The organism is Acinetobacter rathckeae, assembly GCF_015627125.1.
In the GTDB taxonomy this organism is placed as follows: domain Bacteria; phylum Pseudomonadota; class Gammaproteobacteria; order Pseudomonadales; family Moraxellaceae; genus Acinetobacter; species Acinetobacter rathckeae.
This window is the reverse complement of the sequence record NZ_VTDO01000005.1, coordinates 115,343-171,393: the sequence shown is the minus strand read 5'-3', so window position 1 is coordinate 171,393 and position 56,051 is coordinate 115,343. Positions and strand designations below refer to the sequence as shown.

Here is a 56,051-nt window from a genome sequence, read left to right as displayed (position 1 = left end):
AAGTCAGCATAAATCTGAAAAAATACACTTTTTGCATGAAGCAATTGCTTTATTAGAGCAAGCACGTATTGAATTTGAAGAGATAGATACCGAGTTATTTTTAAACTTATCTTTCGCATTGGCTAATGCCTATATGCTGTATTATGAGCTAACAGCTGATGTGAAGTTTGCCACCATTACGCAACAAATTTTAAAGCCATTGGCACATTTAAAACATGCGAATATTTATTTTATGCTTGCATATGCCTGTAAGTGTAAAAATGAGGTGGCATTAACACGGCACTGGTTAAACAAGTATTTGTCTTGCTCCAATAAAGACTTAAATCGCTTACTGAACCACGCCACACTTCAAACGCTAAACAATGAATTATGGTTTAAAGATTTAATACACAAGCATATTTCTTAATAAAAAACACCGCTTTAAAAGCGGTGTTTTTTATGATTTGCTATTAAAGCAAGTGAGCAATCGCAGCACGTTCTTCTTCAAGCTCTTGTAACGTAAAGTCCATACGCTCACGGCTAAAGGCATCTATTTCTAAACCTTCTACACGTGTGTATTCACCATTTTGACACGTTACCGGTACACCATACATCACACCTTCAGGAATACCATATGAACCATCTGAAGGGATACCCATCGTCACCCACTCACCTGATGTACCTAATGCCCAATCACGCATATGGTCAATGGCAGCATTGGCAGCTGAAGCAGCTGAAGATAGACCACGGGCATTAATAATGGCCGCACCACGCTTGCCTACTGTTGGCAAGAAGTCATCTTTGTTCCATGCATCATCATTAATTTTAGCTTTAAGGCTTTGACCGTTAACGGTAGCAAAACGATAATCCGCATACATGGTTGGTGAATGGTTGCCCCACACAGTTAATTTTTTAATGTCCGCAACCGCAACATTGGCTTTTTGCGCCAATTGCGTTAAAGCACGGTTGTGATCTAGACGTAGCATTGCAGTAAAGTTTTTTGCAGGTAAGTCTGGTGCAGACTTCATTGCAATATATGCATTCGTATTGGCAGGATTACCCACAACCAATACTTTTACATTTTTATTTGCATAATCATTGAGTGCTTTACCTTGTACAGTAAAGATTTTTGCATTTTCTTGGAGTAAGTCAGCACGTTCCATACCTGGCCCACGAGGACGAGCACCAACAAGTAATGCATAATCTGCATCTTTAAATGCGACGTTTGGATCATCTGTGCAAATAATGTCGCTGAGTAGCGGAAACGCACAATCATCAAGCTCCATTTTCACACCTTGCAGTGCTTGCTGTGCTTTTTCAACAGGAATTTCTAATAGTTGTAAAATAACAGGTTGGTCTTTCCCTAACATCTCACCACTTGCAATACGAAACAGTAAGCTGTATCCGATTTGGCCTGCGGCTCCTGTAACGGCAACGCGAACGGGCTGTTTCATTGTGTTCTTCTCCATTTGAGTGCGACAAATATAATCAAGTCGTGTGTTTACTACGCTTTGATTGATACGAAATGCTCAAGATTGTACTTTAATCTCGGGCAAGATGTATATTTAATGATGATCATTTCATAGCACAAATGCAGTTTAATATGTTCCTTGAACCATTATATTATTCGGGCAATTCGATACCATAGTTGTTGGACACGATTTAAATTGACCATTACTTTTATAACAGATGCTTACGTGAGTGAGATAGGCAGTACGTCCCTCTTTTTGACAACTTAAAATCACGCTTCGTTCAGCCAAACCTTTATTCAAGGCGAAGAACTGCCCTTCTAATGCTGTTTTTTGCACATTATTTGAGGTTGTATCTGTAAGTACTGTCGGAATTTTTAAGTTTTGTGCATAGTTAATGATAGTTCTAAAGTACTGCGATGCCGTCATTTGTGTACAGCCACCAATTGTTCGCCAAAGTTGCACACGATAGGCTTCATCTGGAATAACTCGAGCAACAACTTTGGCCTGTAATGGCGGTAAACTCGCCGATGAGTCCGTTATACAATTGTTATCAAAGTCTTCTGGCACGAGACTGGCAATGGTTAAAGAGTATCCCTCTAAACACTTGCGCTGTTTTTTTTGGTTAATGTCGAGTGCACAAATGGCAGGTGTCATTTGAATATGTAAAATATAACCTGTATTCGCAAGTGGTTTATTTGCAAAAACAGCCGTAGCCTGAAAGCAAACAAATACACCGCTAAAAAAAACAACCCAATAAAACATGCGAGATCGTGACTGTTGTGCCCAAGCCATTACATCACCACTGACCTTTTTACTTGCGGTCGCACAATAACATCTAACATATGGTATATCCCCAATATTCCTTAATTGATGCCACGTAGCGGAATCGGTTTCATCCACTTACTCATGTACTGATTACCTTGCCCTAAAATTGCACCATAGTGAATGGTATTGGTCATCACATTTTTAACATAATTACGTGTTTCATCAATTGGAATGGTTTCAACATATTGATCTGCAACCAATGCCTGATCTGTCGACTGCCATCTTAATGCACGATTTGGCCCTGCATTGTACCCAGCCGTTGCCAGTACAGCATTACCACTGAGCTGGCTTTGTATCATAGAAAGATAATATGTGCCGTAACGAACATTGGTATTCATATCACTCAATGCTAAAGGGGTATATGTTTCACCCATTTGCTTTGCAACCAGTTTTGCAGTATTTGGCATAATTTGCATCAGACCACCTGCCCCAACATTGGAACGAGCACTGGTCACAAATCGACTTTCCTGACGCATTAAGCCATATGCCCAGGCAGGATCTAAGCCAACATTAGCACTATGCATTAAAACGGCGTTTTGGTTAGGTGTAAGATAGCGTAAATTATAGTTATGACGAATGACTGTGCGATCTGCCGCATAAATTGCTCGATCATACCAACCCATCAATGCAGCTTTTTGTGCAGCCGCTAAAATTAAGCCATCATCTTGTTTTAAATACGCTTGTCTAACTGCCCAGTTCCATTCTCTGGTGCTAAAACTGGCTGGTGCTGCGACCTGTTTTAAAGCAAAAGCACGATTAAAGTTCAGATCTTGAGCCAAACGTTGCTGATCACTCTCAGATGCTGTCGCTTGATCAACGCGGTTATATAACTTTCCTATATGCTCTTGAGCAAGCAGATTGTGGTAGTCATCGCCACTTTTCGCTAAGTTTTGATAAATCGCTTGGGCTTGCTGTTTTGATGCGTCATCATTTCTTTTTTCTTCTGCACGGGCAAGCCAATACTGCCAACGGTCTTCTTGTTGCTGCGTCACGCTCATCACCGAAATTGCACGAATGAGACTTTCCCACGCACTAAAACGAATGGCTTGTCTTGCATAAATTTCAGCTTCTTCAGGGCTAAATGGCAAACCATAACTGGCATCAAAGTCGTCTAGAACTGCACGATTAAAATTATTTTTCAGTACACTCGTACCACCAATATAAGCCACCGTTCGGTACAGGTATTTTTGTACATCTGGCGGTGTGTTTTCTACTGTACGGCTCACACTGGTCAATGCTGTATTTAAATCTGTATCCGCTAAACGCCCAAGTGCAAAAATAAGATAGCTGTAATCGGTATCATTTGTTTTTGGTGCTGACCATAAATAACCGAGTGGATTATTTTGAATTTGCATGAGTTGACTGATGGTTAAATTTAAACCCAAGCCCTGTGCACTCGACACAGCAAGACCAATTTGCCCTGCTCTAAGTTGCTCCCATACCCGCTGTTGCTTGTCTTGTGCTGTCATTATTGGGCTATTGAGCATCATACGAATCAGCCCCAAGCAACTATCTGGTTGGGTACTGGTACTCAGCCATAAATCTTTAAATTCAGCAAAGACCAAATCATCGCCAGACTGTGCCCGTACTTGTGCAACTGCACACTTTTCTGCAACATCAGGGTTTGATACATAGCGAATAATCGGTTGAGCACTGACAAAATCAGCGATTTTTACTTTTTCTTCAACGTAATCTGCAGCCAGTTTTTCTGCCATCGCAGAATCAGGATACTTTTGAATAAACGCTAAAATACGACTTGATGGTTGTGTCGCCAAATCAGTATTGAGTTGAAAGTATTCGGGATAATAACCAAGCACATCGGACTGCATGCTGGCGACATATTGATCGAGCAAAGCACTGTTACCGCGATTACTGGCATTTAAGGCATCGTTAAACTGTTCATTTGATGCATACAGGTCATTCGCAGACAAAGCCATCGCCGTTAACGCAACGTATCGAAAAGTTTTTTGCTTATACTGCACCCATAAATCACGCATAAAATAAACTGATCTCATTAGATATATATCATAGTGATTTTAATCGTTCAGGCATCAATAAGCTGTTATGTTGTGTAATTCACAAAATGATCGCCTCGCCTTTACCTCAAAAACTACTCGCCCTGCAATAAAACTGCTAGAATATGCCACTATTTTTTTACTGTTGTGTGAAGCCATGAGCTTCCATGCTTAACCTTTTGTATTAGGAGCCTACATGACGGTTCAAACATTCATTCCATCTCGCACCGAGGCTGCCTCAGAAAACACTGTTCACCAGCATTCGCACCCCAGCACAGTTCCATCTACAGTTAAAAAGCTGTACATCGAAACGCAAGGGTGTCAAATGAATGAATATGACAGTCACCGTATGGCAGATTTACTCGGCGATTCACATGGTTACGTGCTAACAAGCAATCCAAATGATGCAGATATTCTACTTATGAATACTTGCTCAATTCGTGAAAAAGCACAAGAGAAAGTCTTTAGTGAACTGGGTAGATGGCGAAAACTTAAACAGACTAATCCTGACCTGATTATTGGCGTTGGTGGCTGTGTTGCCTCACAAGAGGGTGACAACATACAAAAACGTGCACCCTATGTCGACATGGTATTTGGTCCACAAACGCTACACCGTTTACCCCAAATGCTTGATCAGCACGAAACACAAGTGGCCACACCTAAAAAAGATAAAATTAAACTGGTTGATATTTCATTTCCAGACATTGAAAAATTTGACTTTTTACCTGAGCCACGTGTTGAAGGACACAAAGCCTTTGTTTCTATTATGGAAGGCTGCTCTAAATACTGTTCATTTTGTGTGGTGCCTTACACCCGTGGTGAAGAAGTTTCACGTCCACTAGACGATGTCATTGAAGAAATTGCAACACTTGCAGAAAAAGGCGTACGCGAAATTTCTTTACTTGGGCAAAACGTAAACGGCTACCGTGGCGAAACCTTTGACGGTGGTATTTGTACATTTGCAGAATTATTGCGTTTGGTTGCAGCAATCCCAGGCATTGGGCGTTTACGCTACACCACGTCTCACCCACTTGAGTTTTCAGAAGAGCTGATCGAGTGCTACCGTGATTTACCTCAAATGGTGTCACACCTGCACCTGCCTGTGCAAAGTGGTTCAAACGATGTACTACAAGCCATGAAGCGTAACCACAAAATTGATGTCTACACCGACAAAATTGCCAAGTTACGTCAAATTCGCCCAGACATGCATTTGTCTAGCGACTTTATTATTGGCTTCCCCGGTGAAACCGATGAACACTTTAATGAAACACTCCAGTTTATTAAAGACCTCGACTTCGACCACTCATATAGCTTCATTTACTCAAAACGTCCGGGTACACCTGCGGCGGAGCTTGAAGACACCATTCCAGATTTAGTGAAAAAAGCACGCCTTGCACAAGTACAAAAAGTGATTAAAAAATCAAGCATTGATAAAACAGATGCCATGCTCGGTACAGTACAACGTGTTTTAGTGGAAAATGTCTCTCAAAAAGATGACAACATCCTTGTGGGTACGGCAGATAATACGCGTTTAGTCAGCTTTGAAGGTGATGCAAGTTTAATTGGTCGTTTCGTTGATGTGGAAGTTACAGAAATCAAAACCCTGAATTTTGTTTTCGGTCGCCTCTTGAATGTTGAGGCTGACGTGGCGTAATGTAAGGGGTAGATAAACAACCACAAAAAAAGGGATACACTTGACTACATCTATAAGACGTACAGTTGCTTTTCCGGGTATTTCTATGGAGCACCTAAAAATAATGTTAGGTGCTTACAATAGTCATTTAAAACAAATCGAACAACGCCTAGATGTCAATATTATTCACCGAGGTGATTCATTTTATGTTGATGGGGATTTAGAGACTGTCGCACGTGCTGAAACACTGCTCAATAAACTCTATGAAGAGTCTGAACTCTCAAAACAAGTCACCGCTGATCAAATTCATTTAATGATTCAAGGCAGTCAAACTGACCAAGACCTCATGAATGATGATGCTCAAGAGCATACGGGCTTAGACGATGTCTGGCTACAAACCCGTAAAGGTCGTATCAACCCGCGTGGTGCGAATCAAAAACGCTATGTACAACGTATTTTACAAAGCGACATTTCATTTGGTATTGGCCCTGCAGGTACAGGTAAAACCTTTTTGGCTGTTGCCGCGGCTGCAGACATGCTCGAACGCAATGAAATTCAGCGTATTTTATTGGTACGTCCTGCAGTTGAAGCGGGTGAGAAACTCGGTTTTTTACCGGGTGACTTAACCCAAAAAATTGACCCCTACCTACGCCCTTTATATGACGCACTATATGAAATGCTCGGCTTTGAAAAAGTGGCGAAACTGATTGAACGTCAAGTGATTGAAGTTGCACCACTGGCCTACATGCGTGGTCGTACACTCAATCACTCTTTTGTGATTCTAGATGAAGCACAAAACACCACACCTGAACAAATGAAAATGTTTTTAACACGCTTGGGCTTTGGCTCACGTGCGGTGATTACAGGTGACATTACCCAAGTTGACTTACCTCGTGGCCATCAGTCTGGGCTTGCCCATGCTTTACGTGTTTTAGAACCTGTGACAGACATTCATATCACTCGCTTCCACTCACGTGATGTGGTACGTCATCAACTGGTACAAAAAATTGTTGAAGCCTATGAGGGTTGGGACTCAGAACAACAGCGACTCAATGCCACTGAACGTGCCGAACGTAAAGCACGCCAAGAAGCACTCATTGCTGAAAACGATTCTGCAGCCGATCAACAACACTAATTCAATTACTTCATTAAGGATTATCATTGAAGCTTGATCTCTCACTCCAACAACACGTTTTAGCACCTGAATTGGTGCTAAAACGGATTTATATCAAAAAAGTCATTGAAACGACCTTACGTCATCTCAATCTAAAACAAGATTGTGAAATGGGCATTGCCTGTGTGGACTTAGATGAAAGTCATGAACTCAATTTTCAATATCGACAAAAAGACAAACCCACCAATGTATTGTCTTTTCCAAGTGAAATTCCAGAAGAGATCATAGAGCAACTTGACTGCATGCCTCTTGGTGATTTAGTCATTTGTATTCCTGTCGTCTTACAAGAAGCCGAAGCTCAACAGAAAACTGCAATCAACCATTTTACCCACATGCTTGTGCACGGCGTTTTGCACCTACTTGGCTATGACCATGAAATTAGCGAAGCAGATGCGGAAGAAATGGAACAGCTTGAAATTGAAATTTTACAAAAGCTTCAGATCGATAACCCTTATCAAGACCCATCACATCAACATCTAGACTGAACGAAATACAATCATTACAGTATATTGGCCTAGATTCATGCATTGATTATCTCAAAAATCACTCTTTTGCAGGTAATCAAAGCAAAAAACATAGATTAACGCGTCATTTTTTGGTCTAATTCAAAGCAATGTCAAAAAACATCGCCATTTATTGGAAAGATTTATGCAATCGCTTATAAACAACCTCTCTCATTATATACAACGCGTATATCAAAAAGCTGGCGGGTTTATTGAAGAACAGCGTGAATTTGCAGTGTCACAAGTATTTCTAAATGCAACGTTAAAAAAGTTTGTCACCGACAATGTTGGGCTACTTAAAGATTTACATGCCGACCTCCATGATGACTGGCTACGTTTATATGCCACCATTGATGTTCAAGGCTTACATACCACGCTTTTTGTAGACCTAAAGCTCTTACAAATGGAGCTCAACAAAACAACCCAATTGATCGTCTTTGAGCAAATTAGCCAAACGCAAATTTTAGATGCAACTTATAAAAATAAATTACAGCAATGGGGTATACAAACTGCACTCTTTTTCTATCAAAAAGTGTTAAAAAAAGACCCTTTAGGCAAAATTTTACAACACTTTAATGTGCTTACCGTCAAAGATGAGCTATTACACTTAGACCTTAATAAATGGCTCGGTAAAAATCAGTCTATTTTAGATACACTCAATAAAGTTCGAGTAAACCATGCTGTACTGCGTGAAACTGAGCTTGTATTAAAAGGCAATGTTAACCTTGCTGCCATTATGAACAAAGTTGCTGAACCACAAGGTGTACAATAAACGCTAAATCTGGCAACCTGCATACAGATTTACTATAAAAAAGTGTTCAAACTGTGAAATCATAGTCATAACAAAGTATTGATTGATCAATGATATGATAAATTTCAAACATACCATTCTTCGCTTGGCTGTCAGCAGTTGCGTACTCGTCTCTGTATCTGCTTTTGCAATTACCCCATTTGAGGCAACCTATCAGTTCTCATACAATGGAAAAAATATTAGTACGGCAACACGTAGTTTAAGCCAACTCAGTAATGGCACATGGAACTATAACTTTTCAGCTAAGGCTGGGTTTATTGCCTCTGCATCTGAAAGCAGTCAGTTTAATATTAAAAATGGTCAGCTCATTTCAAACAGTTTTAACCGTACCACCAAATACATTGGCATCTCTGATAAATTACGCATAGATTTTAACCATGCCAACAATACTATTTATACGCAAAAAAATGACACTAAACGTCGCTTTAAATTAGAAAATAATCCACTTGATGAACTGAACGCTGAAATTCAAATTCGTGAAGATATTTTAAATAAAAAGCTCAAACCTGCCTATTACATTACAGATGCCAAAGGTGTAGATGCACGTAAGTTTGTCAACTTAGGCGAAGAAACCATACAAACCCCTTACGGCACACTCAATACAGTTAAATTTAAACTTGAATATAATAAGCCTGAACGCAACACCATGTTTTGGTTAGCACCACAATTTGGCTACTTACCTGTGAAGGTCGCACACAACGATGATGGCAACTCCTATGGAATTTCACTAATCAGTTATAAAAACCCATAAAATTGCCACTTTTTGCGACTTTAAACTTGCAATTTTTAGCCTGCTTTTTAAAATACATATCCGCTTTCATAGCACTCCCACATTAGAGGTCTTTCATCGTGCATGCACTAGAACAGAAAATCTTAAACGAAGGTATCGTTCTATCAAACAATGTTTTAAAAGTTGATGCATTTTTAAACCACCAAATTGATCCTGTACTGATGCAGCAAATTGGCCAAGAGTTTGCAGCACGCTTTAAAGACGCAGGCATCACCAAAATTATTACCATTGAAGCTTCAGGTATTGCACCAGCAGTGATGGCAGGTTTAGAGTTAGGCGTACAAGTGATCTTTGCACGTAAGTATCAATCATTAACCCTAAAAGATGACTTATACCGTGCCAAAGTGTATTCATTTACCAAACAAACTGAAAGCACCATCGCTATCTCTAACAAACATATACATTCAACAGATAAAGTCCTTGTTATTGATGACTTCTTAGCCAATGGCCAAGCAGCTTTAGGACTCGCAGACCTTATTCACCAAGCCAATGCAGAAGTGGTTGGTATTGGTATTGTGATTGAAAAATCATTCCAAACAGGGCGCGACTTACTTTTAGATAAAGGCTACCGTGTTGAATCTTTAGCACGCATTGCTTCACTTGATAATGAAAAAGTCACTTTTGTAAAATAAATCGCTCACTAAAATAGGCCATACCCGCTTAATCACTGTATGGCCTATTTTAGCGCATTGGGATATACCATCTACTGGCTTACTTTTTTCTGCTTATTTTGACTATAATACAGACAATAATATATTTTCATCGTGGCTTAGATATTACAACCACGCCAATCAACAGATGAAATCTACATTTTCATGTTGAATCAATACACCAATCAAAAAGACGAGGCACCCCATCAATGCTTCAATATTTAAAAAAGCTCCCCTTTTACGACAAAACATGGTTTCAATTTCTCATGTTTGTGATTTCACGTTTTGAATCTGATCGTTGCAGAGATAAAGCCGCCTCTTTAACCTACACCACACTGTTTGCGGTTGTACCAATGCTAACGGTGTTTTTAGTGATTATCTCTTCAATCAAAGCACTAGAACCTGCACGCCAGCAATTACAACAACTGATTTACAGCAATTTTCTGCCAAAAAGTTCGATTGCATTTGATAAAACCCTTAGCTCTTTTGCCGATAAATCAAGTAATCTTACCGTGATTGGGGTGCTATTTTTATTTGTGACGTCGGTGATGATGCTCAATAGCATTGAAGATGTATTTAATCGCATTTGGAGAATTAAAGACAAACGCAGTGGTATCATGGGCTTTATGCGTTATTGGACCATTATTTCACTTGGGCCAATTTTACTCGGTAGCGCCTTTGCCATTTCTTCTGCTGTTGCTTCTCTCAATATACTCAATAATAATTTTACAGGCTACGAAATAGACAGTACGTTCTTTTTAGCCATTATTTCTTATGGTCTTACAGTCATTGGTTTTTTCTTTATTTATTGGACCATTCCAAACAGAACCATTCCACTCAAATCTGCACTTATTGCAGGGCTTTTTAGTGGTAGTATTTTTCAGCTTCTAAAAGCCTTTTTTGGCTATATCATGTCAAATTTTACCAGCTATGAACTGGTTTATGGTGCATTTGCCGCAGTGCCTATTTTCCTGTTATGGATTTTCCTGTCTTGGAATATTGTATTACTTGGGGTTGAAGTGAGTTTTGCTATTACCTCTTTTAGCTCAGGTAAAATACAAAAACGCCACCCAATGGTGATGATGTTAGACATTTTGGAACTGTTTTATAAAAAGCAAACCGTTGGTGAAACCGTGACCGAGAAAGAGGGGCTTAAAATTTTAGGACGCGGTGAAGTTGGACGCTGGCCTGCCTACATAGAACTGCTAGAACAACAACAACTCATTAAACGCACGAGCCAAGATGAGTATGTTTTAGTGCGGAATTTAATGCATGTCGATTTTTGGAAGTTTTATAACGAAATGCCTTTTGCATTACCCAGCAACCAAGATATTGGCCACATTCACCCTGATGATGAGTGGATGAAGCGAATTGGACCACTTCTCATCAGCTCAAATAACTATTTAGCAGAGCAACTGTCTGTACCGTTATCTAGCTTATTTGAAGATCAACCCTACCCTGAAAATAAATAGTCAATACAGACATGCCATATCACCTATGGCATGTCGTCTCGTTAAAGCACTTTGGTTTGCCAAACAATCTCTTTAGACTGTGTAAACAAAGTCATGGTCAGTACATCGTTACTCGATAAAGCACCCACACCCGCAGGCGTTCCCGTCATAACGACATCTCCTGCTTCAAGCGTAAATGCTTGACTCATATCGCATAGCATATCTGCAATAGAGTGTAATAAAAGTGCTGTATTGCCTTGTTGACGTACTTCACCATTAATACTTAACTCATATTGAGTACAAGTTAAATCTACCTCAGATACATCTACCCAATCAGCAAGTACACAAGCGCCATCAAATGCTTTTGAACGCTCCCATGGCTCACCTTTGCCCTTCAACTCACTTTGTAAGTCTCTAAGTGTTAAGTCTAGACCAAGCGTCACTGCACCCACAGCAGCAAGTGCTTGTTTAGGGTCTGTCACATTCGTGAGTGAGCGATCTACTCGTAACGTCAATTCACATTCATAGTGACAGCTTCCTAAGTTACGGTTCCAAACAACCCCTTGCTCGAGCGTAGCCAAAGTACTTGGTGGCTTAATAAATAACACAGGTCTTGTTGGAATCGCATTACCGAGTTCTTTAGCATGTGCTGCATAGCTACGGCCAATACACACAATTTTTGAAGGTCTAATGTTCATTATTTTATGGCTTGTAAAAAGGTCTTTCTATTAAACACGTTTAAATGTATTTTCCAAAAGTGTTTTTTGCTGTGGCTCTGTTAACGCACGTTTCGGTACAATAATCACCACACGTGTTTTTAACTCAATCACATAGGTTAAACGCCCTTCAACAAAACGCTTTACTTCTGAGTAAGCATACATTCGCTCATGGGTTTGGCTCATCACTTGAAAGGTATTTTGAGATAATGATAGAGTCTGCTCATTTTTACCCAATTGATATTTGACAAATTGACGCTTAAAAATTTGCGGTAATAATAAGTAACGTACTGCTGACTGTACCAACAAAAAGATTGCACCTAAAATCACATAGTCGCAGCCTAAACCCGTTACCCCCAAATAAAAACCCCAAATAATTAAACCGATACTAATGAGTGGGGTAATAAATTGAGTCACCTGTTTTTTACCAAGCGTAATATGCTTAAAACCATCTTGAGATTCTTCGAGATTCAATACATAACGAATAGAAAGGGCAACTTTTGCTTCAGACATAATCAACATTTCGATAGAAAAAAATATGACTCATTAGAGCATAAAGTTATTTTTTTTAGTATGGCTTGATTAAATCAATCTATAAAATTTAGGCATAAAAAAACCGCTAAATTAGCGGTAATTTTAATGTGGTGCGCTCAGAGAGATTCGAACTCCCGACCCCTTAGTTCGTAGCCAAGTGCTCTATCCAGCTGAGCTATGAGCGCATCATTTTTCGATGTTGCGCATTATACGCAGTTTTAAGCGATTGTATAGCCTTTTTTATAAATTAAAGCACAGATGTTGTTTATTTATGCAATATCCAATAGGCTCACCAATAGCAACCATTAGATTGCCCACTTTACAAGCAAAGCTAACCTTAATGGTCAAACCTCCACTCATTCCACAAATTGCAGGCATAAAAAAACCGCTAAATTAGCGGTAATTTTAATGTGGTGCGCTCAGAGAGATTCGAACTCCCGACCCCTTAGTTCGTAGCCAAGTGCTCTATCCAGCTGAGCTATGAGCGCATCAGTTGCCATTTCGGCATGTGTCGTTACTTGTATTCGATTTGGTGCGCTCAGAGAGATTCGAACTCCCGACCCCTTAGTTCGTAGCCAAGTGCTCTATCCAGCTGAGCTATGAGCGCATTAATCGTGGCGGTGAGAGAGGGATTCGAACCCTCGATACAGTTACCCGTATGCATCCTTAGCAGGGATGTGGTTTCAGCCACTCACCCATCTCACCGTAACGAGACGCCATAATACAAACTTCATGCCCCTTACGCAAGCGATGAACTCAATTATTTGTAAAATAATGCATTGATTAATTAATTTTTAAACAATTTAAGCTAATTTGTTCTTTTTATACACAATTATATTTCTTAAAGTCATCCATCCATTTGGCTCAATACCGTATTTATTCATCTAACACACACAACGGCGGAAATAAATGCATCTATAAATGATGTTCCGTGTGCCAATCTATGACTTATGCTAAAGTAAGACCATCATTTATGTACATATAAGAAGTTACAACATGGATAAAAACTGGGTAGACCCCGAAGCAAAATCCGAATCAGAACGCTACGACAACCCCATTCCAAGTCGTACGCTTATTTCAGATACTATTCAACAAGCCGACACTGCACTTTCACATGCAGAATTGGTTGACCATTTTCAAATACAAGACCAAAAAAGTATTGAAGCCCTAGGGCATCGCTTAAATGCCATGATTCGAGATGGTCAACTGGGCAAAGAAGGCATTAAATTTTTTATACTCGCACCTGAACCGACACAAGACGCGACTGTTTATATTAATAGTAAAGGTTTTGGCATTGCCCAAATTGATGGTGAAGAAAACTTACAGCTTGCTGAGCGTGAACTGAGATTAGCATTCAACGGCGACAGAATTGCTGTACGCAAAACATCTGTAGACCGTAAAGGAAAAACATGGGGTCATATTGAAGACATTAAACAACACCGTGTTAAACAACTGATTGGTAAACTGTGCGAGCATGAAGGCGAATACTTTATTCAGCCTGCCATGCCAAACCAACACCAACCGATTACGCTTGAAAAAGAATTGGTTGCACACGCACAGATAAAACTCGGTGACTCGGTACGTATTGCCATAGATGACTACCCTACCCGTGACACCTTTGCCACAGGTCATATTGTGCAATCTATGGCCGATAAAGCCGACACAGAAATTATTATTCCGCAAACAATTCTCGAGTTTGGTTTGCCATATGAGTTTCCAGAAGAAGTGATCGCTGAAGCTGAACGCTTTAAAGAACCAACTGCGAAAGACCGTGCCAATCGTATTGATTTAAGAGATTTACCATTGGTCACTATTGATGGTGAAGATGCACGAGATTTTGACGATGCGGTCTATGCCGAAAAACGCCCAGGTGGTGGTTACCGTGTGGTGGTCGCAATTGCCGATGTCAGCCACTATGTACGTTTAGGTAAGCCGTTAGATGATGAAGCACAAGAACGTGGTACATCGGTTTACTTTCCTCACTATGTGCTTCCTATGCTTCCTGAAGCACTGTCTAATGGACTGTGTTCACTCAACCCACATGTAGACCGTCTATGTATGGTTTGTGATTTAACTTTGTCACGTTTAGGCCGTGTTACAGGATACAAATTCTACCCAAGTGTCATGCACTCTAAAGCCCGCTTAACATATACCCAAGTGGGGCAGTTTTTTGACGGTGAAACGAAAGCCATTCCAGAAGACAAAAGCATTCATAAGTCACTCAACACCTTATTCCAACTGTATCAGGTCTTAAAAAACTTACGTAGCCAACGCCATGCCATGGAGTTTGAAACTACAGAAACCTATATGACCTTTGATGAGTTAGGTGGCATTAAAGAAATCTTGCCTAGATCTCGTAATGAAGCACATAAACTCATTGAAGAATGTATGTTGCTGGCTAACGTAGCAGCCGCTGAGTATGCACTGGCCAATGATGTAGATATGCTATACCGTGTGCATGAGCCACCTGAGTTTTCTCGCACTCAAAAAGTACGTGACTTTGTAAAGCTTCTTGGTTTTCACTTCCCTGAACAACCCACTCAAGCAGACTACCAAGCGATTATTGAAGCTACGAAAGACCGTGTAGATGCGCAAACCATTCACGCAGTGCTACTACGCTCAATGATGCAAGCTTACTATGGCGCTAAGAATGCAGGGCACTTTGGTTTAGCATACGATGCATATACCCATTTCACCTCACCTATTCGACGTTACCCTGACTTACTGTTACACCGTGCCATTAAAGCCAAGTTAAGCCAAAAACCATCACCTATTTCAGGCCAAGCACTCGATGATGCAGGTGAACATTTTTCACAAACTGAACGCCGTGCAGATGAAGCATCACGCAGTGTAACCTCTTGGCTAAAATGCCACTATATGCAACAACATCTAGGTGATGAGTTCATTGGCCACATTACCACGGTTACCGAATTTGGCTTATTTATTACCCTTAAAGACCTATATGTTGACGGCATGATTCATATCAGCCAACTCGGTGATGACTTTTTTGTTTACGATGCATCAAGTCAAACATTAATTGGACAAAATCGCGGGCAAATCTTTGGCTTAGGTGATGAAGTTAAAATTCAAGTGGCTGGCGTAAACTTAGAAGAACGTAAAATTGATTTTGAGCTTATGAAGCAAATCACACATGCAGGGCGTGCTGTCCGTGAGCGTGCGCCACGTACACAAAAACCTGCATTAAGCGAAGATGGTTTTGCACCTGTTGCAAAGAAACTTAACAAATCTAATCCTGTACGCGAAGAAAAAGCGACAGAGCCTACGAAAAAGAAAAAACGTAGCTCTAAAAAATCAGGAGGCTATAAAGCAGGTGACGACCAGAAAAAAACCAGAAGCAAAGAAAAAATAAAAAAGGCGAAAAAAAAGAAAAAGTCTAATGCAAAAGTGAAGCAAGACTAAGTACTCACACCACCTAAAGACCAAGCCAAGTCCATGTTTGGCTTGGTCTATTTGTATAGATAAATCTCTTGTGTATAAAGCACAACCAACCACTACAATATATTTAACAAAACGTAAATAACCCTTGATTTTGCCTGAATAAACACCTAAACCTATAAGCATAAACCCAATTAGGCAATTATATTATGGCACTTACTTCGGCAACTCTGCCAGTATCCGACTTTTCAAATATTACCATTGCTCAGCTCAAGCAAAACGTAGAAGACATTATTTTAAAAGGGCAATCTTTTTTAGATGAGCTTAAGACTGTGCCCAATACTATTGAAGCACAAATGGATACCATCAATAACTTAGATGAATTATCTAACCAAATTGATGGAACATGGGGGGTGCTCTCACATCTTAATAGCGTGATGAGTAATGCAGAAACACGTGAAGCATATCAAGCCGTACTACCTCAACTGAGCCAATTTTTAACCCAAATTGGGCAACACACGGTCTTATATCAAACCTACCAAACATTGCATGATAGTGAGGCCTTTAAACAGCTTTCTGAAGCACAACAAAGTGCTATTCGCTTGTCACTAGATAACTTCAAGCGCTCAGGTGTAGCACTTGAAGGCGAAAAGAAAAAGCGTTTTGCTGACATCTCAGCTCGCCTGTCACAACTCTCTTCTAATTTCTCTAACCACGTGCTTGATGCAACACAAGCTTATGTAAAACCACTCACAGATGCAGAACTTAAAGGTTTGCCAGACAGTGCTGTAGAGCTACTAAAACAATATGGTCAACAACACCAATTAGAACAAGCTGTAGCAACGCTTGAGTTTCCATCATATATTGCCATCTTAACTTATGCTGAAGACCGTGCATTGAGAGAAGCTCTGTATAAAGCATACTGCACTAAAGCCTCGGACCAAGGTTCAGACCCTGCATTAGATAACACTGCAATCATTGAAGAAATTTTACAACTTCGCCAAGAAAAATCGGAGTTATTAGGTTTTAAAAACTTTGCAGAATTTTCAATTGCAGAAAAAATGGCACCCGATGCAAAAACCGTCCATGAGTTCTTGCTTGACCTTGCAGAACATGCAAAAAAACCTGCATCAGAAGAAATTGAAGCTCTCAAAAATATTGCAGCAAAAGATGGAATTACCCAAATTCAACCTTGGGATGCAACTTATTATTCAGAAAAACTTAAACAACAACTATTTAACCTATCGCAAGAAGAACTAAAACCTTACTTCCCTGCACCAAAGGTTCTTCAAGGTTTATTTAGTATTATTAAACAATTATACAAAGTAGAGATCATAGAGCGTAAAGCACCTGTATGGCATAAAGACGTACAATATTTTGAAATTGAAGATCAAGGCCAAGTCATTGCAGGTTTTTACTTCGATTTATATGCACGTCAAGGCAAACGAGGTGGCGCATGGATGAATGGTGCACGCTCTAGAATGCAAACTTCAAATGGTTTACAAAAACCGATTTGCTATATGGTATGTAACTTCACGCCACCTGTTGCAGATCAACCTGCACTCATCACACATGATGAAGTCACTACTTTATTCCATGAGTTTGGACATGGCTTACACCATATGCTCACTGAAGTAGACAATATTTGTGTTGCTGGAGTCAATGGTGTGGCATGGGATGCTGTAGAACTCCCAAGTCAATTTATGGAATTTTGGACATGGGATAAATCATCTCTTGATCAGCTTACTGGACATATCAGTACGAAAGAAACACTGCCACAAAATCTACTTGATGCATTACTCAATGCTCGATTTTTCCAATCAGGCATGCAAACCCTACGTCAAATTGAGTTTGCCTTATTCGACCTCAGTATTCATATGCAAGATAAAGCCTTAAATGCCCAAGAAGTACAGCAAATACTTAATGAGCTACGTGCTAAAATTTCAGTACTGCCTACTGTAAGCTATAACCGCTTTCAACATAGCTTCAATCATATTTTTGCAGGCGGATATGCAGCTGGTTACTACTCTTACAAGTGGGCTGAAGTATTGGCAAGCGATGCATTTGAACGTTTTGAGCAAGAAGGTTTATTTAATCAAACCACTGGCCAAGCATTTAGATCAGCGATTTTAGCTGTGGGTGGTAAAAATGATGCACTCGATGCCTTTATACAATTTAGAGGTCGCGAACCAAAAATAGATGCGCTGTTAAGACATCAGGGTTGGACTGAAACCACTGCATCTGCATAAATTAAACAATATATAGTGAGTATAATTTTATGAAAAAAAGATTTATTGCGGGTGCAATTTGCCCCAAGTGTCAGGCTTTAGATCGTATTATTATGCTCACCGATTCACTTGGTGAAGAGCATATAGAATGTATTGCATGTGATTATCGTGATATGCGTCCACAACATATCTCTTCACCAGCATTAAATAAAGTAGATGAGATTGGCGTTATTCAATTTAGACCAAGACGTTAGTTATGATCTTTTGAATTTAATGATTGGCTGTATAAGCGTGCTAGGACTTTCATTTTTTTATAATCTTGGGGTGTCAGTTGGTCTCGCCAAATAATTTGAGTAGACCAGCGCTTTACTCCACTAAAACAAAAAGCAAAATATAGCTGATGGTCTAAAATCAAACATACCTCTTTTGTCACCACGCTATCTGTGTACTCAAATGTCCATATATTTTGATCTAGTAATGCAAATGAAGAAAGTTTTCGCTCTTCTCTTAGAAACATATATAAAATGAGCATTAAAAAACAGGCAGATAAAACAGTATATTTAAGTGCAACTGATTGATATATAAATATTACAATCAAGATAAACCATATAGCTTGCACCCTATACTTTAAACGGCTTTGGATGACTGAAAAATATAAATCACTCATGTAGATACATTTTTATTTTTCTAATTAATGCTGTTAAGTTAGACGATGGTGCTTTCTCTTCACTCAAAAACCAATCAAGCAAATCTGGGTCTTCATACTCAATTAACTGCTCAAATAGTTGTTGCTCTTCTTTGGATGCATTTAAATAATGCTGTTTTGCATAAGGATCAAAATAAATATCTAATTCTTTTAAGCCTCTTCTTGCTCTATAAATCGTTTTTCTTTGCTCTAAAGTCATCATTGTTCATTCCATCTTTTATTTAGTCATCAATAAGAATCAAAATACCAAAATTATCAGTCAATATTAATATAAAAATATTTTATTCTCTTTAGATCATGACCTCATGCTCTGCAAAAGAAAATGTAATACGTGGCTCTAGATTAAATACACAATACTTAAAATACAGTGAAATAAATATGGCTTGAATGGATATAAATATAGGTAAAAAATAAACCTAAAGAATGGCTTATTGAATTCATTAATACATTGCTTTCAAATACAGACAATAAAAAAGGCCAGAAAATCTGACCTTTTTTATTATTACTTGAGCAATTACTCTGCTGAAGTATTTACTTCACGATCTACAAGCTCAACGTAAGCCATCGGTGCTGCATCTCCAGCACGGAAGCCTGCTTTAAGCACGCGTAGATAGCCGCCGTTACGCTCTTTGTAGCGAGGGCCTAGAACAGTAAATAATTTACCAACAGTTGCTGCATTACGAGTACGAGCAAACGCAATACGACGGTTTGCTACTGTATCGTTTTTAGCTAAAGTGATTAAAGGCTCAGCAACACGACGAAGCTCTTTCGCCTTAGGTAAAGTCGTTTTAATTAGCTCGTGCTCTACAAGAGCATTTGCTAAATTTTGAAACAACGCCTTACGGTGGCTGCTTGTACGGCCTAATTTCACACCACTATTACGATGACGCATGGTGATAGTCCTACTTAATTAACGGCTACGATAGGCAAAACGGTCGTCCATACGAAGACTAGCTGGTGGCCAGTTCTCTAGACGCATACCTAGTTGTAAACCTTTCGATGCCAACACATCTTTAATCTCAGTCAACGATTTTTTACCTAAGTTTGGAGTTTTTAATAACTCAACTTCAGTACGCTGAACAAGATCACCAATGTAATAAATATTTTCTGCTTTTAAACAATTCGCAGAACGAACAGTAAGCTCTAGATCATCTACTGGACGAAGCAAGATTGGATCAACTTCTTCGCGAGGCTCTTGAGCAACTGGTGTTTGATCTTTCTGCAAGTCAACAAATATTGCGATTTGTTGTTGCAAAATTGTTGCTGCCTTACGAATCGCTTCTTCAGGATCAACAGTACCATTTGTTTCAAGATCAATGATCAACTTATCAAGGTCTGTACGTTGTTCTACACGTGCATTTTCTACAGTGTAAGAAATACGCTTGATTGGGCTATAACTTGCATCTAACTGTAAACGTCCAACTGGGCGAGTTTCGCCTTCAGGAAAACGTGAGTCCGATGTTTCATAGCCACGACCTTGACATACTTTAAGGCGCATTTTTAATGAACCAGATGCACTTAAAGTACCGATCACATGCTCAGGGTTAACCAATTCAACATTATGAGGTAAACGAAGATCTGCAGCTGTAACATCGCCAGGACCTTGTTTTTCTAATGTTAAATATGCTTCATTTTGATCGAACAGCTTAATCGACAATCCTTTAAGGTTCAGCAAGAGCTCGACGATGTCCTGCTGCAAGCCTTCTAAAGTACTGTACTCGTGCTCGACGCCTTCTATTTCAACTTCTACCACAGCAGCGCCAGGCAAAGAAGACAATAGGATGCGACGTAAAGCATTACCAAGAGTATGACCAAAGCCACGCTCTAATGGTTCAAGAATCACTTTTGCCGAGGTCCCGCTTGCCGCTTCGACCTTGATCGCTTGCGGAGTAAGGAACTCGTTTGCAGTACGCGTCATTATTGCTACCTCAAGGATTATTTAGAATACAATTCTACAATCAAGCTTTCATTGATTTCAGCAGGTAGATCAGAACGATCTGGTGCAGCTTTAAACGTGCCTTCAAACTTAGAGTGATCAACTTCAACCCAAGTTGGAATACCACGTTGAGTCGCTAGCTCAACTGCGCTTTTAATACGTAGTTGTTGCTTAGCACCTTCATGAACGGCAATTACATCACCTGATTTTACTTGAATAGACGCAATGTTTACACGACGACCATTTAAAGTAATAGAACGGTGACTTACTAATTGACGCGCTTCTGCACGTGTAGAACCAAAGCCCATGCGATAAACAACGTTATCAAGACGGCTTTCAAGTAACTTTAATAAGTTTTCACCTGTTGCGCCTTTAACACGAGCAGCTTCTTTATAGTAATTACTAAACTGACGCTCTAAAACACCGTACATACGACGTACTTTTTGTTTTTCACGTAATTGTAGTGAGTACTCTGATTGCTTTGCACGTGACTGGCCATGTTGACCAGGTGCTTTAGCATGTTTTTTAGTTTTGACGTCAAATGGTTTAACGCCAGATTTAAGTTGCAGGTCTGTCCCTTCACGACGAGAGAGTTTGCATTTTGGACCAATATAACGAGCCATGAATGATTCTCCTTAGACGCGACGTTTTTTAGGTGGACGACAACCGTTGTGAGGAATTGGAGTCACATCGGTAATGCTGCTAATCTTATAACCCACTGCTCCTAATGCACGAACCGCGGACTCACGACCTGGACCAGGACCTTTTACAAGGACTTCCAAGTTTTTCAAACCGTAATCTAAAGCTGCTTTACCAGCAACTTCAGCAGCTACCTGAGCAGCAAACGGAGTTGATTTACGTGAACCACGGAAGCCTTGTCCACCAGAGGTAGCCCAAGCCAATGCATTACCTTGACGATCGGTAATCGTTACAATGGTGTTATTAAAAGAAGCGTGAATGTGTGCAACACCTTCAGAGACGGTACGAGTGACCTTCTTGCGTGTGCGAGTATCTTTAGCCATCTTTTAGCTTCCAGAAAATCTTACTTTTTAATCGGTTTGCGCGGACCTTTACGGGTACGTGCGTTAGTTTTTGTGCGTTGACCGCGGACAGGCAAGCTACGACGATGACGAAGGCCACGATAGCAACCTAAATCCATTAAACGTTTAATGTTCATGGAAATTTCGCGACGTAAGTCACCTTCGGTTGGAACCTTAGCAACTTCTGCACGAATCGCATCAAGCTGAGCATCATCCAACTCACGAACTTTAGTAGTGAAGCCAATGCCAGCAGCTGCAAGAATAGTTTCTGCAGTGTGACGACCTACACCAAAAATGTAAGTGAGGGAGATAACAGCATGCTTGTTATCCGGAATGTTTACACCGGCAATACGAGCCATTCACTTTCTCCAAAAAGGCAGTTGAGTTAACAGACCACCCATTAAATTCTTAAGGAGCGGATATTAACTCAATTCACCTACTGAAATCAACAGTCTAAGTTATTTTATTAACCTTGACGCTGTTTATGACGAGGTTCTGCGTTACAAATCACGCGGATAACCCCATTACGACGGATAACTTTACAGCTACCACAAATTTTCTTTACAGAAGCTTGTACTTTCATGATGAAAACCTATAAGTGTGCTTATCCCTTAGGATGAGCTGTCGTTTTTTTCATCAATGTCTGATTGTCATACTGGTGTGATGTTAAATGTGATTGTAGCTGGGCCATAAAGTCCATAACCACAACAACAACAATTAACAATGATGTACCACCGACATTCATCGTCATGCTAAATGTACTTTGTAGTATCATTGGCATTAGACAAATAAAGGTAATATATATTGCACCAATAAACGTCAAACGATTGAGAATATGATCTAAGTAACGAGCTGTTTGCTCTCCTGGGCGTATACCAGGCACATAAGCACCACTACGTTTTAAATTCTCTGAAACCTCTTTAGGACTAAATACAAGTGCCGTATAGAAATAACAGAAGAAGATAATTAGCGCAGCGAAAAGTACCAAGTACAATGTATGTCCAGGCGACAACACAAGTGCTAAATCTTGTAAACTACGCTTAATAAAGCCAGCATTAGGATCTGTACTACCCACCCATTGTCCAAGACTTGCTGGAAACAATAAAAGTGAACTTGCAAAAATCGCTGGTATCACACCTGCCATATTAATTTTCAATGGTAAATGTGTTTGTTGCGCAGTAAATATTCGGCGACCTTGTTGTTTTTGTGCATAATTTACAGTAATTCTACGTTGTGCTTTTTCAATAAACACAATAGCAACTAGAACAGCAAGTGCAAGTACAGCAAGCACAACCAACCCAATCACACTCGTTTGGCCATTTTCCACAGCAGAAAATGACTGTAAAACTAGATTAGGTAAGTTTGCCACAATACCTGCAAATATGATCATAGAAATACCATTACCAATACCACGCTCGGTAATTTGTTCTCCCAACCACATTAGAAACATTGTTCCAGCAATCAAAGATGTTACTGCAGGTACATAAAATGCTAAGCCCGAGTTTAAAGTAATGCCTTGAGAGATTAACCCTGCACACATACCTGTCGCTTGGACGATTGCTAAAATCAAAGTACCTTGACGGGTATATTGATTAATTTTACGTTTACCTTGCTCGCCTTCTTTTTTCAAAGCTTCTAGAGAAGGAATTACTGTTGACATTAACTGCACAATAATTGATGCAGAAATGTAAGGCATAATTCCCAATGCTAGAATAGACATACGTTGCAATGCACCACCAGAGAACATATTAAACAAACCAAGAATCGTTCCTTGATTTGCATTAAATAAATGCTCTAGTGCTGTATTATTTATGCCTGGTACGGGAATATGCGATCCTAGTCTAAATACCAATAGTGCACAGATTAAAAACACCATGCGACGTATAATTTCACGGTATTTTACGTGGAAAGGCTGACCTTTCATCATGTGAACATGACTTGAAGAACTAGGAGACATAGACACTCGTATTACTCCTCGACTTTACCGCCAGCAGCTTCAATTGCAGCTTTAGCGCCTTTAGTCAATACAACACCTTTAACAGTGAATGCACGAGTTATTTCGCCTGAAAGCACAATACGAGCACGTACTTGGTCACGACGCACAACGTTTGCAGCTTTTAAAGTTTCAAGGCTAACAATATCGCCTTCCACTTTGTTTAATTCAGAAACACGCACTTCAGCAGTTTTTAATGCCAACTGACTTGTGAAACCAAACTTAGGCAAACGACGATAAATTGCTGTTTGACCACCTTCAAAGCCTGGACGAACGCCACCGCTTTTACGTGACTTTTGCCCTTTAACACCACGACCACCAGTCTTACCTACACCAGAACCGATACCACGGCCAAGACGGCGGTGTTCACGCTTTGCACCTTCTGCAGGTGATAGTTCATTTAAACGCAGAGTCATAGCTTTACCCCTCTACACTAACCATATAGTAGACTTTATTGATCATACCACGGTTAGAAGGTGTATCTTGCACTTCTACAGTATGACCGATGCGACGCAGACCTAAACCTTGTAGGCACAGCTTGTGATTTTTCAAACGGTGCGAAGAAGATTTGATCTGGGTAACTTTAATCGTTTTCATGATCTATTTACCCTTGAATTTCTGCTACAGTTTTACCACGTTTCGCAGCGACTTTCTCAGGAGAAGTCATATCACGCAAACCTTTAAAAGTTGCGTTCACTACGTTAGCAGCATTTGTAGAACCATAACATTTAGCAAGTACGTTATGCACACCTGCCGCTTCTAAGACAGCACGCATCGCACCACCAGCAATTACACCAGTACCTTCTGAAGCAGGCTGCATGTATACACGGCTTGCACCATGACGACCATTCACAGGATGTTGTAAAGTGCTTCCGCTTAGGTCAACAGTAATCATATTGCGACGTGCAGCTTCAAGTGCTTTAGAAATAGCAGCAGGAACTTCACGTGCTTTACCACGACCAAAACCAACACGACCGTTACCATCACCCACCACAGTCAATGCTGTGAAAGAGAAAATACGACCACCTTTTACAACCTTGGCTACACGATCAACGGCAACCAGTTTCTCAACGAGACCTTCGTTTTGTTCAACTTTCGCCATGATTAGAACTCCAAGCCAGCTTCACGGGCAGCATCAGCCAAAGCTTTAATACGACCATGATATTTAAAACCAGAACGGTCGAATGCAACTTTAACAATACCAGCTGCTTTAGCTCGTTCTGCGATTAATGCACCCACTTTAGCTGCTGCTGCAACATTACCAGTGCCATCGCTACGTAGTGACGCATCTAAAGTAGAAGCTTGTGCTAATACTTTGCCACCATCTGCAGAAATGATTTGAGCGTAGATGTGACGCGGCGTGCGGTTTACGCACAAACGAGTCGCACCCAATGCACGAATGTGCAAGCGTGTGCTTTTTGCACGACGCAAACGGGATTGTTTCTTTTCGTTCATAAGAACCTCGCGCCTTATTTCTTCTTAGCTTCTTTACGAAGAATAACTTCATCCGAATAACGAACACCTTTACCTTTATACGGCTCAGGAGAACGATAAGCACGGATATTTGCAGCCACTTGACCTAACAACTGTTTGTTTGCTGATTTCAACAAAATTTCAGTTGCAGTTGGAGTTTCTGCAGTTACACCTTCAGGTAATACGTAATCAATTGGATGTGAGAAACCTAAGTTAAGGTTTACAACATTTCCTTTTACGGCAGCTTTGTAACCAACACCAATAAGCTGGAGTTTACGTTCAAAACCTTCGTTTACGCCTTTAACAAGATTATTTAATACAGCGCGAGCAGTTCCGGCTTGCATCCAAGCATCTTGCGAGTTTTTAACTGGAGCAAGTTGAAGTTTACCTTCTTCCTGTTTTAGCTCGACCAGCGCATGCAGGTTGAAAGACAATGTACCTTTCGTGCCTTTCACTTCGACCTGCCGGCCGTTCTGAGTAACTGATACACCATTTGGCACAGTTACTGGGGCTTTAGCCACACGAGACATGAGGAATCACCTATTAAGAAACAAAAGCAATAACTTCACCACCGATACCAGCAGCACGTGCTGCGCGATCAGTCATGATGCCTTTGCTTGTAGAAACAATTGCAATACCTAATCCTTGCTTAACGCTTGGAAGTTTATCTTTACCGCGATATTGACGTAGACCAGGACGGCTTACGCGTTTCACAGTTTCAATAACTGGTTTGCCTTCGAAATATTTTAAAGTAATAGTCAAAGTAGCTTTGCCTTCAACAGTAGCAACATCTACATTTGAAATATAACCTTCTTGCTCTAAAACGTTTGCAATAGCAACTTTTAGATTAGAGCTAGGCATAGAAACAGTTTGTTTTTTTGCCATTTGTGCGTTACGAACACGTGTTAGCATGTCGGCAACGGTATCTTGCATACTCATTATAGTCGCCCCTTACCAGCTAGCTTTCACAACGCCAGGTACATCACCTTGCATTACTGTATCACGTAATTTGTTACGGCTTAAACCGAACTTACGGAAGTAACCATGAGGACGACCTGTTAAACCACAACGGTTGCGCAAACGTACTGGAGATGCATTACGTGGCAATGCTTGTAATTTAAGCATTGCTTCGAAACGTTCTTCATCGCTTGCATTTACATTTGCAATTACTGCTTTTAAAGCAGCACGTTTTGCAGCAAATTTAGCAACTGTTTTTTCGCGTTTTAATTCGCGATTAATCATACCTTTCTTAGCCATATCGACCTCTTATTTGAACGGGAAGCCGAATGCACGCATAAGCGCACGGCCTTCGTCATCGGTGCGAGCAGTCGTAGTAATGGTAATATCCATACCACGAATACGATCAATCTTATCAAAATCGATTTCAGGGAAAACGATTTGCTCTTTCAAGCCCATTGAGTAGTTACCACGACCATCAAATGATTTTGAAGAAAAACCACGGAAGTCACGGATACGAGGGATTGCAATAGAGATCAAACGGTCTAAGAACTCATACATTTGCTCGCCACGTAATGTAACTTTACATCCGATTGGCCAACCATCACGGATTTTAAAACCAGCGATTGATTTACGAGCAAGTGTAAGCACAGGCTTCTGACCAGCAATAAGTTGCATATCAGAAAGTGCACCATCCAATAATTTCTTATCAGCTGCTGCAGCACCAACACCCATGTTCAGTGTAATTTTTGTAATGCGTGGAATTTGCATTACATTTGCTAGACCAAGTTCTTCTCTTAACTTTGCCTTGAGCTCTTCGTTGTAACGTGTTTTAAGTCTGGCCATTGCCTTTTTCAACCTATTACTTTGCTACCGCCACTGATTCACCATTTGATTTATAAACACGAGTTTTCGTGTTGTTTTCATCAAACTGGTAACCAATACGGTCAGCTTTTTGGGTTGTAGCATTTAAAATTGCCACATTCGAGATATGAAGCGAAGCTTCTTGAGTAACAATACCGCCTTCGGCACCTGTTGCTCTGTTTGGTTTTTGATGTTTCTTCACCAAATTAAGGCCTTCAACCTTAATACGGTCATTAGAAACAGACAAAACAGTACCTTGTTTGCCTTTTTCTTTACCTGCGATCACAATAATTTGATCGCCTTTTCTGATTTTAGCCATGGTCGCCTCTTTATAGAACTTCTGGAGCTAATGAAATAATTTTCATAAACTGTTCAGTACGAAGTTCACGAGTCACTGGTCCAAAGATACGAGTCGCAATCGGTGCTTTGTTAGTGTTCAACAAAACTGCAGCATTATCATCAAAACGGATCACAGAACCATCTGGACGACGAGTACCAAATTTTGTACGCACAACAACTGCATTCATCACATCGCCTTTTTTAACACGGCCACGTGGGATTGCTTCTTTTACAGTAACTTTAATAATATCGCCAACTGAAGCATAACGACGGTGAGAACCACCCAGTACTTTAATACACTGTACGCGGCGTGCACCACTGTTGTCTGCTACGTCAAGCATCGTTTCGGTTTGAATCATTGCCCTACTCCAAAACCGAGCATCACCGGTCACAATTTCGAAAGACGCATAGCGTACTCGAAATTAACCGATGATGCAACAAGAACGTCTAATTACTCAGCAGCTGCTTCAACAACTTCCACTAAAGCCCAAGCTTTAGTTTTAGATACTGGGCGGCTTTCTTTAATGGTCACAGTGTCGCCAATTTTAGCAACATTGTTCTCATCATGAGCGTGTAATTTTGTTGAACGGCGGATTGATTTGCCATACAACGGGTGTTGAACTTGGCGTTCAATAAGCACAACAATAGATTTTTCCATTTTGTCGCTTACGACTTTACCAGTCAACGTGCGGACTGTTTTTTCACTCATTGTCCGTTCCCCTCTTTTTCGGTAAGGAGTGTCTTAATACGAGCAACTGTTTTACGAGCAACTTGCACTTCGTGCGTTTTACCCAATTGACCAGTTGCCTTAGCCATACGAAGACGGAATTGGTTAAGCTGAGTTTCATCAAGTACAGCTTTCAACTCTTCTACCGATTTTTCACGTAGATCTTTAGTTTTCATTACATTACCGTCCGATTCACGATAGCAGTTTTAAACGGAAGTTTAGCAGCAGCTAAAGCAAATGCTTCACGCGCTAATTCTTCGTTTACACCTTCCATCTCGTAAAGAATCTTACCTGGTTTGATTTCACAAACCCAGTACTCCACACTACCCTTACCTTTACCCATACGCACTTCAAGAGGCTTTTGAGTAATTGGCTTGTCTGGGAATACACGGATGAAGATTTTACCACCACGTTTAACACGACGGCTAATAGTACGACGTGCAGCTTCAATTTGACGCGCAGTCATACGACCACGTTCAACTGATTTAAGTGCAATTGTACCAAAAGATACTGTACTACCGCGATGTGCTAGACCAGTGTTACGGCCTTTTTGCACTTTACGAAATTTTGTACGTTTAGGTTGCAACATGAATTATTCTCCCTTAGCAGCAGAACGATCATTGCGACGACCACGACGCTCTTGACCTTCACGACCGCGACCACGTTTCGCTGGACGTTCTTCTTGTGGTGCAGGGTTCATGACTTGTTTCATGCCACCTAGAATTTCACCACGGAAAACCCATACTTTAACGCCGATCGTACCGTAAGTTGTTTCAGCACGTACAGATGCATAGTCGATATCAGCACGAAGTGTATGCAAAGGTACACGACCTTCACGATACCACTCAGTACGTGCGATCTCTGCGCCACCTAGACGACCAGAAACCTCAACTTTGATACCTTTAGCGCCAGCACGCATAGAGTTTTGTACCGCACGCTTCATTGCACGACGGAACATCACACGCTTTTCCAACTGAGAAGCAATTGCTTCAGCAACAAGTTTTGCATCTAAGTCTGGGCGTTCGATTTCATTGATACTTACTTGTGCAGGCATACCCATAATAGCAGTAAGCTCACGCTGTAATTTCTCAATGTCTTCGCCTTTCTTACCAATAACGATACCAGGACGAGCTGTGCTAATTGTTACTTTAGCAGCGCCTGTTGGACGTTCAATAAGAATGTTGCTTACCATAGCGCTCTTCAATTTTTTCGTTAAAAACTCACGAACTTGAAGATCTTTTAGTAAGTATTCAGAATATTGTTTCGGGCTCGCATACCAGTTAGCGTTATGACGTTTCACAACACCTAGGCGGATACCGATTGGATGAACCTTCTGACCCATATCAAACTCCTACCTTAACAGTGATGTGACAAGTACGCTTAGTAATACGATCTGCACGACCTTTAGCACGTGGCATAATACGCTTCAAGCTCACACCTTCATCAACATAGATTGTTGAAACTTTAAGGTCATCAACATCTAAATTATTGTTGTGTTCAGCATTTGCAATCGCAGATTCAAGTGCTTTTTTCACTAAAACAGCAGCTTTTTTATTGCTGAAGTTCAAGATATCTAGTGCACGAGCAACCGATTTACCACGAATTTGATCAGCAACCAAACGTGTTTTTTGTGCCGAGATAGCGGCACCGCGTAATTTTGCAGTAACTTCCATCATAGCACCCTTAACGTTTAGATTTCTTGTCAACACCGTGACCACGATAGGTACGAGTTGGCGCGAATTCACCGAGTTTATGACCAACCATATGCTCAGAGATAATCACTGGAACATGGTTACGACCATTGTGAACAGAAATTGTTAAACCAACAAAGTCTGGGAGGATCATCGAACGACGAGACCAAGTTTTGATCGGCTTGCGTGAATTACTTGCAACAGCCACTTCAATCTTAGCGAACAAGTGCGCATCGACGAATGGGCCTTTTTTCAATGAACGAGGCATTTGTCAGATTCCTTTACTTGTTACTTAACGCGACGGTCGCGAATAATCATCTTAGTCGTACGCTTGTTGGTACGTGTCTTGTACCCTTTCGCTTTTTGACCCCATGGGCTTACAGGTTGAATACCTTTGTTACGCCCTTCACCACCACCATGCGGGTGATCTACTGGGTTCATAGCCATACCACGTACGGTAGGACGAACACCACGCCAACGAGAAGCACCAGCTTTACCAAGTGAACGCAAGTTGCTTTCTTGGTTAGATACTTCACCGATTACAGCACGACATTCAACATGAACTTTACGCATTTCACCTGAACGCAGACGAAGGATTGCATAAGAACCGTCACGACCCAATAATTGTACTGAAGTACCAGCAGAACGTGCTAATTGAGCACCTTTACCGATTTTCAATTCAATATTGTGTAGCGTTGAACCGATTGGCATGTTGCGAAGTGGCAAGCAGTTACCTGGACGAATTGGAGCATCGTTACCAGATTGTACTTTATCACCAGCACGTAGGCCTTTAGGCGCAATAATGTATCGACGTTCACCATCTGCATATTTCAATAAAGCAATATGTGCAGTACGGTTAGGATCGTATTCGATACGCTCTACAGTTGCAGGAACACCATCTTTGTTACGTTTAAAATCAACGATACGGTAATGCTGTTTATGACCACCACCAACATGGCGAGTAGTGATATGACCGTTATTATTACGACCACCTGTTCTTTTTTTACTTTCTACCAATGCGGCAAAAGGGCGACCTTTGTATAGGTGGTCATGAACCACTTTTTCTACAAAGCGACGTCCTGGAGACGTTGGCTTACATTTTTGAATAGGCATAATTCTCGTCCTTATTCCGCTGTGGTTTCAGCGGTATCGCCCAAGTCAGCCATTTCAACATCTTGGCCAGCTTTCAGGGTGACGTATGCTTTTTTAACATCAGAACGACGTCCTAATGTTTTACCAAAGCGTTTTGTTTTACCTTTAGTGATCGTTGTATTTACTTTTACAACTTGAACACCAAACAGTTGCTCTACAGCTTTCTTCACTTCAAGTTTAGTAGCATTGATATCTACTTTAAATACTTGAACGCCTGCTGTTTCGCCTAAAACTTGTGCTTTTTCTGAGAATACTGGTCCACGAAGGATTTGATAGATACGTTCGTTATTCATCCGAGTTCTACCTCAATTTTCTTAGCAGCAGCTACAGACATCACAACTTTATCAAAAGCAATTAGACTAACAGGGTCAATCGTTGCTGAATCAACCACATCTACATGTGGTAAGTTGCGTGCTGCAAGATACAAGTTTTCTTCTACAGCATCAGTCACGATTAATGCACGTGGTGCATTTAATTCGTTTAGCTTAGCAAGTAGTTCTTTTGTTTTAGGTGCAGAAACCTGAACATCTTCAACAAGCACCAAGCGTTCTTGACGAACAAGCTCAGCAAGAATACATTGCATAGCACCGCGATACATTTTACGGTTAACTTTTTGAGACCAATCTTGTGGACGAGCAGCAAAAGTTTTACCACCACCAACCCAGATTGGGCTACGAATTGAGCCTGCACGTGCACGGCCAGTACCTTTTTGACGGAATGGCTTAATACCACCACCAGATACTTCACCACGTGATTTTTGAGCACGAGAACCTTGACGACCACCTGCTAGATAAGCAGTAACAACTTGGTGTACAAGCGCTTCGTTAAATTCACGACCGAAAGCAACTTCAGACAATTCAACAGCAGAACCGGAAACAGTTTGTAAATTCACGTTATTTCCCCTCAAGCCTTGATCGTAGGACGAACAACAACGTCACCACCTGTTGAACCAGGAATTGCACCTTTAACAACAAGAATTGAACGCTCTGCGTCGATTGAAACAACTTCAAGACCTTGAACTGTTACGCGATCATCACCTAGGTGACCAGGCATTTTTTTACCTTTAAATACGCGTCCAGGTGTTTGGTTTTGACCTGTAGAACCAAGTGCACGGTGAGATACAGAGTTACCGTGTGTAGCATCTTGCGTACGGAAGTTCCAACGCTTAACACCACCTTGGAAGCCTTTACCTTTAGATTGTCCAGTTACGTCAACAATTTGACCTACTGCAAACAAATCAACACCGATTGTTCCACCAACTTCACGACCTTCTAGCTCAGCTTCCGTAGCACGGAATTCTTTTACTAAACGACCAGCTGAAACACCAGCTTTTGCAAAATGACCTTTTTGAGCCTTTGTTACGCGCGACTCACGACGTTCGCCAGTTGTTACTTGAACAGCTTGATAACCATCAGTTTCAAGTGTTTTGATTTGAGTAATGCGGTTCGCATCAACTTCAATCACAGTAACAGGCACAGAAACACCGGCTTCTGTAAAAATACGGGTCATACCGCATTTACGACCGACTAAACCAATAGCCATGTGTGTAAACCTCTTAAAATGCGGCTTAATTAACTTAAGTTAATCAACCGACAAGCCTTATCCCAATGCGATCTGAACATCAACACCAGCTGCAAGATCTAATTTCATCAATGCATCAACAGTTTTGTCTGTTGGTTGAACGATGTCGATCAAACGTTTGTAGGTGCGGATTTCGTATTGATCACGCGCATCTTTATTCACATGCGGTGAAGTCAGAACGTTGAAGCGTTCGATGCGAGTAGGCATCGGGATTGGACCACACACTTGTGCACCAGTACGCTTAGCTGTTTCTACGATCTCTTGAGCAGATTGATCAATCAGACGATGATCAAAAGACTTAAGACGGATACGGATTCTCTGGTTAGACATACCAGTAAACTCCAAGCCAAAATATATAAAGAATCACCCATGACGCACCTCACCTATTGGTAAGTGTCAAGGGTAGTGAAAATCACTAAGGTCATGATCGATGCCACGACTGTAACGATACAGTTATCTAAAATGAAGAAACTGCCCTTCCAATTGAAGGTGACGCAATTATAGCGACTGTTTACAGATTAAGCAAATTATTTTTATACCGAATAGCGACTTTAATGGCTCACCACATTAAAAATTAAACTATGATTGCAGCACGTATTCTATAGCCTGCTCTAAAACGCGATGACTACTCATAAAGTAATCTTTAGGTGCATTTTTAAGTTGAATAAATGACTGCTCTGTATCAAACACACTCTCCGCTTCATCTAAAAAATCAATCAGGCCATCTTGCGTAATTTCTAAGGAAAACTGAAAACCCAAGATATTTCTGCCGATTTGGTAACATGAGTTTTGAAAATCCTCATTTATTGCTAATGAAATTGCCCCCTTAGGTAAAGCAGAAATATCTTGACTCAGTGACATCACATACATTTCTTCTGGCATCTGAAAGCAATCTTTAGGTAGGTTAGCTACGCTATGCACTCGATTCCAAGTCATTGTATGTTTTTCATTTTTTAATACAGGTGCACCTAGCGCATTAGCAACGATTTGCCCACCCACACATAAACCCAAGACTGGTTTTTTTAAAGCAATATAACGACGAATCCAACGTTTTTCAACTTTCAACCATGGACAATTCACCTCGTCATCTGCATGTATTTTCCCACCCATAACAATCAGGAAATCAACATCTTGCACCTGAGGTAAAGCATCTATATCTAAAGCGATTTCTGTTGGCAGTGCAAAAAATTCTGTGGTGGTAATTTGAGCATGATGCGCGAGTAATAACTCACGACAGCTATTTAAGCTATCACAAGCAGTATGTTGAAAGCAGTGTACCCTCAAATTTTGCTTCATTATTGTTCTCATATAAATAAAATAGACAGTTAAAAATCTAATAGCAAAAATAAAGCCAACTTAAACAATATTATGTAAATCATTACACGATCACCATAATCACTCACACGAATAATTTATTGGGTTGTATTGAATGAAAGTCGCAGTACGTCATTTATTTGTTTATACTAATGACTAAATTGTTATTTGCTGTGAAAAATACATATGCATCGTTATGCCAAATCTAAAGACACGAAAGCTAAACTTGCACCTAAGCAAAAAATTAGTTATGAAAAAAAGGCTGACCCTGCATTAACAGCATATGCAACGCAAAGCTTAAACTGGTTACGTAAAGCCACTTTCTTAATGAGTGCACCTAAACTTAGCTTATGCGTAGAAGATACAGGCTATGAAATTGCATTTGCAGGTCGTTCTAATGCAGGAAAATCAAGTGCAATTAACGCTCTAACCAATCAACGCCAATTGGCTCGTGCATCTAAAAAGCCTGGGCGTACTCAAATGCTTAACTTTTTTAGTTTAGGCAACCCCGACCAACGTCTTGTCGACCTACCCGGTTATGGTTACGCTGCCGTACCTGAAGAAATGAAAAAAGTATGGCAAAAAGAATTAGAGCATTATTTAATTGAACGTCAAAGCCTACAAGGCTTAGTATTGCTTATGGACATTCGCCACCCCTTACAACACTTTGACCTCATGATGCTAGAGTGGGCCTACTCTCGCCATTTATTTGTACATATTTTACTAACTAAAGCAGATAAACTAAATCGTGGCCCTGCAAATCAAGCATTGCTAGATGTCAAAAATCATTTAAAGAAAATGAAGCTTGATTTTTCAATTCAGCTTTTCTCTTCTTTAAATAAGCAAGGACTTGAGGAACTGGCCTCTGTGATAGCAGGTCGTCTACATTTCACGCTTGAACAAAAACCAGAAGATTTAGATGTATCGCAAATTTCCGAAGCATCTGAAAATGATATTAATGAATAAAAAAAAGCCTATATTCAGCAATGAATATAGGCTTTTTAAATGATGGCCTTAAAATACAACAGTTTTATGGCCATCAACAATAATTCGATCTTCTAGGTGACTTCTTACTGCTCTTGCAAGTACATTACGCTCAACATCTTGACCAAGCTCTCGTAACTGCTCTACGCTGTACTCATGGCTTACACGCTCAACATCTTGCTCAATAATTGGCCCCTGATCTAAATCAGCAGTCACATAGTGTGCTGTTGCCCCAATGAGTTTCACACCCTTTTCATGAGCTTGCTTATATGGGTTTGCACCCACAAATGCTGGTAAAAATGAATGGTGGATATTAATGACTTTCATTGGCCACTTTTCTACAAAGTCAGCACTTAGAATTTGCATATAGCGTGCTAAAACCAATAAATCATTGCCTTGCATAATTCGATGAATTTCAGCTTCCGCTTCAACTTTATTGTCTTTATTTACAGCGACAACGGTAAACGGAATACCAAACTGCTCTACAGCAACTCCTAACGTGTCATGGTTAGAAACAACATGAGTAATTTCACATGGCAATAAACCACGTGCATGACGCCAAAGCAACTCAAGTAAAGCATGATCTACACGCGAAACCAAAATACCAACTTTTTTAAGATCGCTCACAGAGGTCAAACGCCATTGCATTTGATAACGTGTCGCAACATTAGCTTCAAATGTTTGTAATAGACTCTCTTTTTTGGTCTGCAAATGCTCAATCTCAAACTCAACACGCATAAAATAGCGACCGCCTTGTGCCTCTGTTGCGTATTGGTCTAGTGCGGTAATATTTGCCCCTTGATGATATAAAAAACTAGACACAGCCTGAACAATACCGGCCTTATCTTCACAGGTAATTAATAAACGAGCTGTATTCGTAGTAGTGGTGTTCATGGGGTTATATATCACTTCTGCAATTTAAAATTGCACTGATTATACGCATCTGATTTTCGCAAGCATAGTATTTTATACCGATTGCGTAACCTTAGCAAATAGATTTGAGTCTTCCATAGAGGCCAAGAGGCGCTCATAAGTCTGTTTACTCTCTCCAATCAAGTAAGGAGATTCAAGTAGAACCAATTGACGTAAAGCAAATAAAGACCATTTGCCTTGCGAGTGATTACTGCCATTTAAATGACCCGACATAAATAAAAAATTCGTCCAATTGGTTAAAATAATCCAAATATTAATAATCAAGGCTTCCATTTCTGTGGCAGACATTTTCATGAGTCCTGCATGAATAAAAGCCTGATATAGCTTTTGTACCTCTCGCATGACATTACTTGCAAATTGTGCATACTCTTGATTGAAATGTTGATCTTTCTCTACTAAGTCATATACATCTCTATGCAAGAATCGATAAGCCCACAACTGCTCACTCAATGCTTTAAAATAGGTGATTTTATCATTTGCTGTGACTGTTCGATCATTTGGTAATGCAAGCATGGCCAAGGTTTGTTGCTGATACTGCTCTGTCAGTGCCTTAATAATTTCTTGCTTATTACTGTAATGATAATATAAGTTACCCGGACTCATTTGTAAGGTAGCAGCAATATGGTTCGTCGTAACAGCTCGCTCGCCCTGCTCATTAAATAGCATCAAGCTCGTATCTAAAATACGCTGTTTTGTTTTCGATGTTTTTTTCTTTAACATAACGCAAACCACACCCATAAAAAGCAGACTGCTATTATGAGCAATTTCTAACGATTAATCTAGAATATTTACTCTAAAAACAAAACCACTCCGATCAAACAATAAACAAATACAACGCACACTAACAGGCCAACCCAATAGCTATACCAAATATTGCACAAAACTGGTTTGATTTTCCTATGATTATTCAGCCTTAATAAAAATATGCTTGCTCCGATTGAGTGTTTTTATTTAAAATAGCCGCCACATCGGGTTACGTATGGCTTTTCGTTTATATTTTACACAAAATATCTCCCATACATATAGGCAGACATGTCTAGATTCAGTTTTTCACTGCTCACCATTTTAAAATGGTTAAGGCATGAGCTATTGCACTAGAGAATATGCCATTTTATACAAATATGCTTGTCTTTTAATCGCATTTTTGGTATAAAACGCCCCTTGAATAAATTCAATCTGTTTGTTTTATGACTGGCCACAGGTTTGCTGTTGGCTAAATCAATGGAGTTCCACCATGTCTAAGGTTTGCCAAGTTACCGGCAAGCGTCCAGTCGTTGGTAACAACGTCTCACACGCAAACAACAAAACCAAGCGCCGGTTCGAGCCGAACCTGCATCACCACCGTTTTTGGTTAGAAAGCGAAAAGCGTTTCGTACGTCTTCGTTTGACAACTAAAGGTATGCGTATTATCGACAAAAAGGGCATTGAAAAGGTTGTAGCAGATCTTCGTGCTCAAGGCCAAAAGATCTAAGGAGTCATTGCCATGCGTGACAAAATTCGCCTAGTTTCTTCTGCGGGTACAGGTTACTTCTACACGACTACGAAGAACAAACGTACAATGCCGGAAAAAATGGAAATCAAAAAATTTGATCCAAAAATCCGTCAACACGTTATTTTCAAAGAAGCTAAAATCAAATAATTTTAGTTTTTTAAAAAACGGCTCCTTTAAGGAGTCGTTTTTTTTGTCTTTTATATTACACTCCTATATATATTTATTTTTAATCTTTTATTTTGTCAGATTTTTGAGGGTCAACTGATGCCACATGATGTTGATTTAATTATATTATTAGCAATTGGCTTTGGCCTTGCACTTATTTTTGGCTATCTTGCTGCACGGCTTAGATTACCACCACTGGTTGGTTATCTCATTGCAGGGATTATTATTAGCCCCAATACACCTGGTATGGTTGGAGATTTGTCTTTGGCCAACCAGTTGGCTGAACTCGGTGTGATGTTTTTAATGTTTGGTGTAGGCATGCACTTTTCATTAAAAGATTTACTCGAGGTAAAGCGTATTGCGCTGCCTGGGGCAATTTTACAAATTACTGTTGCAACTTTACTTGGTATTATTGTGTCGATGCTATGGGGTTGGCCTTTTGGTAGTGCATTGGTCTTTGGCCTATGTTTATCTTGTGCCAGTACCGTAGTCTTACTCAAAGCACTTGGTGACAAAGGTCTACTCTCTTCAGTGAATGGAAAAATTGCTGTAGGCTGGCTTTTGGTCGAAGACCTTGTCATGGTCATGGTTTTGGTGTTATTGCCTGCAATTGCAGTGTTACTCGGTGGTAAACACATAGATACCCATGGGCCACAACAAGCAATCTGGCTCACGATTTTAATGACCTTGCTCAAAGTCAGTGGCTTTATTGCTTTTATGCTCATTATTGGTAAACGCTTAATTCCTGCAATTATGCAATTTGTTGCACGGCTTGGCTCAAGGGAGTTATTCACCTTAACGGTGGTAGCATGTGCCGTATCTATTGCTTATGGTGCATATGCTGTATTTGGCGTATCGATGGCTCTTGGTGCATTTTTTGCAGGTATGGTGGTAAAAGAGTCTGACTTTTGCCATAGAGCTGAAGAAGAAACGCTTCCCTTACGTGAAATTTTTGCTATTTTATTCTTTGTTTCTGTGGGTATGCTCTTTGATCCACATATTTTAATTGAAAAGCCATTACATATTTTAGCTGTCGTCGCCATTATTGTAATCGGTAAAACTCTGGCTGCCATGGCACTGGTTTTATTCTTCAGATATCCACTCAACACAGCCCTCACAGTTGGGGCAAGCTTGGCACAAATTGGAGAGTTCTCATTTATTTTGGCCGCACTGGGTATTTCTTTAGGCTTACTCACAACAGAAGCTCAAAACCTCATTTTAGCAGGTGCATTATTTTCAATTACACTGAATTCATTCATGTTCACCGCCATAGAACCTGTACAACAATGGATTCGTGGTCGCTCTTCTTTAGCACGCTTACTAGAACGTAGCAGTGACCCGCTTGCAATGCTACCCGATGAAGTTGATCAAAATTACCTACGTGATCAGGTAGTGATGATTGGTTATGGTGAGGTTGGACGTCGTATTACACAGACACTGATCGAACAACAGATTAAAGTGGTGATTGCTGAAGAAAACCGTGAGATTGTTGAAGACTTACGTGATAAAGACATCGCAGCTGTTTGTGGGGTGGCCACTGAGCCAAGTGTACTGATTCAGGCACATATTCAACATGCCCGACTTGTCGTCATTTCGCCGATGGATATTTTAGATATTCACCGTATTGTCGATATTTCAAAACAACTTAATCCAAACATTGAAGTTTTGCTGTGTGCGGAAAATAAGGAAGAAGCTGAAGTCATTCGTGCAGATGATGTCGGTCAGGTGTTTTATGCCAAAGAGCAAATGGCTATAAATATGAGTCAGCACATTTTAAAGCAGATTCATGCAGTTCATAAAAAAAGCCATTAATTGTAATAAAATTAAGGCATAAAAAATGCACTACACAGTGCATTTTTTATGTGCTTAGCTAAAATATTGTGGTTGTTCATCTACAATTTCAGCATTTATTTGGTTCATTTGTTTTTCAAGTAGACTAAATAATGCAGCTTGAACCATGCTTTGTGCAACAATCCCCGCTTGATCACCCAGTATTTCTTTTACATCGTCATTAAATTGAATTGTCATAAGGGGCGCTTTTTCTGAATCTGCATTACGTAATGCAAGCTCTCCATTTTCAAGTTGTACTAACTCAAGTACAGCCTCTTGACTACCGAAAAGTTCTTTGAGTTGCTGTTGAATAGACATTCCACCTCCTAATGCACCATACACTCTGATGCCTTGCTTAAGCTTTAGACTAACCTATATTTGGGAACAAAAGCAAAATTTCAAGTAATAATTTGCACTATTTCACGCTTAAAACTCAACCATTTCATCTCTAAAGCCATTAATCAATTGCATCAGTTGCTGATACCAGTCTCTTAAAATCGTGGTGTCAGGCAACCATGATTGTGGACCTTGGGTCACCTTAATAATTAAATGTGATGATGTATCTTGCTCTGCCTGCGGTTGGGTTGGTTCTGGACTATACTGACACATACGGTATGCATGGTTTAACTCTGCCAAAAAACCATCTTGTGTCAGTTGTTTAAGCACCGAAATTTCAGGAGACACTTGCCCTTTTTCAGCCATTTTTTGTTCAATAGACTGTAAAGTCGGCTGCATATCATGCAGGCGATAATAACGCACAAGTTCTTGTAAAAATGCCAAGACAGCACCTTGCAAATGAAAAACAACAGCTTCTTTATGTGCCTGTGCTTGTTGTACATTGTCACACAATGCTTCTGCTTGCACACAACCTAAACGTGCAAAGTAGAGTTTTTGATTGGTGCGGTCTGCATGGTAACGTGCCACTCTAGACATGATTACTCCTTAAAATAGTTCATGATCAGTAAATTAGTCAGCTGCTTTGACACGTATACCAATACCCTTCACTCTTAGCGTATTTAAGCCTTTAATGGCTTTCACGGCATCACGACCATGAGGCATTTCTACAAAACCAAAGCCTTTTGATTTACCCGTTGCTTGATCTAGTACTATAATACAATGTTCAACTTCACCAAAAGGGCTAAACAAATCACGAAGCTCAGCTTCTGTAATTGAACGCTCTAAGTTACGGACTAAAATTTTCATATTATTCACTCAAGATGCTTGAGACTGACAAAGCAGATCTCTAAAAATAGCGGTGCAGTTTAATCTAAATCCAAGTCAAATGAGATCTTTTTTACAGCATTTGCAGGTGCTTTTTGCACACTGTCGGCAATAGATGAGCGCTGATAGACTGTAAGGTCAACTAACTCACGAGGAAAGTCATTAAAAAAATAGCCACTGACATGACGTCCTTGATCATCTGTTAAATCATAACTCCAACTCACAGACTCATGTTTGGTTAAAATTAGTTCATTTCTTGCCCGTGTCAATGCCACATATAACACACGGCGTTCTTCCTCAACCGCATCAAAATTACCCTGCGCACGTGCATGCGGATAAAATCCTACCGATAAATGTGGTACATAACATACATTTTCTTCTAAGCCTTTGGCTGAATGTATGGTGGTGAGCGTAACAATATCTTCAATATGTGCTTGCTGTACATCTGCAATAGAAATGGGTTCAAGCACATATTCTTCTAAAAACTGGGCAAGGTCTTGATGTTGACTCGCCAGTTGCTCTACCAACTTAAAGTCTTTTTGACGCTTTGACCAGTCTTGTTGATATTTTTCTTCAAGCTGCCCAGTCAGTATCTCTACAGCCACAACAATACTTTTCTTTACCTGTGTTGTTAAATTGGCCAATTGCCTTAAACCATCAATCGCATCAGCTGGTATTTTACTTACACTAAGTGCAAGCTCATCGCAACATTGCGTTAAATGTTCATATTTATTCATTTGTAGTGCAATTTTACTCGCACCAACATCGCCAATACCATTCCATAAGGTAAGAAATCGCATCCAAGCAATATCATCTTTGCAATTCACCACCACCCTAAGCATGCTCAACACATCTTTTACGTGGGCAGACTCAAGTAACTTTGCTCCACCAATAAATTGATAAGGAATAGACATCGCAACAAAAGCACGTTCAATATGCCGTGCAGCATAAGCTGAGCGTACAAGCACCATGTGCTCATTCCATGCAGTATTGTTATCGTGATAGCGATGATAAATGTCTTGTGCAACCCAATTGGCTTCTTCAAACTCATTGGTAAAAAGATTAAATTGTGGTGTGCTTTGGGTCGTTCTTACCGCAACCAAAGACTTATTATATTTGATCTCACTTTGTTCAAGTAACCAGTTAGACACGTCTAAAATTTGTTGTGTGGAGCGGTAGTTTTTTTCTAATTTATAAATCGTGGCATCGGGAACATGGCTTTGAAAGCGATGAATATTTTCAAAATCTGCACCCCGAAAGCCATAAATAGACTGGGCATCATCACCAACACAGAAAATCTGCGAGCGCCCCACAAATGGCTCAAGCAAAGCCCATTGCAAAGGATTGGTGTCTTGCATTTCATCAACCAAAAAGACCTGATGCTGTTGTGCAACTGATGCTAAAAATGCAGGTGACTGATGTAAATGTGTCGCGACAATGGCCAAAATATCATCATAATCTAAGAATCCACTACGGCGTTTACGTGCCTCATACTCTTTCATTACCTCGGCAATGTCTGCTTTATCCGTGTCATCGTCAGGGAGTAGCTTTTCTATCGCTTCTGAAAGTTTACAGCGTGTATTACGAGCAAAAGAGTAAATATCACAGAGCTGTGCTGCTTTAGGCAATTTGTTATCTTTCCCTTTACCACGTAATAGGCGAAACATCATCACTTGGTCATCTCGGTCAATAACAGTAAATGCCCCTAAACCCAAAGCTTTGCTATGACGGCGTAATAAAGAAATACAAAAAGTATGAAAAGTAGATGCTCTCAGTCCTTGTGCACTGTCGCCCAAATGTTGTTCTACTCGGGTAATGATTTCGGCGGCAGCTCTACGAGTAAACGTCAAAATTTGTATATTTTTAGCAGGTAGCCCTTGAGCAATTAAATAGGCTGCACGAGAAATAATGGTTTTCGTTTTACCACAGCCCGCACCTGCAAGTACTAAACAATGGGCTTGCTCTGTTGTAACAGCCGCACGTTGTTGTTCATTCAACTCAGAGAGTAAGCGGTCTAGTTTCATGGGACTTTCCTTCTTGCCAGATCTGTGGCTTATTTAGTCCAACCAATTTCTTTTGCAGTCACCGCACCAATTTTGGTTTGTTCTATATTTTGTGGCATTTTACTTTGCTGTGGCGTCATTGGAATATAACCAGCCATCAGCTCTGCCATATGTTGTGGTAACAATGGTTGTAAATGTGGCTCAGCATAACCATTGGGATAAATCGGTTGCCCTGTACTTAAATCGTATTTATCTGTTGCACCAAACGCATGCAGTAGCTCATGGGCGATTACCACTTCATTTTGTGCATTTTGCTGTGCATCTGAAAATAGATTAACACTGCCAATACGCCCACGCTCAAGTGCAGTAGAATGCAAAAGTCGTTGCCGAGTTTTTGGTGAATAATAATTTAAATATAAAACCACCGTAGCAGTAGGGTCAGCAGACTGCTGTTGTTGCCATGCATAATAACGAAATTTTAAACTCCACCATATGCTTTGCCAAATGCCACCTACTGTGGGAACAGCAGGTGGTAACTCTTGTAGCGGTCGCCCAAGCAACATTAAAAAATGTGTGTTTTGCTGATATTGCTGAGCACTTTGCCGAAGATAGCTAGACACTTGGCTAAATTGACTCGCTTGTAATTGGTTAATATAGGCTTGGGTTTCTGCTGTACCATCGGCATTAATGGGGTGTAATAACACGACAATGGGGCGAGTCCAATTTTGATTTTGATCTCGCCATGCATTCACTGCCACAATGAGTAAAATTGCCAATAAGATCGCAATTCTAATTTTCTTCCACATCCGACCTTATTCTCAATCTGTGTGGGGAAGATTTTACTCTTCGACCCAACGCCCATCTTTATAAACTAAACTCCATTTTGTTGATTTGCCTTCTGCATTTTCAGAGCCAATATATTGAGTCTGATTTTTACGGCTAAAACGCACAATGGTTGGTTGACCTTCTGGATCTTGGTCTGGTGCTTGTAATAAGTATTGATACTTCGCATCAAGCTGATCTGCAACAGTACGTAATTCACTGACTTTTGGTGTACGCGTTTCTCGGATTTTCGGGAATTTACTGGCTGCTAAGAACAGACCTGCCGCACCATCTCTGAGTACAAAGAAGTCATCATGCTTGGTCGAGCGTACATGCTCCATTTTAATTGGGTCTACACGTGGTGGTGCAGGTTGACCATTTTTTAGCACTTTACGAGTATTATCACAGCTCAAACAGGCAAAGTACGGGCCAAAACGACCTGTTTTCAGTTGCATTTCGGCATCGCATTTATCACAAGGAATGGTTGGGCCATCGTAACCCTTAATTTTAAACTCGCCTTCTTCGACTTCAAAGCCATCACAGTCTGGGTTATTACCACACACATGCAATTTACGCCCACCATCAACCACGTAACTGTCCATCGCTGTACTACATTTTGGACAACGTCTTTTTGACATCAGGTCGGCTGTTTCTGCACCTTCATCATCAGACAATGTTGCCAATGATTCTACAGGGGTCAGATTGAGTGTACCTTTACAACGTTCTTTCGGTGGTAAGTTATAGCCTGAGCAACCTAAAAATACACCCGTTGTACCCGTGCGAATTTGCATGGCACGGTCACACTCAGGGCAATGCACATCTGCCACTTCAACAGGCTGGTTACGGCGCATGCCCTCTTCACCCTGAGCCGTGGTGAGACGTGTTTTAAAGTCACCATAAAAACTATTGAGTAACTCTTTCCAATCACGATCACCCACAGCGACTTTATCGAGCTGACCTTCTAAATCTGCTGTAAAAGCGTAATTCATCAAATTATTAAAGCTTTCACCGAGTCTTTCCGTAACAATCTCACCCATTTTTTCAGCAAACAAGCGACGGTTTTCAAGCTTGACATAACCTCGGTCTTGAATAGTCGAAATAATGGCAGCATATGTCGATGGTCGGCCAATGCCTTTTTTCTCAAGCTCTTTAACCAAAGAGGCTTCAGTAAATCGTGCAGGTGGCTTGGTGAAGTGCTGACTCGGATCGAGTTTATCAAGTTTAAGCGTTTCACCGACTTGTACTGCAGGCAGTAAAATATCATCATCTGATTTATTTGCACCACGCACACGAGTGAAACCATCAAATACTAAAGTACGACCTTTGGCTTTTAAATCGACCTCACCCGCTTTCACGTGCAATGTAGATGATAAATATTGTGCAGGGGTCATTTGACACGCCACAAATTGACGCCAAATTAAGTCATATAAACGCTGTGCATCACGCTCAGCACCTGCCAACTGATCACCTTTTAAAGCCACATTTGATGGACGAATGGCCTCATGGGCTTCTTGTGCTCCTGCTTTATTACCATAACGGTTCGGTTTTTCAGGTAGGTATTTATCACCATATTGCTCAGCAATATGGTCACGTACCATGTTTACCGCATCGTCACTTAAAAAAGTCGAGTCCGTACGCATATAGGTAATGAAACCCGCTTCATACAGACGTTGGGCTAAAGTCATGGTTTTCTTTACAGAAAAGCCAAGTCGCGTACTGGCTGCTTGCTGTAGGGTTGAAGTGATATATGGTGCACTCGGATTAACCTTGGTCGGTTTATCTTCACGCTGTGCAACAGTAAAGGCTGCCGTTTTGAGTATATCTAAAATAGCATCTGTATCTGCTTTATTTTTTAACTTGAGTGTTTTACCCAAGTGTTTGACTGCTTCTAAACGAATCGGGTCTTGCTGAGATTGGGTATCTGCAAAAATTTGCCAATATTCTTCAGGAATAAACGCACGAATTTCTCGTTCACGCTCTACAACCAACTTAACAGCCACCGACTGTACTCGCCCTGCCGAAAGACCTCTTGCAATTTTCTCCCACAGCAAAGGTGAAATCATAAAGCCAACCACACGGTCTAAAAAGCGACGTGCTTGCTGTGCATTAACACGGTCTATGTCTAAACGAGTAGGCTTTTTGAAGGCATCTTGGATGGCATTTTTAGTAATTTCGTTAAAGACCACACGGTGATAACGTGATTCATCACCACCAATCACTTCTCTTAAATGCCACGCAATCGCTTCCCCTTCACGGTCCAAATCGGTTGCGAGATAGATTTCATCAGCTTGTGCAGCAAGTTTTTTAAGCTCAGAGACTACATTTTCTTTGCCTGGTAGCACTTCATAATGTGCTTTCCAGTCATGCTCTGGGTCAATCCCCATACGGTTAACTAATGCTTGTTGTGCTTTTTTTTGCTTTTGTTCATCAGTTAATTTAGTACGTGTTGCAGGTTTTTTCTCTGTGGTTTTTGCTGAACCACCTGTCGGTAAATCACGCACATGCCCAACCGATGAACGAACAATATATTCTGAACCCAAGTATTTATTAATGGTTTTGGCTTTAGCAGGCGACTCCACAATCACTAAAGCACGTTTTTTCTCTGCTGTAGCTGCTTTTGCTGTGGTGCGTTTTGCTGTGGTTGTAGAAGCATTCGCCATGTGTTGTTTGTATCCTATTGCTAAATTAAACGTCTGCTAAAGACATTAAAAAGGTTTTCATCTGTTCTAATTGTGTGCCGTGCAGATCAGCCTCTTCATTCCAGTACAACCCGATACTGTTGGCTTGCATATCTACCGCATAAATACCTTTTAATGGCACAGGATAATCTTTAAATTTTTCCGCACCATGCACCACAGTAAACATGCCATTTTCAACACAAGCACGCATCAGTGGTAATCTTGCTTGTGGTAGCAACACATTATAGTACGCCACCATGCTGGCTCGATTTTCTGCCGCTTTTTCAATATTTGTCCAAGCAGGTGCAGGCAATAAGCGAGGGTAAAGACCCATTTTTCGTGCCTTGTCACGCGTTTCACCCAATGCTTTTTCTCTAGGGTTAACACGTGCACCAAAGATTGAACCTACAACAAATATTACAATAATTACGGTAATCCAAAGGCCCATAGTCGCAATCATCTCCTACAAACCTTGCTATTAGGTTTACATAATCTGAATAGAAAAGGCAAGCATTGTGCACATTTACACAACGCTCGGCCATCAATAATGCTGTATAGTAATCTTGAATAATAGATTTTCAATAACTATTTCTATTTTTAATATGTCTTGATCGATCTAAGCACAAATATATGACAATCACTGTGATACAGCACTGTGCACAAACCGAACTAATATAAATAGTAGATATTATTTTGATGATAAACCGTAAAATCACTGCGTATTTTACGATCTAGGTAGGTCGTCTCTGATTAAATATCGGTGAGCTGTTTTTTGTCTTTTGAAATCATATTAGTCAATACAGATTTCGCATTTTAGCCGTTCAGAAATAGTTACAATCAAACGACACAGAAATGACAGTTGGGCTTAGAGGAGAAATAACGCAAGTATGCTTTCATTATAACTTGTGGGTTTAGCTATCCTGCCCACAACAGCCAAACCAATATCATCATCTTTTGACCTACCTATAAATGGCTCAAGGTCATCTTAGATATTACATACATTTATATACCTTGAAATAAAGCCACAATGAATTTACTGATACATAAAAATTTATGCATTAGGCATTATTCATCTATTATAAAAAAGTACACTCCCATATCTATGCTAATATAGCTACGTTTGCAACAGCATATTAGTAATGCGGTGGCTTATTGGTAAATGGATCAAATGCAGTGATTCCTTCCGATAAATCTGCATTTTCTACACGCTGATACAACAATTGCATTTGCTTTTTTAACACACTGATTTCCTGATGCTGGCAAACCAATTGCTGATTTAACTGCTCAACCAAATCATCTAAAAATGCAATACGCACTTGCAAATCTTCAATGGGTGCGGACAATAAACCACAATCATCATTTACTGGTGTTGTCATTTCACACTCCTGTATTTTAAAACTTTAGGAAACATTATGGCCTATATTACACTAAGGGACGTCCAACTTGCATTTGGTGGCCCTGCCCTCCTCGACGGCGCAAATTTTACCTTAGAACGTGGCGAGCGAGTATGTTTAATTGGCCGTAATGGTGAAGGTAAGTCTACACTACTCAAGCTTGTTGAAGGCTCATTACATGCCGACCAAGGCGAAGTACTCATACAAAATGGACTGAGCGTATCGATGCTCACCCAAGATGTACCCATGGATAATGGCCGAGTGGCCGACATTGTGGCAGATGGTGCAGGCGAAGTTGCCCAAATTTTAAGACAATACAATGAAGCCAGCGATGCCTGTGTCATGGGTGATATGCAAGCCTGTGAACACATGGGTGATTTACAGCACAAAATGGATCAGCTTGATGGTTGGTCACTAGAAACCAAGGTCAACACCATTTTAGCGAAAATGGGCTTAGACCCAGAAGCAGACCTTGCCGACTTATCTGGTGGGCGAAAACGCCGTGTGTTACTGGCAAGAGCCCTGCTTACACAACCAGATATTTTACTGCTTGACGAACCAACCAACCATTTAGATGTCGAAAGCATTGAATGGCTTGAAAAGTTTTTACTTGAACAAAACAATCTCACTTTACTGTTTATTTCACATGACCGTTCATTTGTAGATCGTTTAGCCACCCGTATTGTCGAGCTAGACCGTGGCACACTGCGTAGCTATGAGGGTAACTACTCACGCTACCTCGAACTCAAAGCCCAACAAATGGAAGCAGAAGAAAAACAAAATGCACTATTTGATAAAAAACTGGCTGAAGAAGAAGCATGGATTCGTCAAGGCATTAAAGCCCGTCGTACCCGTAACGAAGGCCGTGTACGTGCATTAAAAGCACTTAGAGAAACCTCTAAGGCACGTCGCTCTCAGCAAGGCAAAGTCAACATGGGCGTACAAGAGGCCCAACGCTCAGGCAAACTGGTGTTTGATATTGAAAACCTATCTGTCCGTTATGATGATGCATTACTCATTAATAACTTTTCAACCGTCGTGATGCGTGGTGACCGTATTGGCCTTGTCGGTGACAACGGTGTGGGTAAAACCACGCTTATCAAAGCCATTTTGGGTGAAATCGCACATACAGGCGAAGTCAAAACAGGCACACAACTTGAAATTGCATATTTTGACCAATTGCGTAACCAACTGGATTTAGAAAACTCTGTCGCCAACAACGTTTCTGAAGGTTCAGACTTCATCGATGTAAATGGACAACGCCGTCATATTTTAAGCTACTTACAAGACTTCTTATTCTCACCAGAACGTGCCCGCACCCCAGTTAAAGCACTCTCTGGCGGTGAAAGAAACCGTGTGTTACTCGCAAAATTATTGCTCAAACCATCTAACCTGATTGTGATGGACGAACCAACCAACGACCTAGACATGGTGACCTTAGAGCTACTTGAAGAAATGCTTGCTGAATACAAAGGCACACTACTTCTGATTAGCCATGACCGTGCCTTTATGGATAACGTAGTCACATCAACATGGGTCTTTGATGGTAAAGGTGGTATTGCAGAATATATTGGTGGCTACCAAGATTATTTAGCACAGCGTCCGAGCATTACCCCAACAACGGTAAAAAAAGACAGTGCTAAGGCTGAAAAATCTAATACGCCACAAAAAACCAAGCTCAGCTATAAAGATCAGCGTGAGCTCGAGCAACTGCCTCAAGAGATTGAAAAGTTGGAGCGAGAGCAAACTGAGCTGACCGACAAATTGGCTGATGGTTCTTGGTTTCTCAAAGATGCAGAGGCCGCGACCCTTGCAAGCCAACGCCTTGCAGAGATTGAAGAACAACTGCTTGAAAAACTTGAGCGTTGGGACACCTTAGATAGCAAATAAACAGCATCCACCCCAAACCAACAGTTGATGGTTTGGGGTCATTGCATATAAAAATAATAGGTCAAACATGTCACAAATAAAAATATATGCTCAACAGCAGACAATTCGTCAATTTAGAGCAACACTTTCACAGGCCATTCATCAGGCATTGGTTCATTGCTTCAATTTACCCGAAGACAAATGCTTTCAACGCTTTATTGCACTTCATCATGAAGATTTTATTTATCCCAATGATCGCTCAGCACACTACACCATCATTGAAATATCTATGTTTGAAGGACGTAGCGAAGTCCATAAAAAACAACTCATACGAACAATCTTTCAAAACATACAACAACAGTGTGGCATATCACCACAAGACATTGAAATTACCCTATTTGAAACGCCACGTTCACATTGGGGGATTCGAGGCAAACTGGGCGATGAATTACAATTAAACTATGCGGTGGATCTAGAATAAATCCGCCACATATCACAACTCAAATACATCATGTTAAACTAGCCCAGTTTTTTTCATCTAAACGTCGACCATTTCATCTATGAGCAACTCTAGCCCACAGTATATTCCAGGCAAATTTTACTACCAATTTTTACAACCCAAATACTGGCTCAACTGGCTATCTATTATACTGCTCATGCTACTTGCTATTTTGCCATGGCCGATACAACGTGCAATTGCACATGCTTTGGCAAACCTATGCTGGAGTTTACTGAAATCACGTAAAAAAACCACCATCACCAATTTAAAGGTTTGCTTTCCTGAATGGTCTGAACAATACGTATATGAACAAAGTAAACAAGTCTTTCATGACATGATGCTAGGTGTTTTTGAAACACTCAATGCATGGTATAAACCTCAGTGGTTTAAAGGTCGGGTCAGCATTGAAGGCTTAGAACACCTCGAAAATGCACAAAAAAATGGACAAGGTATTTTACTGCTTGGCACACACAGCACCCTGCTTGATGCAGGTGGCTACATTTGTTCCAAATATTTTAATCCTGATGTCGTGTATAGACCCCAAAACAACCCACTGCTCGACATGCTGATTTACCGTTGCCGTGCCACCATCTATAAAACTCAAATAGACCATGACGACATGCGAGGGCTCATCAAACAGCTCAAAGCAGGTGATGCCATTTGGTACAGCCCAGACCAAGACTTTGGCCTTAAACAAGGCGTCATGGCCCCATTTTTTGGTGTACCTGCTGCAACGGTCACGGCACACCGAAGATTACTTAAAATCTCTAAAGCCGTGGCTATTCCACTGTATTTTTACCGTGATGGCGATGAGAAAAACCCACACTATAAAATCTTAATTGAGCCTGCCCTTGATCACATGCCTTCAGACAACGAACTTGAAGATGCCACTCGGGTTAACCAAATCATCGAGCAACAACTACGCATTGCACCGACCCAATATATGTGGTTTCACCGACGATTTAAAACCAGACCTGAAGGCTACCCAAACATTTACCAATAAATAGCGCTAAACCCTTAAAAAAATCATGTATTTCACGGCAACTTACTATTGCAGTTCAAACTAGGTTTGATACACTCGGAAGTCCTTTTTTATTTTAATACACTACCGAGGCACAATGACATGAAAGTAGGTCTGGTCGGTTGGCGTGGAATGGTTGGTTCTGTTCTAATGCAACGTATGGTTGAAGAAAATGACTTTGCTCACATCGAGCCATTTTATTTTTCTACCAGTAACGCAGGTGGTGAAGCCCCTGCTTTTGGCGGCAAAACCGCCCCAGCACTTATGGACGCAACAGATATTGACAGTCTGAAACAGATGGATGTCATTATTACCTGCCAAGGTGGTGACTACACGACCGAAGTGTATGGCCCACTAAAAGCCACTGGTTGGAATGGTTACTGGATCGATGCAGCATCTACACTACGTATGAAAGATGATGCAGTGATTGTACTCGACCCTGTGAACGCAAATGTCATTCAAAATGCACTCACGCAAGAGACAACCACATTTGTGGGCGGTAACTGTACCGTGTCACTCATGCTCATGGGGTTAGGCTCTTTATTCCAAAACAACCTTGTTGAATGGATGAGTGCCATGACCTATCAAGCAGCTTCTGGTGCAGGTGCACAGAACATGCGTGAACTGATTACAAGCATGGGCTATCTCTACAACAACACAAAAACATTACTTGATGACCCAAAATCGGCCATTTTAGATATCGACCGTGAAGTGGCTCAGCTACAACGTGGTACTGACTTTCCAAAAGCAAACTTTGGTGTGCCACTTGCAGGTTCTTTGATTCCATATATCGACAAGCAACTTGAAAATGGTCAATCAAAAGAAGAGTGGAAAGCCCAAGCTGAAACCAACAAAATTTTAGGTCACTCGAGCATCATCCCCATTGATGGGCACTGTGTACGTATTGGTGCAATGCGTTGCCACTCGCAAGCACTCACCATCAAACTACGTAAAGATGTACCTCTAGATGAAATTGAAGACATGATTCGCCAGTCAAATGAGTGGGCGAAAGTCATTCCAAATACCCGTGAAGCCTCTATACATGAGCTATCACCAGTTGCCGTCACGGGTACACTCACTGTTCCTGTAGGCCGTTTACGTAAGCTCAACATGGGTAAAGAATACCTTGGGGCATTCACCGTAGGTGACCAACTGCTTTGGGGTGCTGCTGAACCATTACGCCGTATGCTTAGAATTTTACTTGAGTATAAAGCCAAATAACGCACATATTCACTTGAAAAGCCAATCTAATGATTGGCTTTTTTATAAAAATTTTACAAATGTAAAACTTATCGCTACATTAGAGTAGCACCCATTTTAAATATTATGATTGACGCTATGACCTTACCTCAAAAGTTTTGTCTTACTGCACTGTTCACATGCTTTTTGGCACAAACAGGCCATGCACTTGTTTTAGGTCAGCCTGTGATTCAGTCAACCAAAGAGCAACTCCTTTATATGGAAGTTCCTTATAGCGAAGCAACAAATATTAAGTCGATTCGTGTAAATATCGAAGATGACGACGAAGTATCAAAGCTAGGGATTAATAGTAAAGATATGGGGTTTGTTGTACGTAAAAATGGGGCTAATTTTGGTGTAATTGTAGTCACTTCAAACAAACCCATTCGCTCATCACGCATTAATTTTGTGCTTAAAGTGACTGAGTCAGACATGCCATACCTCAAACGGATTAATATTCCTTTTAAAGTAAATAATGCAGCCTCAGAAACACACAATGAAGAAAAAACGCTCTCCCCTGTAGCCATTAGCAGCAACGAAAATAATATAAAAAATAAAACCACATCTAAAGCAATAGCAACAGATGATACAAATAATGTTATTGTAAATCATAATGATGATATAAAATTCATTTATAAGGTCAAACCACAAGACACCCTATGGTCTATTTCTGAAAAAATTGCAACGCAAACAGGCGAACGTCTTGATGATATTGCCAGAAAAATTAAAGCAGATAACCCAAATGCATTTACACGACATAACATGAACCATATCAAATCCGGCGTGAAGATTAATATTTGGGGTTCAAAACACATTCAAAAGGCTCTTCAAGATAGCGTAATGATACCTACACCTGCTACTCGTAAGCCCGCTGAACGCAGTACAGATCAATTGTCAGAAGACATTCAAAAAGAACTGTTACAAACAAAAGCCCGCATTCGTTCTTTAGAACATGAAATTGCCCGTTTGCAACGCGAAATGAAACAAAGAAATGCTAAATTTGATGTGATTAATGGAAGAATTAATGACCTAAGACAACAGATCAAACAACTGAACGAGAAAAACTCCCGCTCATAAATTGGTATGTTAAATCACTCAAATTAACTCAGATTACATAAGCTATAACAATTTAAGGTATAGGTATGCTCATATATATTATTCCATGTATCATTTTACTCGTTGTTGCTCTATTTCTTAAAAAGAGAGAGCAAGCCAATAAAGATGATGCTCACACCGAGAAAAAAACAAAAAAGGTAAAAGAAAAAGCATCAAAAACAAAAAAAGAAACAGTCGCTGCAGAAAAAACGGCAGTACCAGATCAAGATGCACCTCAAATCAGTAAAAAACAGCAAGAAAGCCACAGCGTAACCTTTGCTCAAATTCAAGACTTGATTCATGCCAATAACTTTTCTTTGGCTGAGGCAAAGATCAACCAAGAGCTTAACAATAACCCAGAACAACACCAACTGTACCTTTTACTTGCTCAGGTCTATCGCAAACAAGACGATGAAATTGCAACTAAACAGCTGATTGGGCACCTTAAACAATTAAAGTTGTTTGATATTATAGAAAATATTGAACATGAATTTGCAGCAGATCAACTACAGAAAAAACAAGATGCTGAAAAGAAAGTTGCCTTAGCCGCATCAACTGCAACCGTGGCAGCAACTGAATTAACCCATGAAACAGTAGAAAATACCATCACGAGTGCACCTAAAGAGACTCCAGAGCAACATACAGCTCAGGTAAGTCATGAAACAAAAAGTGATACTCAACACCATAAATCATTAGTAGAAAATACACCTAGCACTGAAGTGCCTGCTCTGTCTTATGAGCAAGTCCAGAAGCCACAAGATACTGCAACTAAACCAAGTAACCAAACAGACAAGGCTGATGATCTCGGCTTACTAGACTTCTATGGCACTGAACCAGACCATGAAAAAGCTAACTCAACACACCATAATGCAGACCATCAAACGCAGACAGACACACCTGATCAAGCACTTGTACTCGAACCAGATGTAAGCAAAGATCAAATAGATGAAGTACAACAAGATCAATTTGAATTAAAAGACCTCGATTTTACATTCGACCATTCAAATGAAATAAATCACGCACCAACGCAAAACCCTGCATCAGATCTAGAGTTCAACTTTAGTGAAAAACAGCCAACCAACAATGACGCAGCAACAGATCTCACAAGCGCAAGACATTTAGACTTCGTTTTAGAACCAGAAGATCAAATTAGTGATACAAAAAATGATTCTCTGTTAAATACAGAGGAAACATCTGATCAGTCGCTTCATTACAGTACCCAAACAACCTCACTTGCAACGCCTCAATCGATTGAACTTGACACCGACCCTGTATCAGATGGTACAAGCTCAATCACACTAGAAAAACCTGAAGAATACGCGACCAATACACCACTTGAATTTACGTTCACTGCACAAGAACCTGAAGCAGGCAATCTGACCACGCAACAACAGCATCATATTGTCGCTGAAACATCGCCAACAGTTACTGCAACAAAAGCAGATGTATTACTTGATCAATTTGATGAATTAATACAACTTGATGAAGCACAGCTCAACCTTGATTTAGCCGCAGAGTACATCACGATTGGTGAATATGAGCGTGCTAAGCAACTTTTATCTGTACCTGATGTTGAATTTTCAGTCTCTCAGAAACTCAAGGTAGATCAACTACTAAATAAAATGGCATCTTAAAGCCGTTCGATTTATCATAGACTTTTGCTCATGATTACATTGTCTTATGTCAAAAGTTGCTGTCATTTATATGGGTGGAACATTCGGCTGTGTCGGATCTCCACTCAGTCCAATGCCCCACACTGAGTTTTTACCTCAGCTACAATCCATCATTCGCCCTTACAGTACAGTCGATTTTGACTGCTACGCCGCACCAGATATTATTGACAGTAGTGCCTGCACAGCCAAAACTTGGTTACGCTTGATTCAATTTATTCAGCAATTACAACACGAAAAGCAAATCCAAAAATTTATTATTATTCATGGTACAGATACTTTAAGTTATGCCAGTGCCGTACTAACACGCTTTTTAGCACAAAGTTGCACTGTTATTTTAACAGGAAGCCAATACCCTTTACTCAACACTGACGGCTCAGCTGTACGTACCACGACAGATGCTTTAGATAACCTACGACATGCACTTGAACATATTAGCCATGTTACCAGTGGAGTACACCTAAGCTTTAATGGACAGCTATTCCATGGCCATAGTGTGATTAAATACCACACCACTGCCCTGCATGCATTTAAAGGTGTTTCAAGCACAGAACAACTTACAAAACCGCAAATCGCACATATTGTCACAGATGCAGATATTACACGTGCAGAAACACTCAACATCATGAATTTGATGCTACAACCAACTGAACAACAACAACTTCAAAAGCAACTACAACTGATTGCGACACAAGCTCCTGACTTTTTAATCTTACAAGGTTTTGGTACAGGTAATATTGCAACGAATCCACAGATTGTTCAGCACATTAAACACTTACAACAACAAAACTGTTTGGCCATACTCACCACGCAAGTCACATTTGGAAGCCTTGACCAACGCTATGCCATTAGCCAATGGGTGAAAGATGCCGATATTATGGTTTCAGACGGTATAGGCCATGCCGACTTATATGCCAAAATTTTAAAATTATATTTAACCTATCAGCACGTCAGCCAATATCGTCAACATTGGGCAGATGCAACATAGTTTGAGGTTTACATGCAACGTTATGCCATAGGAATTGAGTTTTGCGGTACACACTACCGAGGGTGGCAAACCCAACAAGCAGGTGTGGTGAGTGTACAAGAAACCTTAGAGCAGGTACTCAGTAAAGTCGCAAACCACAGCGTTATTTTACATGGTGCAGGCCGTACCGATGCAGGCGTACACGCCACCAATATGGTC

General features: G+C 40.5%; 68 protein-coding genes, 4 tRNA genes and 1 pseudogene (2 of these 73 running past the window's edge). 23 read left to right on the top strand and 50 right to left on the bottom strand.

Annotated features, from left to right (window positions below):
- Positions 1-406: the 3' portion of a hypothetical protein gene (locus I2F31_RS09900; RefSeq protein ID WP_195769019.1), read on the top strand. 113 nt of this gene lie to the left of the window's left edge; only the last 406 of its 519 coding nucleotides appear in the window; its start codon lies off the left edge, out of view; it ends in the stop codon at positions 404-406.
- A 43-nt stretch (positions 407-449) separates the two neighbouring features.
- Here I2F31_RS09900 and I2F31_RS09895 read toward each other — a convergent pair whose 3' ends face one another.
- The 3 genes from I2F31_RS09895 to I2F31_RS09885 form a co-directional block, all read right to left on the bottom strand.
- Entirely contained in the window at positions 450-1,433 is a 984-nt protein-coding gene (locus I2F31_RS09895; protein WP_195769018.1) for a malate dehydrogenase, read from the bottom strand.
- A 144-nt stretch (positions 1,434-1,577) separates the two neighbouring features.
- A complete protein-coding gene (locus I2F31_RS09890) occupies positions 1,578-2,243 on the bottom strand; it encodes a ribonuclease T2 family protein (protein ID WP_195769017.1) in 666 nt (221 codons plus the stop codon).
- 71 nt (positions 2,244-2,314) lie between these two features.
- The gene (locus I2F31_RS09885) at positions 2,315-4,273 is read right to left on the bottom strand and encodes a lytic transglycosylase domain-containing protein (RefSeq protein ID WP_407647878.1); all 1,959 of its coding nucleotides are present in this window, start codon (positions 4,271-4,273) and stop codon (positions 2,315-2,317) included.
- A 214-nt stretch (positions 4,274-4,487) separates the two neighbouring features.
- Between I2F31_RS09885 and miaB the strand changes: the two genes are divergently transcribed.
- The 7 genes from miaB to I2F31_RS09850 all read left to right on the top strand — a co-directional run bounded on the left by miaB (position 4,488) and on the right by I2F31_RS09850 (position 11,324).
- Positions 4,488-5,945, top strand: a complete 1,458-nt coding sequence (miaB, locus tag I2F31_RS09880; RefSeq protein WP_195769015.1) for a tRNA (N6-isopentenyl adenosine(37)-C2)-methylthiotransferase MiaB — start codon at positions 4,488-4,490, stop codon at positions 5,943-5,945.
- A gap of 40 nt (positions 5,946-5,985) precedes the next feature.
- Positions 5,986-7,059, top strand: a complete 1,074-nt coding sequence (locus I2F31_RS09875; protein ID WP_195769014.1) for a PhoH family protein — start codon at positions 5,986-5,988, stop codon at positions 7,057-7,059.
- Between the two features lie 26 nt (positions 7,060-7,085).
- Positions 7,086-7,583 (top strand): rRNA maturation RNase YbeY, encoded by a 498-nt coding sequence (gene ybeY, locus I2F31_RS09870; protein WP_195769013.1) that lies wholly within the window; start codon positions 7,086-7,088, stop codon positions 7,581-7,583.
- A gap of 163 nt (positions 7,584-7,746) precedes the next feature.
- A complete protein-coding gene (locus I2F31_RS09865; protein ID WP_195769012.1) occupies positions 7,747-8,373 on the top strand; it encodes a hypothetical protein in 627 nt (208 codons plus the stop codon).
- 94 nt (positions 8,374-8,467) lie between these two features.
- Positions 8,468-9,163: a DUF3108 domain-containing protein gene (locus I2F31_RS09860; RefSeq protein ID WP_195769011.1), complete on the top strand. Its 696-nt coding sequence runs from the start codon at positions 8,468-8,470 to the stop codon at positions 9,161-9,163.
- A 98-nt stretch (positions 9,164-9,261) separates the two neighbouring features.
- Entirely contained in the window at positions 9,262-9,834 is a 573-nt protein-coding gene (locus I2F31_RS09855) for a xanthine phosphoribosyltransferase (protein ID WP_195769010.1), read from the top strand.
- Between the two features lie 227 nt (positions 9,835-10,061).
- Positions 10,062-11,324, top strand: a complete 1,263-nt coding sequence (locus I2F31_RS09850) for a YhjD/YihY/BrkB family envelope integrity protein (protein WP_195769009.1) — start codon at positions 10,062-10,064, stop codon at positions 11,322-11,324.
- A 41-nt stretch (positions 11,325-11,365) separates the two neighbouring features.
- On the opposite strand, the gene I2F31_RS09845 is transcribed toward I2F31_RS09850, so the two are convergent.
- The 6 genes from I2F31_RS09845 to I2F31_RS09820 all read right to left on the bottom strand — a co-directional run bounded on the left by I2F31_RS09845 (position 11,366) and on the right by I2F31_RS09820 (position 13,258).
- A complete protein-coding gene (locus tag I2F31_RS09845) occupies positions 11,366-12,001 on the bottom strand; it encodes a fumarylacetoacetate hydrolase family protein (RefSeq protein ID WP_195769008.1) in 636 nt (211 codons plus the stop codon).
- A 30-nt stretch (positions 12,002-12,031) separates the two neighbouring features.
- Positions 12,032-12,532 (bottom strand): YcxB family protein, encoded by a 501-nt coding sequence (locus I2F31_RS09840; protein ID WP_195773843.1) that lies wholly within the window; start codon positions 12,530-12,532, stop codon positions 12,032-12,034.
- Positions 12,533-12,661: 129 nt separating this feature from the next.
- Positions 12,662-12,738 (bottom strand) — tRNA-Arg (locus I2F31_RS09835).
- A gap of 226 nt (positions 12,739-12,964) precedes the next feature.
- A tRNA-Arg gene (locus I2F31_RS09830) sits at positions 12,965-13,041 on the bottom strand.
- Positions 13,042-13,083: 42 nt separating this feature from the next.
- Positions 13,084-13,160, bottom strand: a tRNA-Arg gene (locus I2F31_RS09825).
- Between the two features lie 8 nt (positions 13,161-13,168).
- A tRNA-Ser gene (locus tag I2F31_RS09820) sits at positions 13,169-13,258 on the bottom strand.
- Between the two features lie 291 nt (positions 13,259-13,549).
- On the opposite strand from I2F31_RS09820, the gene rnr reads away from it, so the two are divergent.
- The 3 genes from rnr to I2F31_RS09805 all read left to right on the top strand — a co-directional run bounded on the left by rnr (position 13,550) and on the right by I2F31_RS09805 (position 18,431).
- On the top strand, positions 13,550-15,973 hold the full coding sequence (gene rnr / locus I2F31_RS09815; RefSeq protein WP_195769006.1) for a ribonuclease R: 2,424 nt from the start codon (positions 13,550-13,552) through the stop codon (positions 15,971-15,973).
- Positions 15,974-16,158: 185 nt separating this feature from the next.
- Positions 16,159-18,198, top strand: a complete 2,040-nt coding sequence (locus tag I2F31_RS09810; RefSeq protein WP_195769005.1) for a M3 family metallopeptidase — start codon at positions 16,159-16,161, stop codon at positions 18,196-18,198.
- Positions 18,199-18,227: 29 nt separating this feature from the next.
- Positions 18,228-18,431: a YheV family putative zinc ribbon protein gene (locus tag I2F31_RS09805; RefSeq protein ID WP_195769004.1), complete on the top strand. Its 204-nt coding sequence runs from the start codon at positions 18,228-18,230 to the stop codon at positions 18,429-18,431.
- On the opposite strand, the gene I2F31_RS09800 is transcribed toward I2F31_RS09805, so the two are convergent.
- The 31 genes and pseudogenes from I2F31_RS09800 to I2F31_RS09650 form a co-directional block, all read right to left on the bottom strand.
- Entirely contained in the window at positions 18,428-18,844 is a 417-nt protein-coding gene (locus I2F31_RS09800) for a hypothetical protein (RefSeq protein WP_195769003.1), read from the bottom strand. The genes I2F31_RS09805 and I2F31_RS09800 overlap by 4 nt on opposite strands.
- Complete coding sequence (locus tag I2F31_RS09795; protein ID WP_195769002.1) at positions 18,837-19,085, bottom strand: FAD assembly factor SdhE; 249 nt, start codon at positions 19,083-19,085, stop codon at positions 18,837-18,839. The genes I2F31_RS09800 and I2F31_RS09795 overlap by 8 nt, the downstream gene beginning before the upstream one ends.
- 312 nt (positions 19,086-19,397) lie before the next feature.
- A complete protein-coding gene (rplQ, locus tag I2F31_RS09790; RefSeq protein ID WP_195769001.1) occupies positions 19,398-19,775 on the bottom strand; it encodes a 50S ribosomal protein L17 in 378 nt (125 codons plus the stop codon).
- Between the two features lie 18 nt (positions 19,776-19,793).
- On the bottom strand, positions 19,794-20,801 hold the full coding sequence (locus tag I2F31_RS09785) for a DNA-directed RNA polymerase subunit alpha (protein ID WP_195769000.1): 1,008 nt from the start codon (positions 20,799-20,801) through the stop codon (positions 19,794-19,796).
- A gap of 17 nt (positions 20,802-20,818) precedes the next feature.
- Positions 20,819-21,442 (bottom strand): 30S ribosomal protein S4, encoded by a 624-nt coding sequence (gene rpsD / locus I2F31_RS09780; RefSeq protein WP_195768999.1) that lies wholly within the window; start codon positions 21,440-21,442, stop codon positions 20,819-20,821.
- Positions 21,443-21,454: 12 nt separating this feature from the next.
- A complete protein-coding gene (gene rpsK / locus I2F31_RS09775) occupies positions 21,455-21,841 on the bottom strand; it encodes a 30S ribosomal protein S11 (RefSeq protein WP_023273382.1) in 387 nt (128 codons plus the stop codon).
- A 20-nt stretch (positions 21,842-21,861) separates the two neighbouring features.
- Complete coding sequence (rpsM, locus tag I2F31_RS09770) at positions 21,862-22,218, bottom strand: 30S ribosomal protein S13 (protein ID WP_195768998.1); 357 nt, start codon at positions 22,216-22,218, stop codon at positions 21,862-21,864.
- A 107-nt stretch (positions 22,219-22,325) separates the two neighbouring features.
- Complete coding sequence (gene rpmJ / locus I2F31_RS09765; protein ID WP_017395330.1) at positions 22,326-22,442, bottom strand: 50S ribosomal protein L36; 117 nt, start codon at positions 22,440-22,442, stop codon at positions 22,326-22,328.
- Positions 22,443-22,463: 21 nt separating this feature from the next.
- Positions 22,464-23,783 carry a preprotein translocase subunit SecY gene (gene secY / locus I2F31_RS09760; protein WP_195769029.1) on the bottom strand — a complete coding sequence of 440 codons (1,320 nt, stop codon included), beginning with the start codon at positions 23,781-23,783 and terminating at the stop codon, positions 22,464-22,466.
- Positions 23,784-23,827: 44 nt separating this feature from the next.
- The gene (gene rplO / locus I2F31_RS09755; RefSeq protein ID WP_195768997.1) at positions 23,828-24,268 is read right to left on the bottom strand and encodes a 50S ribosomal protein L15; all 441 of its coding nucleotides are present in this window, start codon (positions 24,266-24,268) and stop codon (positions 23,828-23,830) included.
- A 4-nt stretch (positions 24,269-24,272) separates the two neighbouring features.
- Positions 24,273-24,449 carry a 50S ribosomal protein L30 gene (gene rpmD, locus I2F31_RS09750; protein WP_092748463.1) on the bottom strand — a complete coding sequence of 59 codons (177 nt, stop codon included), beginning with the start codon at positions 24,447-24,449 and terminating at the stop codon, positions 24,273-24,275.
- A gap of 7 nt (positions 24,450-24,456) precedes the next feature.
- Positions 24,457-24,954, bottom strand: coding sequence for a 30S ribosomal protein S5 (gene rpsE, locus I2F31_RS09745; RefSeq protein WP_195768996.1), 498 nt, complete (start codon positions 24,952-24,954; stop codon positions 24,457-24,459).
- 2 nt (positions 24,955-24,956) lie between these two features.
- Positions 24,957-25,307, bottom strand: coding sequence for a 50S ribosomal protein L18 (gene rplR / locus I2F31_RS09740; protein WP_195768995.1), 351 nt, complete (start codon positions 25,305-25,307; stop codon positions 24,957-24,959).
- Positions 25,308-25,321: 14 nt separating this feature from the next.
- A complete protein-coding gene (rplF, locus tag I2F31_RS09735; RefSeq protein WP_195768994.1) occupies positions 25,322-25,855 on the bottom strand; it encodes a 50S ribosomal protein L6 in 534 nt (177 codons plus the stop codon).
- 13 nt (positions 25,856-25,868) lie between these two features.
- Positions 25,869-26,264 (bottom strand): 30S ribosomal protein S8, encoded by a 396-nt coding sequence (gene rpsH, locus I2F31_RS09730; protein WP_195768993.1) that lies wholly within the window; start codon positions 26,262-26,264, stop codon positions 25,869-25,871.
- A 12-nt stretch (positions 26,265-26,276) separates the two neighbouring features.
- Entirely contained in the window at positions 26,277-26,582 is a 306-nt protein-coding gene (gene rpsN, locus I2F31_RS09725) for a 30S ribosomal protein S14 (RefSeq protein ID WP_195768992.1), read from the bottom strand.
- Positions 26,583-26,591: 9 nt separating this feature from the next.
- Positions 26,592-27,128: a 50S ribosomal protein L5 gene (gene rplE, locus I2F31_RS09720; RefSeq protein WP_195768991.1), complete on the bottom strand. Its 537-nt coding sequence runs from the start codon at positions 27,126-27,128 to the stop codon at positions 26,592-26,594.
- A gap of 16 nt (positions 27,129-27,144) precedes the next feature.
- On the bottom strand, positions 27,145-27,465 hold the full coding sequence (rplX, locus tag I2F31_RS09715) for a 50S ribosomal protein L24 (protein WP_195768990.1): 321 nt from the start codon (positions 27,463-27,465) through the stop codon (positions 27,145-27,147).
- A 10-nt stretch (positions 27,466-27,475) separates the two neighbouring features.
- Complete coding sequence (gene rplN / locus I2F31_RS09710) at positions 27,476-27,844, bottom strand: 50S ribosomal protein L14 (RefSeq protein ID WP_195768989.1); 369 nt, start codon at positions 27,842-27,844, stop codon at positions 27,476-27,478.
- A gap of 92 nt (positions 27,845-27,936) precedes the next feature.
- Positions 27,937-28,194 carry a 30S ribosomal protein S17 gene (gene rpsQ, locus I2F31_RS09705; protein ID WP_195768988.1) on the bottom strand — a complete coding sequence of 86 codons (258 nt, stop codon included), beginning with the start codon at positions 28,192-28,194 and terminating at the stop codon, positions 27,937-27,939.
- A complete protein-coding gene (rpmC, locus tag I2F31_RS09700) occupies positions 28,191-28,388 on the bottom strand; it encodes a 50S ribosomal protein L29 (protein WP_195768987.1) in 198 nt (65 codons plus the stop codon). Before rpmC ends, rpsQ begins: the two co-directional genes overlap by 4 nt.
- A complete protein-coding gene (gene rplP / locus I2F31_RS09695) occupies positions 28,388-28,801 on the bottom strand; it encodes a 50S ribosomal protein L16 (RefSeq protein WP_195768986.1) in 414 nt (137 codons plus the stop codon). The genes rpmC and rplP overlap by 1 nt, the downstream gene beginning before the upstream one ends.
- Positions 28,741-29,554: pseudogene (rpsC, locus tag I2F31_RS09690) on the bottom strand (30S ribosomal protein S3). Before rpsC ends, rplP begins: the two are co-directional and overlap by 61 nt.
- 1 nt (position 29,555) lies before the next feature.
- Positions 29,556-29,885, bottom strand: a complete 330-nt coding sequence (gene rplV / locus I2F31_RS09685; RefSeq protein ID WP_195768984.1) for a 50S ribosomal protein L22 — start codon at positions 29,883-29,885, stop codon at positions 29,556-29,558.
- Between the two features lie 10 nt (positions 29,886-29,895).
- The gene (gene rpsS / locus I2F31_RS09680) at positions 29,896-30,171 is read right to left on the bottom strand and encodes a 30S ribosomal protein S19 (protein ID WP_195768983.1); all 276 of its coding nucleotides are present in this window, start codon (positions 30,169-30,171) and stop codon (positions 29,896-29,898) included.
- 20 nt (positions 30,172-30,191) lie between these two features.
- Positions 30,192-31,016, bottom strand: a complete 825-nt coding sequence (gene rplB, locus I2F31_RS09675; RefSeq protein ID WP_195768982.1) for a 50S ribosomal protein L2 — start codon at positions 31,014-31,016, stop codon at positions 30,192-30,194.
- Between the two features lie 11 nt (positions 31,017-31,027).
- On the bottom strand, positions 31,028-31,348 hold the full coding sequence (rplW, locus tag I2F31_RS09670; protein WP_195768981.1) for a 50S ribosomal protein L23: 321 nt from the start codon (positions 31,346-31,348) through the stop codon (positions 31,028-31,030).
- Positions 31,345-31,947 (bottom strand): 50S ribosomal protein L4, encoded by a 603-nt coding sequence (gene rplD / locus I2F31_RS09665; RefSeq protein WP_195768980.1) that lies wholly within the window; start codon positions 31,945-31,947, stop codon positions 31,345-31,347. Before rplD ends, rplW begins: the two co-directional genes overlap by 4 nt.
- An 11-nt stretch (positions 31,948-31,958) precedes the next feature.
- On the bottom strand, positions 31,959-32,597 hold the full coding sequence (gene rplC / locus I2F31_RS09660; protein ID WP_195768979.1) for a 50S ribosomal protein L3: 639 nt from the start codon (positions 32,595-32,597) through the stop codon (positions 31,959-31,961).
- 57 nt (positions 32,598-32,654) lie between these two features.
- Positions 32,655-32,966 (bottom strand): 30S ribosomal protein S10, encoded by a 312-nt coding sequence (gene rpsJ, locus I2F31_RS09655; protein ID WP_000070912.1) that lies wholly within the window; start codon positions 32,964-32,966, stop codon positions 32,655-32,657.
- Between the two features lie 249 nt (positions 32,967-33,215).
- A complete protein-coding gene (locus I2F31_RS09650; protein ID WP_195773842.1) occupies positions 33,216-33,932 on the bottom strand; it encodes a type 1 glutamine amidotransferase in 717 nt (238 codons plus the stop codon).
- 204 nt (positions 33,933-34,136) lie between these two features.
- Between I2F31_RS09650 and yihA the strand changes: the two genes are divergently transcribed.
- Positions 34,137-34,916, top strand: coding sequence for a ribosome biogenesis GTP-binding protein YihA/YsxC (gene yihA, locus I2F31_RS09645; protein ID WP_195773841.1), 780 nt, complete (start codon positions 34,137-34,139; stop codon positions 34,914-34,916).
- 48 nt (positions 34,917-34,964) lie between these two features.
- Here yihA and purU read toward each other — a convergent pair whose 3' ends face one another.
- Entirely contained in the window at positions 34,965-35,828 is an 864-nt protein-coding gene (purU, locus tag I2F31_RS09640) for a formyltetrahydrofolate deformylase (RefSeq protein WP_195773840.1), read from the bottom strand.
- Positions 35,829-35,900: 72 nt separating this feature from the next.
- Positions 35,901-36,587, bottom strand: a complete 687-nt coding sequence (locus I2F31_RS09635; protein WP_195773839.1) for a TetR/AcrR family transcriptional regulator — start codon at positions 36,585-36,587, stop codon at positions 35,901-35,903.
- Between the two features lie 514 nt (positions 36,588-37,101).
- Between I2F31_RS09635 and rpmB the strand changes: the two genes are divergently transcribed.
- The 3 genes from rpmB to I2F31_RS09620 all read left to right on the top strand — a co-directional run bounded on the left by rpmB (position 37,102) and on the right by I2F31_RS09620 (position 39,336).
- Positions 37,102-37,338, top strand: coding sequence for a 50S ribosomal protein L28 (gene rpmB / locus I2F31_RS09630; RefSeq protein ID WP_092748508.1), 237 nt, complete (start codon positions 37,102-37,104; stop codon positions 37,336-37,338).
- A 12-nt stretch (positions 37,339-37,350) separates the two neighbouring features.
- Positions 37,351-37,506 carry a 50S ribosomal protein L33 gene (gene rpmG, locus I2F31_RS09625; protein WP_001205031.1) on the top strand — a complete coding sequence of 52 codons (156 nt, stop codon included), beginning with the start codon at positions 37,351-37,353 and terminating at the stop codon, positions 37,504-37,506.
- A 117-nt stretch (positions 37,507-37,623) separates the two neighbouring features.
- Positions 37,624-39,336 carry a cation:proton antiporter gene (locus I2F31_RS09620; RefSeq protein ID WP_195768974.1) on the top strand — a complete coding sequence of 571 codons (1,713 nt, stop codon included), beginning with the start codon at positions 37,624-37,626 and terminating at the stop codon, positions 39,334-39,336.
- Positions 39,337-39,390: 54 nt separating this feature from the next.
- Here I2F31_RS09620 and I2F31_RS09615 read toward each other — a convergent pair whose 3' ends face one another.
- The 8 genes from I2F31_RS09615 to I2F31_RS09580 all read right to left on the bottom strand — a co-directional run bounded on the left by I2F31_RS09615 (position 39,391) and on the right by I2F31_RS09580 (position 47,454).
- The gene (locus tag I2F31_RS09615) at positions 39,391-39,672 is read right to left on the bottom strand and encodes a hypothetical protein (RefSeq protein ID WP_195768973.1); all 282 of its coding nucleotides are present in this window, start codon (positions 39,670-39,672) and stop codon (positions 39,391-39,393) included.
- Between the two features lie 108 nt (positions 39,673-39,780).
- A complete protein-coding gene (locus tag I2F31_RS09610; RefSeq protein ID WP_195773838.1) occupies positions 39,781-40,287 on the bottom strand; it encodes a DUF6586 family protein in 507 nt (168 codons plus the stop codon).
- Positions 40,288-40,320: 33 nt separating this feature from the next.
- Entirely contained in the window at positions 40,321-40,557 is a 237-nt protein-coding gene (locus I2F31_RS09605; RefSeq protein WP_195773837.1) for an RNA recognition motif domain-containing protein, read from the bottom strand.
- Positions 40,558-40,616: 59 nt separating this feature from the next.
- Positions 40,617-42,599 (bottom strand): ATP-dependent helicase, encoded by a 1,983-nt coding sequence (locus tag I2F31_RS09600; RefSeq protein WP_195773836.1) that lies wholly within the window; start codon positions 42,597-42,599, stop codon positions 40,617-40,619.
- A gap of 29 nt (positions 42,600-42,628) precedes the next feature.
- Positions 42,629-43,384 carry a hypothetical protein gene (locus I2F31_RS09595; protein ID WP_195773835.1) on the bottom strand — a complete coding sequence of 252 codons (756 nt, stop codon included), beginning with the start codon at positions 43,382-43,384 and terminating at the stop codon, positions 42,629-42,631.
- A gap of 33 nt (positions 43,385-43,417) precedes the next feature.
- On the bottom strand, positions 43,418-46,060 hold the full coding sequence (topA, locus tag I2F31_RS09590; protein WP_195773834.1) for a type I DNA topoisomerase: 2,643 nt from the start codon (positions 46,058-46,060) through the stop codon (positions 43,418-43,420).
- A 25-nt stretch (positions 46,061-46,085) separates the two neighbouring features.
- Complete coding sequence (locus I2F31_RS09585) at positions 46,086-46,538, bottom strand: ammonium transporter (RefSeq protein ID WP_228285102.1); 453 nt, start codon at positions 46,536-46,538, stop codon at positions 46,086-46,088.
- 673 nt (positions 46,539-47,211) lie between these two features.
- A complete protein-coding gene (locus I2F31_RS09580) occupies positions 47,212-47,454 on the bottom strand; it encodes a SlyX family protein (RefSeq protein WP_195768967.1) in 243 nt (80 codons plus the stop codon).
- A 36-nt stretch (positions 47,455-47,490) separates the two neighbouring features.
- Here I2F31_RS09580 and I2F31_RS09575 point away from each other — a divergent pair, with 36 nt between their 5' ends.
- From I2F31_RS09575 to truA, 8 genes are all read left to right on the top strand, one after another.
- Entirely contained in the window at positions 47,491-49,362 is a 1,872-nt protein-coding gene (locus I2F31_RS09575) for an ATP-binding cassette domain-containing protein (RefSeq protein WP_195773833.1), read from the top strand.
- Positions 49,363-49,429: 67 nt separating this feature from the next.
- Complete coding sequence (locus I2F31_RS09570; protein ID WP_195768965.1) at positions 49,430-49,822, top strand: tautomerase family protein; 393 nt, start codon at positions 49,430-49,432, stop codon at positions 49,820-49,822.
- Positions 49,823-49,901: 79 nt separating this feature from the next.
- Complete coding sequence (locus I2F31_RS09565; protein WP_195768964.1) at positions 49,902-50,843, top strand: LpxL/LpxP family acyltransferase; 942 nt, start codon at positions 49,902-49,904, stop codon at positions 50,841-50,843.
- A gap of 120 nt (positions 50,844-50,963) precedes the next feature.
- On the top strand, positions 50,964-52,082 hold the full coding sequence (asd, locus tag I2F31_RS09560) for an aspartate-semialdehyde dehydrogenase (protein WP_195773832.1): 1,119 nt from the start codon (positions 50,964-50,966) through the stop codon (positions 52,080-52,082).
- 117 nt (positions 52,083-52,199) lie between these two features.
- A complete protein-coding gene (locus I2F31_RS09555; RefSeq protein WP_195768962.1) occupies positions 52,200-53,177 on the top strand; it encodes a type IV pilus assembly protein FimV in 978 nt (325 codons plus the stop codon).
- A 65-nt stretch (positions 53,178-53,242) separates the two neighbouring features.
- A complete protein-coding gene (locus I2F31_RS09550) occupies positions 53,243-54,829 on the top strand; it encodes a hypothetical protein (protein WP_195773831.1) in 1,587 nt (528 codons plus the stop codon).
- A gap of 46 nt (positions 54,830-54,875) precedes the next feature.
- Positions 54,876-55,853: an asparaginase domain-containing protein gene (locus I2F31_RS09545; RefSeq protein WP_195768960.1), complete on the top strand. Its 978-nt coding sequence runs from the start codon at positions 54,876-54,878 to the stop codon at positions 55,851-55,853.
- 12 nt (positions 55,854-55,865) lie between these two features.
- Positions 55,866-56,051, top strand: the 5' end (the start) of a protein-coding gene (truA, locus tag I2F31_RS09540; protein ID WP_195768959.1) for a tRNA pseudouridine(38-40) synthase TruA. 612 nt of this gene lie beyond the right edge of the window; only the first 186 of its 798 coding nucleotides appear in the window; its start codon is at positions 55,866-55,868; the stop codon falls past the right edge of the window.

What these genes read in the sequence shown, in the direction of transcription:
- rpmJ (WP_017395330.1), bottom strand. Translation starts at nt 22,442, where the DNA reads ATGAAAGTACAAGCTTCTGTAAAGAAAATTTGTGGTAGCTGTAAAGTT.
- I2F31_RS09545 (WP_195768960.1), top strand. Translation starts at nt 54,876, where the DNA reads ATGTCAAAAGTTGCTGTCATTTATATGGGTGGAACATTCGGCTGTGTC.
- I2F31_RS09850 (WP_195769009.1), top strand. Translation starts at nt 10,062, where the DNA reads ATGCTTCAATATTTAAAAAAGCTCCCCTTTTACGACAAAACATGGTTT.
- I2F31_RS09865 (WP_195769012.1), top strand. Translation starts at nt 7,747, where the DNA reads ATGCAATCGCTTATAAACAACCTCTCTCATTATATACAACGCGTATAT.
- yihA (WP_195773841.1), top strand. Translation starts at nt 34,137, where the DNA reads ATGCATCGTTATGCCAAATCTAAAGACACGAAAGCTAAACTTGCACCT.
- secY (WP_195769029.1), bottom strand. Translation starts at nt 23,783, where the DNA reads ATGAAAGGTCAGCCTTTCCACGTAAAATACCGTGAAATTATACGTCGC.
- rpmC (WP_195768987.1), bottom strand. Translation starts at nt 28,388, where the DNA reads ATGAAAACTAAAGATCTACGTGAAAAATCGGTAGAAGAGTTGAAAGCT.
- I2F31_RS09565 (WP_195768964.1), top strand. Translation starts at nt 49,902, where the DNA reads ATGAGCAACTCTAGCCCACAGTATATTCCAGGCAAATTTTACTACCAA.
- rpsS (WP_195768983.1), bottom strand. Translation starts at nt 30,171, where the DNA reads ATGCCTCGTTCATTGAAAAAAGGCCCATTCGTCGATGCGCACTTGTTC.
- rpsE (WP_195768996.1), bottom strand. Translation starts at nt 24,954, where the DNA reads ATGGCGAAAGTTGAACAAAACGAAGGTCTCGTTGAGAAACTGGTTGCC.
- I2F31_RS09895 (WP_195769018.1), bottom strand. Translation starts at nt 1,433, where the DNA reads ATGAAACAGCCCGTTCGCGTTGCCGTTACAGGAGCCGCAGGCCAAATC.
- I2F31_RS09840 (WP_195773843.1), bottom strand. Translation starts at nt 12,532, where the DNA reads ATGTCTGAAGCAAAAGTTGCCCTTTCTATTCGTTATGTATTGAATCTC.
- I2F31_RS09860 (WP_195769011.1), top strand. Translation starts at nt 8,468, where the DNA reads ATGATAAATTTCAAACATACCATTCTTCGCTTGGCTGTCAGCAGTTGC.
- rplN (WP_195768989.1), bottom strand. Translation starts at nt 27,844, where the DNA reads ATGATTCAAACCGAAACGATGCTTGACGTAGCAGACAACAGTGGTGCA.
- topA (WP_195773834.1), bottom strand. Translation starts at nt 46,060, where the DNA reads ATGGCGAATGCTTCTACAACCACAGCAAAACGCACCACAGCAAAAGCA.
- rpmG (WP_001205031.1), top strand. Translation starts at nt 37,351, where the DNA reads ATGCGTGACAAAATTCGCCTAGTTTCTTCTGCGGGTACAGGTTACTTC.
- I2F31_RS09845 (WP_195769008.1), bottom strand. Translation starts at nt 12,001, where the DNA reads ATGAACATTAGACCTTCAAAAATTGTGTGTATTGGCCGTAGCTATGCA.
- I2F31_RS09635 (WP_195773839.1), bottom strand. Translation starts at nt 36,587, where the DNA reads ATGTTAAAGAAAAAAACATCGAAAACAAAACAGCGTATTTTAGATACG.
- miaB (WP_195769015.1), top strand. Translation starts at nt 4,488, where the DNA reads ATGACGGTTCAAACATTCATTCCATCTCGCACCGAGGCTGCCTCAGAA.
- I2F31_RS09570 (WP_195768965.1), top strand. Translation starts at nt 49,430, where the DNA reads ATGTCACAAATAAAAATATATGCTCAACAGCAGACAATTCGTCAATTT.
- rpsD (WP_195768999.1), bottom strand. Translation starts at nt 21,442, where the DNA reads ATGGCTCGTTATATTGGTCCAAAATGCAAACTCTCTCGTCGTGAAGGG.
- rpsM (WP_195768998.1), bottom strand. Translation starts at nt 22,218, where the DNA reads ATGGCTCGTATTGCCGGTGTAAACATTCCGGATAACAAGCATGCTGTT.
- rpsK (WP_023273382.1), bottom strand. Translation starts at nt 21,841, where the DNA reads ATGGCTAAAGATACTCGCACACGCAAGAAGGTCACTCGTACCGTCTCT.
- I2F31_RS09805 (WP_195769004.1), top strand. Translation starts at nt 18,228, where the DNA reads ATGAAAAAAAGATTTATTGCGGGTGCAATTTGCCCCAAGTGTCAGGCT.
- asd (WP_195773832.1), top strand. Translation starts at nt 50,964, where the DNA reads ATGAAAGTAGGTCTGGTCGGTTGGCGTGGAATGGTTGGTTCTGTTCTA.
- I2F31_RS09575 (WP_195773833.1), top strand. Translation starts at nt 47,491, where the DNA reads ATGGCCTATATTACACTAAGGGACGTCCAACTTGCATTTGGTGGCCCT.
- rplC (WP_195768979.1), bottom strand. Translation starts at nt 32,597, where the DNA reads ATGGCTATTGGTTTAGTCGGTCGTAAATGCGGTATGACCCGTATTTTT.
- I2F31_RS09650 (WP_195773842.1), bottom strand. Translation starts at nt 33,932, where the DNA reads ATGAAGCAAAATTTGAGGGTACACTGCTTTCAACATACTGCTTGTGAT.
- I2F31_RS09620 (WP_195768974.1), top strand. Translation starts at nt 37,624, where the DNA reads ATGCCACATGATGTTGATTTAATTATATTATTAGCAATTGGCTTTGGC.
- rpmB (WP_092748508.1), top strand. Translation starts at nt 37,102, where the DNA reads ATGTCTAAGGTTTGCCAAGTTACCGGCAAGCGTCCAGTCGTTGGTAAC.
- I2F31_RS09615 (WP_195768973.1), bottom strand. Translation starts at nt 39,672, where the DNA reads ATGTCTATTCAACAGCAACTCAAAGAACTTTTCGGTAGTCAAGAGGCT.
- rpsQ (WP_195768988.1), bottom strand. Translation starts at nt 28,194, where the DNA reads ATGAGTGAAAAAACAGTCCGCACGTTGACTGGTAAAGTCGTAAGCGAC.
- rplF (WP_195768994.1), bottom strand. Translation starts at nt 25,855, where the DNA reads ATGTCTCGTGTGGCTAAAGCCCCAGTAACTGTGCCAAATGGTGTATCA.
- I2F31_RS09610 (WP_195773838.1), bottom strand. Translation starts at nt 40,287, where the DNA reads ATGTCTAGAGTGGCACGTTACCATGCAGACCGCACCAATCAAAAACTC.
- purU (WP_195773840.1), bottom strand. Translation starts at nt 35,828, where the DNA reads ATGAACACCACTACTACGAATACAGCTCGTTTATTAATTACCTGTGAA.
- rplB (WP_195768982.1), bottom strand. Translation starts at nt 31,016, where the DNA reads ATGCCTATTCAAAAATGTAAGCCAACGTCTCCAGGACGTCGCTTTGTA.
- rpsH (WP_195768993.1), bottom strand. Translation starts at nt 26,264, where the DNA reads ATGAGTATGCAAGATACCGTTGCCGACATGCTAACACGTGTTCGTAAC.
- I2F31_RS09580 (WP_195768967.1), bottom strand. Translation starts at nt 47,454, where the DNA reads ATGACAACACCAGTAAATGATGATTGTGGTTTATTGTCCGCACCCATT.
- I2F31_RS09605 (WP_195773837.1), bottom strand. Translation starts at nt 40,557, where the DNA reads ATGAAAATTTTAGTCCGTAACTTAGAGCGTTCAATTACAGAAGCTGAG.
- I2F31_RS09885 (WP_407647878.1), bottom strand. Translation starts at nt 4,273, where the DNA reads ATGCGTGATTTATGGGTGCAGTATAAGCAAAAAACTTTTCGATACGTT.
- rpsJ (WP_000070912.1), bottom strand. Translation starts at nt 32,966, where the DNA reads ATGTCTAACCAGAGAATCCGTATCCGTCTTAAGTCTTTTGATCATCGT.
- rplP (WP_195768986.1), bottom strand. Translation starts at nt 28,801, where the DNA reads ATGTTGCAACCTAAACGTACAAAATTTCGTAAAGTGCAAAAAGGCCGT.
- rpsN (WP_195768992.1), bottom strand. Translation starts at nt 26,582, where the DNA reads ATGGCTAAGAAAGGTATGATTAATCGCGAATTAAAACGCGAAAAAACA.
- I2F31_RS09810 (WP_195769005.1), top strand. Translation starts at nt 16,159, where the DNA reads ATGGCACTTACTTCGGCAACTCTGCCAGTATCCGACTTTTCAAATATT.
- I2F31_RS09800 (WP_195769003.1), bottom strand. Translation starts at nt 18,844, where the DNA reads ATGAGTGATTTATATTTTTCAGTCATCCAAAGCCGTTTAAAGTATAGG.
- I2F31_RS09550 (WP_195773831.1), top strand. Translation starts at nt 53,243, where the DNA reads ATGCTCATATATATTATTCCATGTATCATTTTACTCGTTGTTGCTCTA.
- rplQ (WP_195769001.1), bottom strand. Translation starts at nt 19,775, where the DNA reads ATGCGTCATCGTAATAGTGGTGTGAAATTAGGCCGTACAAGCAGCCAC.
- I2F31_RS09585 (WP_228285102.1), bottom strand. Translation starts at nt 46,538, where the DNA reads ATGATTGCGACTATGGGCCTTTGGATTACCGTAATTATTGTAATATTT.
- I2F31_RS09890 (WP_195769017.1), bottom strand. Translation starts at nt 2,243, where the DNA reads ATGGCTTGGGCACAACAGTCACGATCTCGCATGTTTTATTGGGTTGTT.
- I2F31_RS09785 (WP_195769000.1), bottom strand. Translation starts at nt 20,801, where the DNA reads ATGACGCGTACTGCAAACGAGTTCCTTACTCCGCAAGCGATCAAGGTC.
- I2F31_RS09595 (WP_195773835.1), bottom strand. Translation starts at nt 43,384, where the DNA reads ATGTGGAAGAAAATTAGAATTGCGATCTTATTGGCAATTTTACTCATT.
- rplV (WP_195768984.1), bottom strand. Translation starts at nt 29,885, where the DNA reads ATGGAAGTTACTGCAAAATTACGCGGTGCCGCTATCTCGGCACAAAAA.
- rplO (WP_195768997.1), bottom strand. Translation starts at nt 24,268, where the DNA reads ATGACTCTGCGTTTAAATGAACTATCACCTGCAGAAGGTGCAAAGCGT.
- rplX (WP_195768990.1), bottom strand. Translation starts at nt 27,465, where the DNA reads ATGGCTAAAATCAGAAAAGGCGATCAAATTATTGTGATCGCAGGTAAA.
- I2F31_RS09555 (WP_195768962.1), top strand. Translation starts at nt 52,200, where the DNA reads ATGACCTTACCTCAAAAGTTTTGTCTTACTGCACTGTTCACATGCTTT.
- rpmD (WP_092748463.1), bottom strand. Translation starts at nt 24,449, where the DNA reads ATGAAAACGATTAAAGTTACCCAGATCAAATCTTCTTCGCACCGTTTG.
- rplR (WP_195768995.1), bottom strand. Translation starts at nt 25,307, where the DNA reads ATGAACGAAAAGAAACAATCCCGTTTGCGTCGTGCAAAAAGCACACGC.
- rnr (WP_195769006.1), top strand. Translation starts at nt 13,550, where the DNA reads ATGGATAAAAACTGGGTAGACCCCGAAGCAAAATCCGAATCAGAACGC.
- I2F31_RS09600 (WP_195773836.1), bottom strand. Translation starts at nt 42,599, where the DNA reads ATGAAACTAGACCGCTTACTCTCTGAGTTGAATGAACAACAACGTGCG.
- rplE (WP_195768991.1), bottom strand. Translation starts at nt 27,128, where the DNA reads ATGGCCAGACTTAAAACACGTTACAACGAAGAGCTCAAGGCAAAGTTA.
- I2F31_RS09795 (WP_195769002.1), bottom strand. Translation starts at nt 19,085, where the DNA reads ATGATGACTTTAGAGCAAAGAAAAACGATTTATAGAGCAAGAAGAGGC.
- rplW (WP_195768981.1), bottom strand. Translation starts at nt 31,348, where the DNA reads ATGAATAACGAACGTATCTATCAAATCCTTCGTGGACCAGTATTCTCA.